This is a genomic window from Paenibacillus sp. ISL-20, from assembly GCF_018613005.1.
Taxonomy (GTDB): domain Bacteria; phylum Bacillota; class Bacilli; order Paenibacillales; family Paenibacillaceae; genus Paenibacillus_AQ.
In genome coordinates this window covers 119,880-171,850 of sequence record NZ_JAGGRD010000064.1, presented here as the reverse complement: position 1 = coordinate 171,850, position 51,971 = coordinate 119,880, and the positions used below count along the sequence as shown (strand labels likewise).

The window sequence follows — 51,971 nt, the reverse complement described above, 5'->3', positions numbered from 1 at the left end:
TACTCTACAGGGTACAGTTTAGAGCCGTAATGGCTCTTTTTTTGCGGGGATTTATAGAGGTAGGCAGCATGGATGGAATTGAAAAGTAATGAATCCCGCTGGCCAGTTTCACTTGCCAAATCTTCGATAGCGGGTATGATTTAGGTATCCATGCCGGCTTGCCGGTAAGCGGCTTCTCGGCAATGGGAAAGATGGGAGTGAAGGAAACATGACGGAGCGGAGGCAACTCCCTGTCCAGCAAATTCGTATCGGTATTATCGGAACCCAGACGATCGTTGATAAAATCATGAAGGTTATTGAAACCTTTCCTTCCTTTGACCCCGTGCCGCTTGTTTTTCAGGATGATGATGAAGCGCCGGCACTGGCTGAGCGGATCGGAGGCGAGGTTGAGGTGTTGTTCCTCTCAGATCCGCTGTCCCAGCGCAAGGTGAAGGAGCTTGGACAGGTCTCAATCCCTGTGCATTATGTCCCCGTCACGGACGCGGGTTTATATAAAGCGCTGTTCCATGCCGGGCAGCGGGGAAGACTGGCTGGTGGCATATCGGTGGATACCTTAACCGAGACGATGGTGGTCCGGACGATAAGGGATCTGGGTATCCCGGCTGTACAAGCTGTTATTTACGATGGACCTGCTTATGCCCCGAAGGGGAATCTGATTGATTTTCACCGTCTTCAATATGAATCCGGCGGATGCTCTGTTGCGTTCACGGGCGTGGAATCGGTGGCCCATGAGCTGACGAGGCTAGGGGTCCCGAATGAGTGGCTGCTGCCTTCCGATCAGGATATCGTGGTATCGCTGGAGCGGGCTTTGCTATCCACGGCATCCCGCCGTAGCAGGGAAGGCCAGATCGTGGTCGGAATGATTAATATAGACGATTTCGGAACCCAGGCGTTAAGAAGGAATAATGAGCACGAGGTGCAGAAGCTGAAGCTGGATATTCACCGGATGGTGCTCGATTATGTGGAATCGCTGGACGGCTATCTGACCCATCTGGGCGGGGACGAGTATCTGTTCTTCACGACGCGCGGCATCTTTGAACGGGAAACCGGCGGTTACAAAACGATTCCATTGGCCAAAGACGTGAACAAAACCTACGGCATTTCGCTCAGCATCGGCATGGGTTTCGGCCAGTCGGCCAGCATGGCGGGAACCAATGCGCGCATCGCGATGCGGAAATCCAAGGAGGTTGGCGGCAACGCCTGCTTTATTGTCCGGGAGGATGGAACGCTGATAGGACCGCTGGAGATGGCCGACCCTGTGCAGGAGGTGCTGTCCTTTACAGATGCAGAGCTGATCAAGCGGGCAGAGGACGCCGGAATGACGAGTGCCTATTTAAGCAAGCTGCTGAACCAGCGTGCCCGTTCGGGTAAATATGAATACAAGGTCCATGAGCTCGCTCACCTGCTGGACATTACCGTCCGCAGTGCGCATCGGCTCCTCCAGCTGTGGACCGACAACGACTTGGTCGAGATTGCCGGAATCGAGAAGGTGCCGAGGGGGAGACCAAGGCAGATTTTCAGGTTTACGTTTTTGGAGTAGTGCTGTGAAATTGCTTTGGAAAGGGGCGCTTTCCCTGCGTTGTTTTGAGCGAAAGCGGCGCGGCGGGCATATTTCCGTTCAGTCCAGTTATCCGAACGAGAAGTATTTTTTTAAGGTATTCCGCGAAATGACAGGCTATCTGCCGGGAGAGTTCCGGAAAAGCTGCAGGCCAGATTGAACCTGCCGGTGTGCACTGACAATGACGTTCGTACTTACCGTATACGGCGAAGCGATGCATGGAGAGGGCAAAGGTTTCTCGGAGCAAAGGCCCCGCCCTGATAAATTTCTTTAACGCGCCCGCAACCTTCCAGATGATGGAACCGTTAGTAGATAAAACGGAAAATATTTATCTTCAGGGGGGTTGAAGTATGAGAAAGCGGGGTTCATGGATTACTGCTTTGATGCTTATCGTATTGCTGGTCAGCGGCTGCTCTTCGGGTTCTCAAGACAAAAGCGCTGGAGGTGCCGCGGCCGTCGAATCGCAAGAAACATCGGTGGATCAAGCCTCAAACCAAACAGATGGAGGTGAAGCGGAAGCCAAAAACGGAACGGCGGTGACGAGCAAGAACAGCGTCGAGGAGCCGGCATCGGCGGATGCCGAGCTTCCGAATATGCCATCGCCTGCCCAGGCTTCTGGCGCAGGGTTTAATTCGCAGGATTTATCAGGCGGGCTCAACAAAAAGCTGATGTACAAAGCGAATATCGTGATGGAGATTCAGGACTATGGAAAAGCGCAGTCGGAAGTCCGGAACACAGTGACGCTTTCCGGCGGTTATATTGTTAATTTCAGCGAAACCCAGTCCAGTAGCGAAAAAGGCGGCACGTTTATTGTGAAAGTTCCTGCAAACGATTTCTCCTCCTTTTTAAACCGTTTGGAGAACATTGCGCATGAAAACCTGCAGCGAAGCATCGAAGGGCAGGACGTGACTGAGGAATACGTCGATTTGGAATCCAGGCTCAAGGCCAAGCAAATCATGGAGGAGCAGTACGTCGCCTTCATGAAAAAAGCGACCAAAACGACCGACCTTGTCGCTTTTGCCAACGAGCTGGAGCGCATCCAATCGGAAATCGAGCAGATGAAAGGCCGAATGCGTTACATTGACCAAAACGTGTCTTATTCCACGGTAGAAATCAGGCTGTACGAGACGCCCCAAAAAAAGGATGATCCCAAAACGTCCGCCATTCAGGCACCGCTCGGGCAGCGGATTTCCCAAGCTTTTCAGGGCAGCATCGACGTGATCACCATCATCGTCCAATGGATTATCGTCATCCTTTCCGGCTCGCTTCCCGTATTGGTCATCGCGGCCTTCGTTCTGCTCATTCTATGGCTGGCGCGAAGATCGGGGCAACGGAAACGGGAAGAGGTAGCCCGTAAACGAAAGCTGCTCAATAACGGGCCGACATCTGAGCAAGGGCATGTTGAAGGCCAAAAGAACGAGGAAAAACGAATGAAAGACGAATAACGGCAGGAGCAGACCTGAATACGTCAAAAAACGCACATAAAATCCAGAGGAAGGCCAAGTAAAATCTTCAGATTCACGTTTCTGGAATAGGATATCATATTTGTACTATAATGGAATACGAGGTGATCGTGATGAATAAAACGAAGGCCAAATTTACTCGCGTTGAGAAAATCGTCATCTTCACGATGCTGGGGCTGGCAGCCTCCTTTATCATTGCCTTCCTCGTGCTTCGACACATCGTGCTGAACGTTTCGTTTGCTCCCTGAGATCAGGGGGCTTTTTTTGAGAGATAAGAAAGTATAAACATCCGAAGCTTAGCATCCTTATCTCGCAAGAAAAACTTCCTCTAAACGCGGTCTGTCTACTGAGAAAGTACGTCGATAGACGTTTTTCTTATGCTGTAATAAAGATTGTTGCAGCTCGTCCGTCAGGGGCTGAAAGTCCCCGTTCTCCGGGAAGTAAGTCTGCCGAGTATGATGGCACATCACTGCCTATTTAAAGACGATTTAAAGATTTGTCTTTATATCAAGCGGGGCCGTATGATGAGGATGAATCATCAATCGGAGGAGGAGATTGTTCATGTTAACCGTTGCAGAATTAGAAGCGAAGCTGGCTGAGCCTTCAGCACAGCTTGTTGCCGATCTGGCGTCTTTGGAAGGGGATATCCTTGTACTTGGTGTCGGGGGGAAAATGGGTCCCAGCCTTGCAAGGCTGGCTGCCAACGCCGTACGCGAAGGCGGTGGCGGCAAACGGATCATCGGCATATCTCGGTTCTCGAACCAAGAGGCCAGACGCGAGCTGGAGGAGGCGGGCGTACAGACGATTTCGTGTGACCTGCTGAACGATGGAGAGCTGCAGCAGCTCCCCGAGGCTCCGAACGTGATCTACATGGCAGGCAATAAATTCGGCACGACCGGCCGTGAATATTTTACTTGGGCGATGAACTCGTATTTGCCGGGCCGGGTGGCCGAGAAATTCAAGCAATCTCGCATGGTGGTGTTCTCGTCAGGGAATGTGTATCCGTTCTCACCGGTGGGCAGCGGCGGAGTCAACGAATCGGTAGCGCCAGAGCCGGTCGGAGAGTATGCGCAGTCCTGTCTCGGCAGAGAGCGCGTCTTCGAATATTTTTCCCACCAGAATGGTACGCCGATGGCAATTTACCGTCTGAATTACGCCATCGATATGCGGTACGGCGTTCTGCATGAGCTGGCCAGATCGATCCACGAGGACCGGCCGATTCACCTGGCGATGGGGCATGCGAATATCATATGGCAAGGGGATGCCAACGAGATGGCGCTCCGTTCGCTCCTGCATTGCAGCTCGCCTCCGGAAATCATCAACATTACCGGACCGGAGACGATGTCGATCCGCTGGGCGGCACAGGAATTGGCGGCACGGATGGGCAAAGAAGTGACCTTTACGGGTACGGAATCCGAGACCGCACTCCTGAACAATGCTGCGAAATCCCACCAGCTGTTCGGTTATCCGAAGGTGTCTCTGCTGCAGATGCTGGACTGGACGGCAGCATGGGTGCAATCCGGCGGCGAGAGCTGGAAAAAGCCGACTCACTTCCAAGAGAGAAAGGGGAAATTCTAATGAGCGGACAGGTTCCTGCAACTCAATGTTTGGCCCCCGAGAAGCTTAAAGCTCTGCATGAAGGGCTCGTTATACCGGCTCACCCGCTGGCATTGGATGAGAATCGGAAGCTGGACGAACGACGCCAGCGGGCATTAACGCGTTATTATGCGGCGTCCGGTGCAGGCGGTGTTGCAGTCGGCGTTCATTCGACTCAATTCGAGATCCGCGACAAGGGTATTGACTTGTATGAACCCGTGCTACGACTTGCGGCAGAAGAGGTCCGCAGGACGGAGCTCGATCGGCCGTTCATGATGGTGGCCGGTGTCTGCGGCCCCACGGAGCAGGCTGTGGAGGAAACAGAGATTGCCCGCAAGCTTGGCTATGACGCCGTCCTCCTCAGCATGGGCGGTTTAAGCGGCTGGAGCGAAGAAGACATTCTAAAGCGCACGGAGGAGATTGCGCAGAGGATGCCGGTGATCGGTTTCTATCTACAGCCGTCGGTTGGCGGCAACATCTTCTCCTTCGATTTCTGGCGGGCCTTCGCCGAAATTCCGAATATCGTTGCGATCAAGATGGCTCCCTTCAACCGCTACCAGACGATGGACGTCGTTCGTGCCGTCTGTTATTCGAGCCGTAGAGATGATATTGCGCTGTACACGGGGAACGACGATAACATCGTCAATGATTTGCTGACGACGTATCAATTCCAGGTGGACGGGATGCTGGTCACCAAGCCTATCGTCGGCGGTCTGCTCGGTCATTGGGCAGTCTGGACGAAGAAAGCGGTGGAGCTGCTGGAAGAGATCAAGGAGGCACGCAAGCAGGATCGATTCGTGAAGGAATGGCTGACACGCAACGTGGAGATTACCGACTCCAATGCGGCCTTCTTCGATCCTGCACATCAGTTTGCAGGCTGTATTCCAGGTATCCATGAGGTGCTCCGCAGGCAGGGACTGCTGAAAGGCATATGGTGCCTGAATCCGCATGAGACGCTGTCTCCCGGCCAATCCGAAGAGATTGACAGAGTCTACCGGGATTATCCGCATTTGAACGATGACGAATTTATTCAAGAGCACTTGGAAAGATGGCTGGCGGACTGATACAATGAGGGCAGAATAGTTGAAAGTGGGGAATCGCGAATGCGGTTTAAAGATGTGTTTTCTATTATTGGGCCCAGTATGGTGGGGCCGTCCAGCTCTCATACCGCTGGGGCCGTGCGGATCGGAAGGGCTGCGCGGCGCATATTTGGAGCATTCCCCGATCAAGCGGAAATTGTGTTCTACGGTTCTTTTGCTGAAACCTACCGCGGCCACGGCACCGATCTGGCTGTCGTGGGCGGATTGCTCGATTTTGCAACGGATGATATGCGCATCCGGAATTCGATCGAACTTGCCGAAGCGGCAGGCATTGAACTTAAATTCAAGACGGCACAGAATGTGGCCTTTCACCCGAATACTGTGGAGCTGAGGCTGACAGACGGCGATCATACCGATATCATTGCAGGCGCTTCCATTGGCGGAGGCAGCGTGGAAATGCTGCGCGTAAACGGTTTCGACGTCAAGTTTACGATGAATTATCCGGTGCTGCTGGTCTTTCATGACGATACGCCGGGCATGGTCGCGCATATCACCCGGCTCCTGGAGGCCGGCGGCGTCAATATTGCCTATATGGACGTGGACCGCAAGGGAAGAGGCGGCGATGCCATGACGGTGGTGGAGTCGGACGAAGCGGTTCCGGCCGAGTTGATGCAGCATATCGAAGGGTTGCCGAGCGTGCACCGCGTCGTCGTTGCAGATTTGACAGTAGAGGGGGCGCAGTCATGAAGTTTTCTACGCTGGAGCAGATCATCGCATGCTGCCGGGAGGATCAGGTTACGATTGGCCAGCTGATGCTGAATGAACAAATTAAGGAAACGGGGAAAAGCCGGGACGAGACGTTCAAGCAAATGGCCGATTACTACGGCATCATGAAGGAAGCAGTGCACCGGGGGATCCATGAACCCGTTCCTTCCAAAAGCGGCCTGACCGGCGGCGATGCCGTGCGCGTCCATCAATATATGAGCAGCGGGGTAACCGCGCTCGGTACCGATGCTTGCACGGCACTGGCCTACGCCCTGTCCGTGTCCGAGGTGAATGCCTCCATGGGGCGCATCGTGGCAACGCCGACAGCGGGCTCATGCGGCATTATTCCCGGGGTGTTCGTCAGCACTCAGGAACGCTTGGGCTGGGAAGACGAGTTTTTGGTGATGGGGCTGTTCAGCGCAGGCGCGATCGGCTACGTCATTGCCAACAACTCGTTTATTTCCGGTGCGGAGGGCGGCTGTCAAGCCGAAGTTGGCTCAGCCATCGGTATGGCGGCAGGCGCTTTGACTGAACTTCGAGGCGGCACGCCGGAGCAGGCTGTTCATGCCGTTGGACTTGCACTGAAAAATTCTTTGGGGCTCATCTGCGACCCCGTTGGCGGACTGGTCGAGATCCCCTGCATCGTGCGCAACGGCTTCGGAGCTGTGACGGCACTGGCGGCATCGGATATGGCGCTTGCCGGCGTACGCAGTGTTATTCCATCCGATGAAGTAATTGACGTGATGCTGGAAGTCGGCACGGCTATGCCGTCCAAGCACAGGGAAACAGCAAAGGGCGGACTTGCGCAGACACCGACCGGCAAGAAGATCCTGAAGGATCTGTACGGCAAGGAAGGCAAGAAATTGCGGGAAAAGGGTGCCAAAGCAAAGAAAGACGAAACGGGTGAATGAATTCACACTCATTTTCATCTAACGCCAAGGCGTCCGGTTACTTAAATGTACGATGAGGAAGAGAAAAAATTTAACATGCGCCGTGAGGGATTTCGTTATGAAATCCCTCATTTTTTTTAGATATTTCTACCGCTTTAGCATTTTCCACATGCCTGAAAAGCCTGATACTACGCGGTTTTTTGGCATTTTAATGGCTTGGATGAGAAAAAACAGCATCTCGCCGAAATACGCTTCTTTACGAATTGTGAAAGCGTTTTTATGATGTGGATGGGTAGAAAAATCCGTGCCGGAGGATCGGTATCGGCTGCCGAGTGATTTTAGAATATTCCCTGCGCTCAGCTAGGGATCTTCGCCAACAAGGAGGAGTGATAGGGAGCATTTTGCTATTTGAAACGTAGTCCAGATGAATAAACCAACACGCACAGATGAGAAGAAATGACGGGGGTAGAGTAGCGATTACACAGATTCAGTCAGCAGCATGTAAATGATCTTTTTAAAGGAGGAACGAAAATGACAAAAAAGTGGTTTCGTATGGCACTCGTATTCACACTGATAGTTTCGATCCTGGCCGCATGCAGCGGAGGGGGTAAAGAGGCAGCTCCCAAAACGGACGGAGACAAAGCCCCTCCAACGGCACCGGCAGATCCGGATCAATATGGGGATACTGGGGGTCTCGCGCTTCCTTTGGTCGATAAACCGACAACGATCAATTGGATGGTCGTCAGCGAGAAAACCAACCTGAATGATTCCCTGCTTGCAAAGGAAATCGAGAAGCGAACCGGCATCAAGGTGAATTTCCAAGCCTATTCTTCGGCTACCTTTCAAGACAAACTGAAAGTAACCGTTGCCTCCGGCAAGCTCCCGGACATTATCCACGGGCTAACGCCTCCGGAGCTGAAGAAGATCGGCAAGCAGAAAGCGGTCGTTGCCATCAACGAATATCTCGACATGCTGCCGAATTTCAAAAAGATGTATGTCGATGAGAATCCGTGGGTTATTCCGTCCTACGGAGATGAATCCGGAAACATCTATACCTGGCCGGTTGCAAACATCAACCGTGACGTTAACCACGGCTTCCTGTACCGCAAAGACATCTTCGATGAGCTGGGCATCAAGGAATGGACGAATACCGATGAATTCTATCAGGCACTCAAAAAGTTGAAGGAAGCCTATCCGGATTCCTATCCTTACGCCTCCAAGACGAAAGAACACATTTTCCGCGATTGGGCCTTCGGCTGGGGAATCGGCGGAGCCAACTATCCGACGTATTACGACGAGAACGCCAAGGTGTGGAAGTACGCTACCATACAGCCCGAGCATAAAGAAATGCTCGATTTCATGAAGAAGCTGTATAACGAGGGACTCCTCGATCCGGAATTCATGACGGACACCGACGATTCCTGGACGGCGAAAATGACGTCAGGCAACAAATCCTTTGTGACCTATGACTGGATCGGACGTTTGGACCTGTTCTACAACCAGGTCAAGGACCAAAACCCGAACTATGATCTGAGATACGGCAATCCGGTCGGACCGACCGGCAACGGCAAGACGATCGAGAGCATCACGAACGGCTTTAGCATCGCAGTAGCAAATAATGACAACAAGGAAGCTTCCCTGAAGCTGCTTGATTACCTGACGAGCCCGTCCGGCGCAACGCTGGTAACGATGGGCGTGGAAGGTGAGACGTTCAAGCTGGAAGGCGATAAAGCCGTATATCCGGAGCTGACCGACGTGCCGCTGGTGGATATCAGCGTGCTGGAGGACCGTTACGGTCTATGGCTGCAAGGTCTGTATGTCAATTCCGATAAGCGCAGCGTGTACTTCAACTACACGGAGAAGGAACAGGAGGCTCAGGATAAGCTGCTGAACGGCAATAAATTCGAGCCGCTGGATCCGGTTGTGAACTTTACGGATGACGAAACCGCAACGATTGCGGAAATTCAAACCTCGCTGAAGAAATTGGCGGATGAATTTAACGCGAAATACATTCTGAACAAAAACTACGGCGATGCTGAGTGGCAGCAATGGCAGGTCCAAGCTGAGAAGCAGGGAGCCAAGCAACTCGTCGATATTTTCAACGCAGCCCAGAAGAGATTGGATGATGCCACGAATTAATCCGCAGAAGAAATAGGAGTGATGGCGGCATCCGGGTACAACACTCGGGTGCTGCACATCATCTTAAGGAGGGAACACCATGTCAAGTGCAGGGACAGAGACAAAACTGGCCACCCCCCGCGGCGGGCTTGGGAGAAGAATGGCTTCGGCCTTTCAGCATATGAAGCGGGACAGACAGCTGTTAATTCTGTTTATCCCGTGCCTGTTGTTTTACGTTATTTTCCGTTACGGGCCCCTGTACGGCTTAATCATTGCCTTCAAGGACTACAGCGTATTCACCGGCATCATGGAGAGCGACTGGGTGGGGCTCAAACATTTCGAGAAATTCTTCAGCAGTCCGGATTTCTGGCTGTTGTTCAAGAATACGCTGCTTCTCGGCGTATATAATCTCATTTTCGGGTTTCCATTTCCCATCATTCTGGCGATTCTCTTAAACGAGGTCCGAGTCAAATGGTTTAAAAAATCGGTTCAAACGCTCAGCTATCTCCCTTCGTTCCTGTCGGTTGTCATTATCAGCAGCATGATTATAGACTTCCTGTCGCCCAATCAAGGAATCATTAACCAACTCATCGCTGCGTTAGGCTTTGAGAAGACATACTTTCTCATTGAACCGAGCTGGTTCCGAACCATCTATGTTTCATCGGACATCTGGGCAACCGTCGGTTATGAGGCTATCATCTATATGGCTGCGATCGCAGGGATCAGCCCGTCGCTTTACGAAGCGGCCAAGGTGGATGGTGCCAAAAGGCGCCACATGATCTTCAGAATCACGATTCCCGCCATTCTGCCTACGATTATTATCATGTTTGTCTTGAAGACGGGATCGATGCTACGGATCGGATACGAAAAGGTACTGCTGCTTTACAATCCGATGACCTATGAGGTGGCAGATGTATTCTCGACTTATGTCTACCGGAAAGGGCTACTGGAGAGCAACTACAGCTATGGCGCGGCCGTGGGCTTGTTTGAAGCCGTTGTCGCCATGATATTGCTGCTGTCCTCTAACTACTTCAGCAAGAGACTGGGAGGTAGCGGACTATGGTAAACAACAAACGATTCGGCCTTCGGAACATCTCGTTATTCGGCATCATCAATACGCTGATTCTGACGTGCCTTGCCATTATTACCGTGTACCCCGTCATCTATATCACCGCCGTTTCCCTCAGTGCGACTTCCGAAGTGGTGCAAGGGAATATCACCTTGTTTCCCAAGGGATTTAATCTGGATGCCTATGCCCAGGTGCTGAACAATGACCGGGTGCCGCGCGCCTACCTGAACACGATTTTTTATACCGCGCTTGGTACGGTCATTAACCTGCTGCTTACGGCAGTAGCGGCATATCCGCTTGCACGCAAAAACTTCTTCGGGCGCAAGTTTTTCCTGTTGGCGATCATCATGACCATGTTCCTGAATCCGGGGATCATTCCGAACTACCTGATCGTATCGGAGCTTGGCCTGCTGGATAGCGTATGGGCACTCGTGCTTCCGAATGCGATCTGGACCTTTGAACTGTTAATCCTCAAAAGCTTCTACGAGAATATGTCGGAATCCTTGCGCGAGGCCGCCGTTGTCGACGGTGCTTCCGAGTATCGCATCCTGTTCCAGATCGTGCTTCCGCTGTCCAAACCGGCACTTGCCTCGATCGGATTGTTTTACTTCATGGGTCATTGGAACAGCTTCTTTATCCCGCTGATTTATCTGAACGATGCGAATATGTATCCGCTCCAGGTCGTGCTTAGGGATATGCTGATTTTCAGTGAGAACGGAAGCAACCCGAGTCTGGTGGACGCGTCGGCGCTGGCTCCGCAGGCCATGAAAAATGCAACGATCGTGTTGTCCATGATTCCGGTGCTGCTGATCTATCCGTTTGCTCAGAAGTATTTTGCCAAAGGGGTCATGCTCGGTTCCGAAAAGGGATAACGGGAAGGTGCCGGGCGCTTTCATGTTGAATATGAAGGGATGACATCCAAGAGAGGTGAATCCGTATGAATCGATTGATCGCCAACAGAGGATTGCTCCAGATTTTCTTCGCTCTGCAACTGGTCGTCGGCATCATGTTCATATTCAATTACATCGTGTACAAGAATTCCATTACGGGAATTTACGACAAGGTGAGCGAGAACAACCGGATGGTGATCAGAAACATTATACAGTCGTTTGATACCAGTTTCTCCTCCATAAACAATTTGATTTTTAACATTCATGCGCTTCCTTCAGACCGGATGCAATTGGATAACGGCATGCTGGACATGGAGAAGGTCATCTCCCTGCAGGACAGTGTCACCAGCATTGTGTCTAATGTGGACATCGTGGAAGATGTGGTCGTCTCTTTTGACAATCATGATTTGGCCATTACGACACGCGGGACCAGCAATCTGGACGCTCTGTTTGACAGACGGTACAAGTCCCAGAAGTTCAACTCGATGTTCTGGAAGACGTTTACCCGATCGGAGCACGAGCTCACGGTTTTTCCAGCGGAGGTTTATGCGGATCAGAGCAGCGGATATGGCCGGAATTTGATGATCACCGTGGACGGCAACAAGGTCAGAATGTCAAACAAAAACCTCATGATCTTGATCAATGTGAACCGGCTGCTTAAAGGGATCGATTTGAACTCGATGATTCCCGGCGCCTCGCTCATCGTACTGGATGCGAACCGGAACGTCATCTTGAGCACCGAGAAGGATCTGGATTTGGTAGGCATTCTTAACGACGTATACTTTAACCCGTCGCAGGAAGCCTCCCTCACGCACGATGATTTTGAGTACAATTTTTATAAATCGGATTATAACGGTTTTATTTATATCAACAAGCTGCCGTACAAGTTTCAAAATATCGATTCCGTCACCAATGCCAATACGTGGATCATGTACGGTGCGATTGCGTTAAACGTCATTCTGTCGGTGCTGCTCAGCATTTATCTGTACCGGCCGGTGAAGAACATCGTGCAGCTGCTCGGAGGCAGTTCGCTGAAAGGGAATGATTTTGTAAAAATCCAGAGCGGCATTATCAAGGTCCAGCGGGAGAATGAATCCCTGAAGAAGCAGATGGACCTGGTGGATGAAGATATTCGCCGCAGCGTGTTTCTGCAAACGCTGGACGGCCATCACCATTCACGCGAGCAGGAAATGCAGATGCAGAAGCATTACACGCATTTTTTCCAGTGTCGGCATTTCATGATGGCGGCCGTATATTTGCAACCTGCCGGCAAGGGGGCAGCCAAGGCGGATTTTGTCCTGGAAGAGTTGACGGCCCAGATCCGAGGCGGCCTGCAGGAACGCTATGAACATGTGGTGGTTTATCATATCGAAGAGCTGAGATTCCTCGCGCTCATCGGTTTGGATCAGCCGTCGGACCGCAAGCAACTGGTATGGAAATTCGAAGAGTATATCGGCCTGTGCAACCAGGAGTTTACGGATACGTTTATGGTGTGGGGCTGCGTTAGCCAGACGTATGAATCCAAGATCAGCAATTGCTGCGAGGCATACCGGAACATTAAGGATGGCCGATTATACCGGAGTGTGAATGCGGACACGGATATGGTTGATACGGAGCAAATCCGTTACGTCCCGGATATTTATTATCCGCTTCAGAAGATTGAAAAGCTGAGCAACTGCATGCTGAGCGGCAAGGTGGATGAAGGACTGCAGATCGTGAGTGACATTTTTCAGCAGAATGCGGACCTTCACATTCATCATCATCAGATGGTGCACATTGCGAAGAGCATGTTCTTTCTTGTCATGAAGCAGGCGGATTCGCCGTCCGTTGACCGCAATGAGCTGTTTCAGCTAGAGAGTGATTTCATCCGCAAGGTTGATCAAGCCTTTACCTATGAAGAGATTCAGAAGGCGCTGATGGAAGTGATGCGCGTGGTGGCCAACACGCGGAACCATGATCCGCGGAGCAAGCTGAATCCCGCCTTCATCTCGCAATACATCGAACTTCATTATATGGAGAATCTGTATTTGGACCATATGGCCGAGGTGCTGGATACAAGCTCCAAATATTTCTCGAATTATTTCAAGAAGACATTCGGCGTGAATTATGTGGAGTATTTGAACAAGGTCCGACTATCGCACGCACGTGAATATCTCCGAAACACGGACCTCAGTATTGCCGAAATCGGAGAGAAAACGGGGTATTCGAACTCTTCCACATTTACGACAACGTTCAAGAAATATAGCGGCGTATCGCCGAGCGAATATCGGAAAGCATCAGGAAAATAAGGTGGAGCAGGAGGGTTCATATTGAAGGCTGTTGCCACGATTCATGGAAAAGTGATCGTTGATCAAATCGAGAAGCCGGCCGAATTACCGGCAGGTCATGTGCAGATTCGTACCGAATACTCGGCGGTCAGCCCGGGTACGGAGATGATCTTTATTCGAAGAGCATCGGATCAAAAAGTCATTATGGGTTACAGCGCTGTTGGAATTGTCGAAGACATGGGGGAAGGCGTGCAGGGGCTAACCGTCGGTCAACGGGTGGCCTGTTATGGGGCTCCTTACGTGCGTCATGCTCAGTGGCTTACCGTGCCTTCCAACCTAACAGCGATTGTTCCGGATGGAGTGGACCCGCAGGAAGCGGCATTTGCGGGACTCGGAGCGATAGCGATCCATGCCCTGCGGGTAGCTGATCTTCGTTTTGGCGAATCGGCTGTGGTGGTCGGACTTGGCATACTGGGGCAGATGATTGCCCAGGTCGCGCACGCGGCAGCTTGCCCGGTTGCGGGATTTGACCTGAACCCGGAGCGGGTGGAGGGAATGAAGCGGCATATTGCTTATGCCTATGATAACCAGGAGCAGCTTGAGGATCAGATTCAGCGAATGACCGGCGGGCATGGAGCCGACAGTGTCATTCTGTGTGCAAGCGGTTCCGGGGAAGAACTCATTAACTCTTCGATGACATGGATTCGGGATAAGGGGAAAATCGTCATTGTCGGCGATTTGTCCATGACGTACGCCCGGGACCGGATGTTTGGCAAGGAGGCGCAGGTGCTCATATCGCGAGCAGGCGGTCCGGGACGGTACGACGCAAGTTATGAGCTCCGAAATACGGATTACCCCATCGGCTTTGTACGCTGGACGGAAGGCCGAAACATCGCCGAGTATATTCGTTTGTTGGCGGAAGGGAGAATATCGGTCAAACCGCTGATCTCGCATGTGGTCCCGGTGGATGAAGCGGACAAGGCTTACGAGCGGTATGGCCCCGGGTCAACGACGCTGGGGACGATATTTAACTACGCGGACAACGCGTGAATTCCGGGAATGGGATTCGCGGCGCAGGAATGAGAAGAGGAATCATGATAGCTGTCTTTCCGAGCAGTGATGCCACTGCAGAAAGACGGCTTTTTGCGTGCGCCGGGATCCGATCTGCCAACCTATTAATTTACAATAATATACAATTATACTATAATAGTAGTAGATATGGATAATTTATTATTGTATATGGAGGTATTTACATATCTAATCTTCTTGGTATTCATACATACAAACAGCAGTGTCCTCGTTTCCATCGATCATTGGAAGGGTGGTGGTTTAATCCGAAACCGGTTTACCAGGCTGTGGTGGTAATGGCTTTCCAATTCGAAAAACAAAGGAGCGAAGCGTGATGAAAGTATTCCGAAATTCGATCATCCGTAAGTCGGCTGTGTTGTTCTGTGCTGTTCTACTGATCTTGCCAGCCGGATTGTCTCTGGCGGCCAACAAGCCGTTTCCCCAGCATACGTCTTATACGAGCGGTTCGATTAAACCAAACAATGTGACGCAGTCAGCGATGGATAATGCGGTCAAGAGCAAATGGAACAGCTGGAAAGGGTCTTTCCTGAAGCCGGCTGCGACAGGGCAATATTATGTAAAATACAATTCGGAGGGCGAGACCGTGTCCGAGGCACATGGCTACGGGATGCTCTTCACCGTTCTGATGGCGGGATACGACAGTAATGCCCAGTCGTATTTCGACGGACTTTATCGCTATTACAAGGCGCATCCGAGTAATAACAATCCGTATCTGATGGCTTGGAAGCAGAACAGTAGCTTTCAGAATATAGGGGGAGCCAATTCGGCAACGGACGGCGATATGGACATTGCTTACGCACTCCTGCTTGCGGACAAGCAGTGGGGAAGCAGCGGATCGATTAATTACCTCCAGGCAGCTAAGGATATTATCAATGCTATCATGAGCAATGACGTTAATCAGTCCCAGTGGACGCTGCGCTTAGGCGATTGGGCAACAAGCGGCATCTTCGACACGGCCACGCGGCCATCGGATTTCATGCTGAACCATATGAAGGCATTCCGTGCGGCTACCGGTGATGCCCGTTGGGATAACGTCATTAACAAAACCTATACCATCATCAACTCCATCTATAACGGCTACAGCTCCAATACCGGCTTGCTTCCGGATTTCGTAGTTAAGTCGGGCAGCAATTATCAGCCTGCGGAAGGGGGATTCCTGGAAGGGGCGAATGATGGAAAATACTATTACAATTCTTCCCGGACTCCTTGGCGGATTACGACCGACTATCTGATGACCGGTGATACGCGTGCGCTGAATCAATTGAACAAGATGAACACGTTCATTAAATCAGCCACAAACAGCAATCCTGCTAACATCAAGGCAGGGTATAACCTGAACGGCACCGCGCTGGTAACTTATAATAGCGGGGCGTTCTATGCTCCTTTTGGCGTAAGTGCGATGACTTCGTCCAGCCACCAGAGCTGGCTGAATTCGGTATGGAATTACACGGCGAACGCATCCGCAGAGGGATATTATGAGGAAAGCATCAAGCTGTTCTCGATGATCGTGATGTCGGGGAACTGGTGGACATATTAAACATCACGCCCTTTAAGTTTAAGTAATCATAAAATAAAACCCTGATCCGTTACGGATCAGGGTTTTTTAGTTCTTTCCTACCAATAATTGATTTATAGTAAAAAAATAAGAATTTGCATTGATTGCGTTATGGGTTATTTTTTGTATTGGCGTTTAAAATAACGGTTGACAGAAGGATGTATATCATATATCTTAATATTAAGTTAAGTGACTATATAAAAGTTAGTTGGTTGAAAGGAGTAAGTTTAAAGTGTTCAAACGTTAGCAAGGGTGAAGCAGGTTAATCATTCTATATGTATATATCTTTAAATTAAGATATCGATGAACGGTATCGATGAATTTCTATAAATAATGAAAATGAATATGGAGGCGTATAAAATGGCTATAGATATTGGGTTGTTGTTACTTCGTTTGGTGGTTGGTTTGTCGTTCATGGCGCACGGTGCACAGAAGCTGTTTGGATGGTTTGGCGGTTACGGGCCGAAGGGGACAGGCGGCTGGATGGAATCGGTTGGCATTAAACCTGGTGTCGCAATTGCGGTGTTGTCAGGTCTGATGGAGCTGGTTGGCGGGCTGTTGTTTGCTGCCGGATTTCTCACGGTGCTCGGCGCAGCGCTGATCACGCTAACGATGCTGGGCGCAATTGTGAAGGTGCATGGCCGGAACGGGTATTGGTCTACAGCGAATGGATATGAGTATAATCTGCTGTTGATTGCAGTCGCAGTTGCACTGGCACTCACGGGTGCAGGTGCATATTCACTGGATGCGGCAATCTTTAACTAATCGATGATGGGGGCGTACAAATATGAGTGATCTGACAACATTAATTAAGAGCCGGAGATCGGCTAATCTGTTTATGGAAGGGATTGAAATCCCGGATAAGGACTTGAATGATATATTTAATGAAGTTAAATATGCTCCTTCGGCTTTTAATTTGCAGCATACACACTATGTTGTAGTTAAGGATCCCGATATCAAGCACAAAGTTTATGAAGCCGCCAACAAGCAGCATAAGATACTCACCGCGTCGGCCGTTGTCGTTGTGCTGGGGAATAAGCAGGCCTACCGGGAAATCGGGAAAATGAATGAGGGTTTTCTGAATTTGGGCATGATCGACAAGCTCGAATATGACATGACGGTTGAATCCGTCACGAACTTTTATGAAGCGGGCGGAGAATCTTTTATGAGGGATGAAGCCATTCGCAATGCCAGTCTATCCGCGATGTTGATGATGATGGTGGCCAAGGACAAGGGATGGGATACCTGTCCGATGATCGGTTTTGATCCCGTGGCTCTGCAGAAGGAACTGGATATCCCGGATGCTTATGTGCCTGCCATGCTAATCGCGATCGGTAAGGAAGATGCAAGAAAGCCACGTCCCCGGGGCTACCGCAAGCCCGTATTGGAATTTGTAAGCTATAATCAATTTTAAATGATGCATGATATGAGAGGGAGCTCCCGCTGAAGGTCTTTAGATCTGGCGGGAGCTTTTTTTCATCCGCTATGATAAACATTCCTCTCCGTTTTGACGATGATGAATATAAAGAGATCGGTGTAGTGCCAATCCTAAATACGATTGTATTCGTTATATATGGGGGTGAACGAAATGAAGACGAGGAAGCGGGCGTATCAGCGATCCGGACAGATCATAGTGCTGGCTGTCATGACAATTATGTTAATGGTGGCATGCACGAAGGAGGTACCGGGATCCATACCGCAAAATAGATCGACTGCCGCCGTGCCGAGCGCAGGAGAAGCTGGGAATCCATCGGAAATGCCGGCAGCGGCAACGGAAAGTTTGCGTACGGCATTCCAGCCGGAAGATCAAAGCTATCACCAGGTTAAGCAAGAAGTGGAGTCGCCAGAGGGGGAGTCCAACTATGACCCGATTGAAGCAGTTCTTAATATGTATGAGGCGCTTCAGGCTAACGATTCTACATCATATTTCCGTCATGCTGACATTCCAAGCGTTCGTATGTCCCCCGCCAAGCTGAAGGTGTTATTCGAAGAGGCTGGCAAGCGTGAAGTGAGATCGGAACGATTCAAGCTTTTTGATAGAGAAGGGCTGGATCGGGAGAGCCGTCAGATGTTAGCTCTTACGTACGGCAGCCAAGCCGAGATTGTGCTGGAGGAGCTTAGTCAGGGCGATCATAACCTGTGGTTTGTGACGGCGTTTACGGATGGACTTAAAGTGGTGGAGCAATCCACGGTTTATCCCGGAGCCTACGAGCTTGGAAGAGAGGCGACAATGGAAGAACTTATCGCGATAGAGATCCAGCATACGGCTGAAGATAGGGCATTTCTTGCGGCAAAAGCAAAGCAGCCTGTATGGAACCCGGTCCAGACCGTTTCCTTACTGTACCAGGCAGCGCAGGCGGAGGATGCAGAAACCTTTTATGCGATGTCGGGTGGGAGCGAGGGATACTTTTCGGGTCAGTACGCCCGGGACATGGTGGAATATACGGAATGGATGAAGTCTTTTGAAAGCGTGCAGCATATTTCAATCGAATCGGTTCCGCGGGGGAATATGGCCGGGAGTTATAAAGAAGAATATAATGAACGCTTTGGCGACACATGGCAATTCATTGTGGCTTGGGACCCGAAGGATGAAGCAGGCTACCAAGGGACATACTGGATTATGGCGCCTAGCGAAGACGGAATTCAATATGTGGTAAAGCAGACGCTTACCGCCAATGTGGAATCTTTTTTCAAGTGAGGAATGGAATACATACATACATAGCGAAGACAAATATAGCAGCGCCGCTCATGAAGTGAACGATGACCTTTCACAAATCGGGTCACAGTTCAAAAGAGCAGGGCTGCTATATTATCGTCAATGGGCTTGGTTTAATTACGGCTGAAGATTTTGGAGCATATCCATCGTTTCGTTTATTTTAGTGATGGTTTGAACCATGTTGGAATTCTGGAAGTCGGTCACTCCGTTCTGGATTTGATCCATATATCCGTTGATGTCAGTCAGCAGCGTGTCGTTTAAACCGACCAACTGCTCATGGATGGTCTGCGCAAAAGCAGGGGCTTCAATGCCGTTAAACTCCGAAATCCGGGTTTTCATCGCTTCGAGTTCCTTGGTCAGCGTTTCCTTGGCATCTGTATTCGTGGCGGCTTGCTGGGCAAGCTCCGGAATAGACTCGGCAAATTGGGATGTTTCATTAATAAAAGTGGTAGCTTCTTTTGTATAATCCAAAGAATTGTTCACGCTGTCCACCAAGGAGCAGCCGGAGAGAACTCCCAGTACAAGTGAAATCAACAATAATCTTTTGATCATTCTCATCCTCCTGTCGTCTAAACGCAGTTCTTATACGTTGTATACGTATGACAAGGAGAATGGTTGTATTTTTTTCGCGGATTAATATTTCCCCAGCAGCCAGCGAATAAGCTCAATCAAACCCGCCAGGACTTTTTTCACGATCATGATTAGTGGTGGGAATAGCAGTTAGATCTGCTTTGCTTCCAGCCGTTTGGCGATGACGGACAGAAGATAATTCAGCGTGAAGTACAGCAAGGATGCAAAAACAAGGGCGGGAATAACATAGTCATAGCTGGAACCGCTAAGAATTTGTACATTGCGCATCAGCTCAGGCAGCGAAATGATCACGGCGAGCGATGTGTCTTTAATGAGCGAGATGAACTGGCTCACCATGGGCGGGGACATCCGGCGCAGCGCTAGCGGGAGAATCACGTGCCGCAGTGTCTGCATATAAGAGAGGCCCGAGGCCCGGGCCGCTTCGATCTGGCCTTTATCCACCGATACGAGGCCGCTGCGGACAATTTCGGCGATCATGGCTCCTTCAAAAATGCTCAGGCCGACGACGGCCGCCCAGAAAGTGGGGATTCGAATCCCGGTCTGCGGCAGAACCATGCCGATGAAGAAAATGATCAGCAGCAGCGGCAGATTGCGGATTATATCCACCAAAAAGGCCGTTGTCCTCGACAGGAAGGGCGTTTTCGTATATCTCACAGTCCCGAGCACGGTTCCAATGATGAAGCTGAACACAATGGATAAGCCGGCAACCTGCACCGTGATCCAAAAGCCTTGAAGGAGATATCGCAGATTCGGCCAGGAGTACGCACCGATAAAATCCATCTCATGCCACCTCCTGTTTATTGGGCAAACTTGCGTTTAACGTCAATTGCTTCTCGCAAAGCGGCGCTCCATATAATGGACGGCCAGGCTAAGCGGTATGGTCAGGAGCAGGTAGAACAGGGCTACAAACGTATAGACGGGAATGCCTTTGAAGGTGCTCAGGTTAATCAGATCGGCATAATACATCAGGTCGAGTCCGGCGATAACGCCGAGGACCGAGGAATTCTTGACCAAATTGATCAATTGGTTGCCGATGGCCGGCAGTACGATTTTGATCGCCTGCGGAAGAATGATGTAGCGCATATTCTGGATATAACTCAGCCCGGAAGTGCGGGCCGCCTCCGACTGTCCGGAGGGCACCGCCTGGATCCCCGCCCGAATGGCTTCGGCAATGAAAGCAGCCGTATACACCATCAGCCCAAGCGTACCCGAAGTAAACGGGTCAACCGGTATGCCGAGAGAGGGCAGGCCCAGGAAAAAGAAAAAGACAACCACCAGGAGCGGAATGTTGCGGATAAACTCTACATAGATGGCGCCGATGGCTTTCAATATGCGGAATGGGGCAATCCGCAGGATGGCGATCAAGGTGCCCAGCACTAAGCTGCCGATCAGCCCAAGCAGGCTGGCGAGAATGGTCTGGCCCAGACCAGCCATAAATTGATCCCAATGCTGGGCCAGAATGTTAAAATCCCACAAGGTCAAAATGCCTCACCTCCAATAGGGGATGATGTTCGGGTGGCCGGTCGAAAGAAGCCAGGCAGCTCCACCCACAAAAGGGAGGAACCTGATTGGAGCCATGACGCCTTAGGACCGGCCCGACCATTACATGCTTGCGGTTATTCCGGTTTCACGCCCATCCATTGCTCATACAATTTGTCGTATTCGCCGCTATCCTTCAGCTCCTTCAACAGCTCGTTGACGGTTTTCACAAACTCCGGATTCCCTTTTTTGATGGCCATGCCGTATGGTTCATCCGTAAAGTTGCCGCCGACCAGCTCAAAGCTCGGGTCCTGCTGCTGCATGCCGAGGAGGATGGAATTGTCGGTGGTCAGGGCATCCCCCTGTCCCGCCTTGAGTGCGGTGAAGGCGTCCTGATAATTCTCGAATTCGAGAATGACGGCGTCGGGCGCTTTCTCACGGATATTTTGCGCAGAGGTAGAGCCCTTTACCGTGAGCACCTTCGTATCCTTGTTCAAGCTTTCCAGACCCGTGATCGGGCTGCCCTTCTTCACCAGCAGCGATTGGCCGGCTTCAAAATACACATCGCTGAAGTCCACCTGCTCCTTGCGTTCCTCCGTTATGGTCATCGTGGCGATAATGATGTCGATGTCCCCGTTCTTCAGCATGTCGATCCGGGTTTTGGAGGTAACCTCCTTCAGCTCGACCTTGGTCTCGTCACCGAGAATCTTTTTGGCCAGCGCTTTGGCGATGTCGATATCGAAGCCCTCCACATTGCCGGTGGCAGGGTCCTGCAGTCCGAACAGCTTCGTATCATATTTCACGCCAGCTACAAGCTTGCCGCGTTTTTTGATCGCCTCGAGGGTATCTGTATTGCCGGAACCCCCGCACCCTGATGCAACCAGCATCATCACTAAGACCAGAAGGGCCGCACTCCACCTGAAAGGTCTCGTAAATCTTTTCTTCATACACCAGATCCCCCTTAAAGATATGAATTCTCTGAACAAGCAAGCTCCTAACGGCTCGTTGTCCGAGCGTGGACTCCTTGTCTCTTGCAGCAGCCATCATGACAATCCTAAAAAGCAAAGCGAAATTCCTTTTCCGCCCCTACGCACCAAGTCCGGGTTAGTGATGCAGCAGGCGGCTCAGGAACGCCCGTGCTCTCTCTTCCCGCGGCTGGTCGAAAAAATCGGAGGCGGGCGTATCCTCGATAATCCGGCCTTCGTCCATAAAGACGATTCGATCCGCGGCTTCGCGGGCGAAACCCATCTCATGGGTAACCACGGCCATAGTCATGCCTTGATGAGCGAGTGAACGCATGACATCCAGCACTTCGCCGATCATCTCCGGGTCGAGTGCTGACGTTGGTTCATCAAACAGCATGATCTTCGGGTTCATGGTCAATCCGCGGGCAATCGCCACCCGCTGCTGCTGACCACCCGAGAGCTGGGAAGGATAGCTGTCGGCTTTGTCCGCTATTCCGACTCGCTGCAGGTACGTCATCGCTTTTTCCGTCGCTTCCGCTTTGGACATCCCCAGCACCTTCATGGGTGCGAGAATGATGTTGTCGATCACCTTTTTGTGCGGGTACAGGTTGAAATGCTGGAAGACCATCCCGATATCCCGCCTGAATGTATTGATGTCGATCTTTCGGTTATGCAGCTTGACGCCATTCACGACAAGTTCGCCATCCGTAATGCTTTCGAGCCGATTGATACACCGCAGCAGCGTGCTTTTACCGGAGCCGGAAGGTCCAACGATGACAACGACTTCCCCCTGGGAAATGGTTAGGTCGATTTCTTTCAGAACATGGAAGGTTCCGAAAAATTTGTTGACGCGGCTAAATTCAATCAGTAGAAATCCCCTCCTATTCATTTCGAATTGGACGCTTGCATGCATGTAAGCTTGTGACCTGTCTTGGTGCCAGGCCCTTTTTACACTGGTATGGCAAAGGGAGCTTGTTCCATACCACTTTTAGGAAAATTTAGTATCCAAGCGGTGGGGAGTGAGATATAATAAGGGGCGTATTCATATGAAGGAGGCCACATGAATAAACGTGTAAAAATAACCGAAATCGACCTGGTACGGGGCTTTGCGATGATGGGTGTGCTGATGGTGCATGCGACGTCGTTCGCCACAGTTCAGATGCGCGGGGACGATTTTTTTGGCTTGTATAACTTCTTGAACATATTCTCGAAGGTTGGAACGACGACTTTCATATTTCTGAGCAGCTTTGTGCTGTTCTATAACTATTATCACCGCCCGTTCAAAGGCCGTGACTTGGCACGGTTCTTCAAGAACCGGCTGATGTATATTCTGGTGCCGTATCTGCTGTTCTCGGTGTTATTCTTTACGGTGGCCTGGTATCATCGCGGGGGTGAATCCGATCTGGCGGCAATGCTGGAGAGCTTCTGGCCCAAGTTGGCGACGGGGAAATCCTACACACACTTATATTTCATCTTCATTAACATCCAGTTCTATCTGCTGTTCCCGCTCGTGCTGATGCTGCTGAAGCGATTCCGCGGCTTCGCGGCGGTCTGCGTGTTGGTCGGCATTGTACTGCAGTGGGTGTTCTATATCGGCAATGATGCCTGGTGGGACGTAACGAACCGGAACAGCTGGTCGCTGTCGTTTCTGTCGTATTATTTTCTCGGGGCATGGATCGGCATTTATTATGACCGGGTTAAGGATTGGCTGACTTCAGTCCAGCATGCCGCAAGACCGGCGCTGCGCAAGCTGGGCTGGGTCGCGCTCTGGGCGGTATGGCTGGGCGCCGCGCTGGTACATATCGGCCTTCGATACAATCAGCGGCTGCTAGGGACGGAATATCACCCGCTGCTCTACGATGCCTTCTGGAATGTGCATACGTTAACCACCGCCCTGGTCATGCTCCAGGTCGCGCTGGTATTCGGGAATAGGAGGGTATGGTGGTTGAACGGATTCAGACGGCTCGGGGTGTATTCCTTCGGCGTTTATCTGGTGCATCCGCTGGTCCTGCTCTTCTATCGGGACTTTCCTCCGCAGACGGAGAATTCCTGGCTGATGCTGGCTTGGTATGCCGGCGGGCTCGTCTGCGCACTGGCGGTTTCGTATGTGGTGGTCTACAGCATTAGCCGTCTCGGGGGCTGGACCTGGATCTTTTTCGGCAAATTGCCGGGCAGCTTGCGGACGGAAAGATCACCAAGTCCCCCTGTTCCGGCCCAGCCGGTTACGGAGGCATCATCGTAAGTTCGATAAGTGGAAAAGGCGCAATCCTCAAAAGAGGAGAGCGTCTTTTCTTTTGAATTTGCCCGGGTGGCGATATTTCAGAATGATTCCCTGATTTTCGGAATGAGGCTTATCACCTGGGATGTCATGCTATATTTGGTTGGATACTCGGTCTGTGGGTGTTACGAAGACGTTGCTAAGTACAGGTCAATTACATTCGTTACAGACATGAAAAGCGAGGGAGTGCCAATATGAAGGATAGCAGAGATTCCTTGGTAAACGGTTTCATAAAGGCTGACGGCAAACGCATAGTTAATGGAGATGGTCAGGAAATTCTGCTGCAGGGAGTCGGGCTTGGCAGCTGGCTGCTGCCGGAAGGGTACATGTGGAAGATGCCGGAGCAAGGAGACCGACCTCGGCGCATCGAAGGCATGGTTAGGGATCTGATCGGTGAGGAAAAGGCGGCGGCTTTTTGGGAAACCTATTACGAGCGCTATATCGCGGAAGCCGATATCCGGCAGATCGCTGCCGAGGGCTTTAACTCCATCCGGGTGCCGATCAATGCCAGGTTTATGATGACGGAAGGACAGCAGCCGCCTTTTGTATATCACGAAGGCCATCTGAAACTCATCGATCAGGTGATCGATTGGTGCAGGGCGTATTCGCTGTATGTTATTCTGGATTTGCATGGCGCGCCAGGCGGACAGACCGGCGCGAATATCGATGATTCCGAGCGGGATTTGCCGGAGCTGTTCACAGATCGGCTGAATATGGAGCGAACCGTGGCGCTGTGGCGTATGCTGGCGGAACGCTATAAAGACGAGTGGATCGTGGCCGCTTACGACCTGCTTAACGAGCCGCTGCCTGACTGGTTCAGCGAGTATCATGACCAGGTGATGCCGCTGTATAAGGAAATCACCGCGGCTATACGCGAAGTGGACAAGCGCCATATGATCATTTTGGAAGGTGTCCACTGGTCAACCGACTGGAGCATTTTCGACGAGAAATTTGACGATAACCTGATGCTGCAGTTCCATAAGTACTGGAATAATCCCGACACGGAGAGCATTCAGAAGTATCTGGATCTTCGCGAAGAATGGAATGTGCCGATCTTCATGGGTGAAGGCGGCGAGAACAACCCGCAGTGGTATACGGGCGCATTCCGGTTGTTCGAGGATCATAACATATCCTGGAACTTCTGGACCTGGAAGAAGATGAACACTCAAAACTCGCCGTTCTCGATCCGCATGCCGGAAGGCTGGGAGAAGCTGACGGGTTACCTGGAAGGCGGAGAGAAGCCCTCTCCAGTCGAAGCGGAAGCGATTCTGGGCGAGTATCTGGATCATCTTCCACTGGCAGCCTGCGATGCTTATCCGAACGTATCCCGGTCATTGCTGCGCCGGCTGCCCATTCAGATTCCGGCAGAGTTTTACGGATATCGGGGTGAGGGTGTCTCTTATCATATTGAGACGAAGGCCAGTCAGGATATCGGGTTCCGGGTTCATGACGGTGTTCCGATGCGGATGATGACGGGCAAGGTGGAGAAACCAAGCTACGCTCCGGAAGGCGGCAAGCCATGGATAGAGGATAACCTGGTATGCGTGCAGCTCCGGGAGGGAGATTGGCTCGCTTATAATGCGAATTGCGCTTCCGCAGACATTTTTCATCTGGACATTCGGGGACGCATTCCCGAGGGGACGGTGGATTTGATGCTCCAGATCGGGGATCGGGAGCCTGAACTTATCTCCTTGTCGGACTCTGGCGAAGGACAGTGGCGCATCCATAGGGTGGCTGATGCTATGCCGATTGTGGAAGGCCCTGTGGATCTGGTGTTCATGGTGAATAAGGGCCGAATCGAGCTGGATTGGCTGGAATTTACCGAAGCGCGTTTAAATTTATAAGTTGAAGGGGAGATGGCATTATGACGGAACAGGCCGCAATATCGGAAGGGCTGTACCAATGGCTGGATGGAAGTAATCTGGAATCGAAACAGCACGAAGCGATGATGCTATTGAGCGCAACGGAAGATGGATGGCCGCATACGGCCATGCTCAGTGTGGGGGAGGTTTTGGCCTTAGACCGGAACCGGCTACGACTTGCGTTATGGCAGGGGACGACTACGACTGGCAATCTTCTTCGGTCCGGACAGGGTACGTTGGTGGCGATTCATGATGGAGCGGCCCATTATGTTCGGCTGCGTCTTCTAGGGCTTCCCGATCTGTCGGATGCCCGGCATCCGCTGCAGCGTTTTGAGGCCGAGGTAGTGGCTGTTCGCGAGGATATCGCGAAGTATGCGGATATTAAATCGGCCGTGAAGTTTCAGCTGCACGACCCGGATGAAGTCTTGCAGCGCTGGAAGGAAACGCTGGAGGAATTGCGAAAGTAAACGTTTACGGCGTAAAAAACCTGCTCAAGATCTAGCTCCCGGCATATGCCGGGAGTTGTATATGCCTGCTCGTGACTAATCGGAATGATGCCGAAGATAAAACCTTTAATTTTTCCGCAGAATCTTTTGTATTGGTATTTGCTATCGGCAGTAAAATGTGTTAAGATATGAATATCGAAATCGACCTGAATTCACATATTGTAGAGGGTTGTCATTTCTGATAACCTTGTGCAATATGTGAATTTTTTTATTCCGTCTGCGAAGAAAAAAGGTCATGTAAATATATATCAAGGAGGATTCCCCCATGCAAACAGGAACTGTTAAATGGTTTAATGCTGAAAAGGGCTTTGGTTTCATCGAAGTTGAAGGCGGTAACGATGTATTCGTTCACTTCAGCGCGATCCAAGGCGACGGCTTCAAAACGCTTGACGAAGGCCAACGCGTTGAATTCAACATCGTTGAAGGAAACCGTGGACCACAAGCTGAGAACGTTGTTAAATTGTAATTACAATTGAAGACTGCCCTTAATGTGTGACATTAAGGGCAGTTTTCTTTTATACGGCGTTTCTATTTTCTAAGACGAGAATAAGGAGGAGCGTTCATGTATTCGCGTAAAAACTCGATGGAGAGTATTCCTGAAGAAATAACGGAAGTGTGGGCATGCACGAAGGAAGACTGCAAAGGGTGGATGCGGGACGATTTTGCGTTCGACACGGAACCAGTATGCCATTTGTGTCAATCCCCTATGGTCAAGGAAACGAGAAGCCTGCCGCAGCTAGTTAATACCAATAAACAACAGAAATCTCTGGGTAAGGGGATTCAGATCGAGCGCAAATAGCAGCTAATACCTAGAGAAAGCGCTGGGCAAACACAAATTCTTCTTGAAGCTACCTTCGGATTTTATGGTAAATCCGTCTATTTCTGTTTCATTGGAAGGAGAATGGTTAGTAATACGTGTACCCTTTCATTCTCATTCAGAATGATTTACAGCAATAAGGGACGCAAAATTCGAAGGAGTGAAATGTATTGAACACGCAAACCGAGGTACTGAAGCGAAACATTGACAACATGATCAGCCAGGATAACCAAGGCGGCTTGAACGATCAGGAGAAATTCATCATGCAAAAGCTGATGCGTGAGAAATACCAACAGGAACACGAAAGCAAACAGGAACAACGTGAGGAAGACAAAGGGGAATAACTGGGGAACCGTTTGATATACTTGAGGATATAAACGATAAACGCCGCCGCGACGATCCAAGGGATCGCTTGTGGCGAAAGATCGTTAGCAAGAGGGAAGGCATGAATGGCAGCTATGGAGGCTGCTGTTCATGCTTTTTTTGTTTCATCTATAGACTAAGGAGAGCTTTATCGCTGCTTACGAAGACAAAGAAAAAAATGAGACTGCCGTTCTCCTGTTAAGTAGAGAAACAGCCGTCTCACTTTTGGGGATTTATCTTAATGCTTTGTTAACTATTGCAGATCAAATTGAATATAATCCAGATTGTAAGAGCCAGGGGAAGTTACATGGATAACGAAAGTATGTTTGCCCTTCTCCAAGTATCGTAACTCCCATTCCTGAAGCTCGAAGGCACGCTTATGGGTCGTATTTTTCAGCGAAATTGGCTTGCCGGACTGTCCGTTCCAATCGAACATAATCGTTCCGGCTGGTGTTGCGTCAGCAGAGACCCGTCCCGCAATTTGATAAACACCGGATTCACTAATATTCACTTCATATTTGGCCCATTCATCCGTCATGTTATACCTTACAGCTGTCGCGCCCTCAATATTGCAGACATCGATCAAATCTATGGCAGTGGTGTCGCAGCGGTCCGAATCGGTGTCATAGTATCCGACCCCCTGCCCCCCTGGCAAGTAATCCTCAGCCTGGACCCGGACTGTACGGTTGCCCATTTGACTCTCCCAATCCTTCAAGTTACCCCCGGCACGCCAGTAATACATAGCCTCGACATTGTCAGTTTGCAGGATATTTGCTCCAAGCTCGGTTACTGCCTTCCATCCGAGATTCTCATCAATCAAACTCGCTTCGTCCGTGTAGACAGCCGCAAGACCACTCCACATTACATTGACAAAGATCCTGCTGTGCTGCTGGATTTGGCGCACTTTCTCGGGTGAAATTTGGGGATCAGTCAATTTACCAAAGACGACCTCATAGGCTACCGGCTGGCGTCCCGGGAAGGTACCTACTGTGCCGGCATTCTTTTCTTTAATATTGTGCATGTAAAGAATCTCCGGGTCCTTCTCCATAAATTCAGCAGCCTCTTCGACAGTCGGGCTGTTTTTGAAGAGACCATGGTCAACCGTGCCGGTTTGGACGAGAATCTTATATATGTCCTCTCGAATATTCCATCCTTTATCCAGGTTTACGATAGCACGGTTCTTTGCGATATACATGGCTTCCTCAAGCGTTGGAATTCTATGCTCAGTCAGGGCTGCGGTTTTTCCACCAAGTCCCTCCTTCAGCTGAAGATTCTGGATTTGGGCGAACGTAAAGTCGCTGACTTTGCCTGTGCCATTCGTGGTACGGTCGACCGTTTCGTCGTGCATGAGGACGGGCACACTGTCGGAAGTAAGCTGAACATCGATTTCAATAATGTCCGCTCCGTCCTTGATCGCTTCATTGATTGCACTGAGTGAGTTCTCCGGGTAATCAAGCCACTGTCCGCGGTGTGCTGTGATCATCAGAGGTGCATTTTTGCTGTGGTCCAGCAAATTTGCATGAATCTGTTGAAAGGACTTGCTGTAACTTGTGGAGTGAGTGTAAACAGACTCGGCACTGACGGGTTGTATCACATTCACTTGCGAGAGGGCAAAAGCGATTAAACCTGCCAACATACATTTTGTTAGCTTCATTATTATCCAGCCTCCTAATTTTGTATTTCCTTAGCTTTGCGACTTTCTTCCATAAACAAAATAGAGTGTTATTGATGATATGATCATCAGGATAACTGAATAAATGAGGGTAAGCGCTCTTGCATCACCGCTTGCCTGTGGGTCTGTACTATTTTTAATGATGATACCTAAAGGCTGGAATAACGGATGGTAAAGAAATACCGTTAAGTCATAGTCAGACAGATGTCCATTAAAGTTCAGTGCTAGTACGGCTAATGTCGAAGGCAATATGATCGGAAGGAGGACCCGTATAAAGGTATAAAACGCTCCAGCCCCTAAACTTTTTGCTGCTTCTTCCAATGAACTGTCAATTGTGAAAAATGCAGCTTTGAGCATTCTAAGCGTAAACGGGATTTGAACGATCACATACGCGAACAGCAGCATCCATATGGATCCTGTCAGCACCTGATTGCCCATCAATAGTCGGGGTGTATCATACGTGCTGATGAGTCCAAGTGCAATAAGCGTGGATGGCAGCAGCCATGGAATCAACATGGAATACTCCAGTGCTGTTGAGAATTTATTGTTATATTTATGAATAATCCGGGAAACAACCAGTATGAGAACAACCACCAGTAGGGCGGATACCGCTGAATAGAAAACACTGACCAGATACGGTTTAAGTGACTCGGCGTTAGTAAACAATGCGATATAGTTGTCAAATGTAAAATGGCTCAATGACAAAGTGGCTGTAGAGATGCTGTAAGTATCGGTAAAGGAAAAAATGACGATAAACACGATCGGGAGGATATAAATAATGAACAGTACGTATGCAATGGCATGCGCTGCAATATTTAGAAACTTGTTATTGATTCTCTGTTTTTGAATTTCGGACTTCACTTTGGAAACGGAAATAAAGTTCCCTTTTTTTTCCATCCTGGTCATAAATGTTAACAATATTAAGGTGGAGGCTCCTAAAATGATTGCGAGTAATGCTGCGATATCTCGGGATGTCACACTTTGAGCAAAAGACAGAATCATAGGTGTGATCGTTTGGAACTCTTTACCTCCTAGGATCAAAGGAGCAGAGGTAGCGCCCAGACCAGTAAGGAAGAGCAAAATAGTTATAGCAAATATACTTGGCTTTAGTACAGGAAGCACGACTCTTCTTAAAATATAAAACGTGGAAGCCCCCATATTTCTGGCCGCTTCTATAGTTTGATAGTCTATTTTTCGGATCGCATTGGACAAGAAGATAACATGATTTGACGTACATGCAAATGTCATAACAAACAGGACAGCACCGTATCCGTGAAACCACGCCGTGTTAAAATCAGGGAAGATACCGACGAGAAACTTAGTTATGATTCCTTGCTCTCCGTAGATAAACTTGTACCCGGATACCAGTACAACCCCGCTGTATATGAGGGTTGTGAAGTAGCCCAATCGCAATATTTTGGCACCGGCGATATCAAAGTAATTAATGACGAGCACTAAAAAGATTCCGATAATATTTACAGTAACAACAAGCGAAATCGCCAAAACAAAACTATGAAGTAAACTTCTCAGAGCTCTTTCGGAATTAAGCAATTTTTCAAAGGGTTCCAACGTAAAATTTCCATCCGCAAAAAAAGTCAACTTGAGCAGATTCAAGTTAGGGTAGAGGAGGAATGCGAGAATAAACCAAATTAATACAACAGCTACGATGAAACCGGCCATTCTGCCTGGAAAATAACTTTTTGTGCTTTTCGCTCTAATCATAATAAAGAATCACCCCCTACCTAGTATTGCAAGATGTCATTAGGATTTATAAAAATATCGATTTCATCACCGGTTTCATATTTCGTAATTCCATCATCTTTTTCTATATTTTTAATAAAGGCTCCGTCTACGTTTAACGTATATTTCGTATAGAGTCCATAATATTCAACATCTGTAACTTGAGCTTTTAATCTGGCAAAGCTCGTGTCCGTGTTTTTTATGTACGAGTGAACTCTTTCTGTTCTTAAATATCCGACTTTTGATAAATCAAGCGTATTCCCGAATTGGGCCTTGATTTTACCTAATATCGATGCATCCAGTCTGTTGATATCTCCAATAAAATTGCATACAAATTCCGTTGCGGATTTATTATAAATATCAAAAGGTGTTCCAACCTGCTCGACAATACCCTTATTAAATACAGCGATCCGGTCGGATAAGGTAAGGGCTTCTTCTTGATCATGCGTAACATAGATTGAAGTAATCCCAAATTGCTGTTGAATCTTCTTCAACTCTCTTCTTAGTTGAACCCGTAACCCCGCATCCAGATTTGAAAGAGGTTCATCCAGAACTAAGATGCTTGGCTTTAATACTAATGCCCTTGCAATCGCGACCCGCTGCTGCTGTCCCCCTGATAATTCAGATACCTTTTTAACTAACTGTTCGTCACTCAAATCCACTTTTCGGGCAATATCCCTTACTTCGGCGTCGATTTGTGCTTTTGACAGCTTGTTCACTTTCAATCCGAATGCGATATTCTCATAAACGTTCATGGTAGGAAATAATGCATAACTTTGAAACACCATGCTTATTCCTCTTTTTTCAACCGGAAGGTTGGTAATGTTTTTACCGTCCACATAAATAACGCCACTGGAAGGGTTAATAAATCCGACGAGACTTCTTAAGGTTGTTGTCTTACCACATCCGGATGGTCCGAGAAGCGTGAAAAATTCACCTTCTTTAACCTGCAGGTTTAAATTTTTCATAGCGACAAAGTCACCATATTTAATTTCAACGTCTTTAAATTCGATCATGAATTCGCTCTCCCTTATGCCTTTTTGCAAAAAACCGAAAAAAATAATGCATCTGTATAGATTGAACTAAAGTTTGGAACAATCCGTCTTTTCTTCAGTCCAATCTATCTGAAAGATGCATACGTTATGAATTATGGTAAAAGCTCTAATTCAATTTTTTCTGCCCATTGATTAATATTCTTAGCTACAAAAGACCAGTCAATCTCTTGTTGGCTTAACGACTTTTCCAAGTCTTTGATGTCTTGCGAAGTATTCTTGAGGGCTTCTTCATTTGCAGGCATACTTGAGAATTCCATCGACCATTCCGTTTGGACCTCTGCGCTGCCGAACCAGTCGACAAATTCCTTCGCTGCTTCAAACTTCTTAGATCCCTTGATAATCGCAACTTGTTCTACAACATAAGGGACACCGATCTGTGGCTTAACGATTCCCGCTTTAACACCAAAATCTTTCTCGCGCGTTGCAATACCGCTGGACCACATAGGACCTATCGGAGATTTTCCATTGGCTAAATTTGCGTAAAAATCCTCGCCTTCAGGCAAATAGTATCCATATTTAAAAAATTCTCCGATTTCCTTCCAACCTTCTTCGGATATACCATACTCACCATTCGGATCCTGATACCGCACCAGAATACCGGCTATGACAGCTCTATTTGTTCCTCCTCCAAGACTCTTAGGTGCGCTGTACTTGGAATGAAATTCTTTGTTTTTCCACAAATCGGTCCAATCCTTGGGAGCCGTGTTCTCATCATATAATTCGGAGTTGTAAATGAGCAGAATGGCCTGCTTAACAATAGAATGATAATAGCCGTCCGTGTCATTTAAGCCTTCCGTAACTTGTGAAGCCCAAGCTGGTTTGTGCTGCTCAAGCAGCTCTTGATTTTTAAGGTTCACAAACTCCATGGTGTTCAATCCGAAAATAACGTCTGCAATTGGATTGTTCTTCTCAGCAACTAAGCGATTGGCGATTTCGCCGCCGCCACCGTCAACGATTTGGATATCAAATCCGTTTTCCGCAGCTTTTTTCTTTAACCATTCGCCTCTTCCGTCCGAAACAGAGTTTGAATAAACAACAAGTGATTTCTTTTTGGAGCTTGATTCACCATTTGAAGTACTGCCGCATCCAACTAGGTTGAAAGCAAGAATCGCTGTTAAAACAAATAAAAAGCCTCTCTTTTTAATCATGTTTACCCACCTTTTATGGTTTTCTTAGTACAGGTATTGAGATGAACGGGAGCATGTAAATTGAGGTTACTTTTCCTTTCTGTTTATTTTTTTGGAACGTGTCATTTTCACCAATTATATTAAGCGTTTTCAAACATGTCAATAAAAGCTTTATTTTTATGTAAAAATCCGCAGCCTTGAAGGCTGCGGATTTTTTTAAACTCTTATTATTTTTTCCTTGGATTCTGCTAGATCGTTGTTAATATTCTGGACGCCCGTCTCGATATCCACTTCATTATTCAATATTTCTTTTATTGATTTACCTATGATTTGTTCAATGGTTCTTGTATTTAATCTTCTGCCGTCTCTCGTTACCGTATCTCTTATCCCGTTTGAGTTTGCTTTAATCGCGCCCTCTAGCCAAGGATAAAGCATGCAGATCGTTCTGTTTTCATATAATTTCTGGTTGGCGGAAGTTCCGCCCAATAGTGTTATTTGTTCAGCGGTTTCTGTTTCGTTCACCCAATTTAAGAAACTGACAGCTTCACTTATTTTATGGCTATCCTTCGTTATTCCAACAACTCCGCCGCCAAGGAGCGGCTTGTTTCCAGGCACTGGACTAAAGCCAATTAATGTACCAATATCGCTATGGGCTATGCGAGAGAGATGGTTCATAAATCCGAGAATCATAGCCGTTTCTCCTCTGGCAAAACGGTTCACGGCTTCGCCCCACCAAGTATCATCAATCCTTTGCGACAGATTGACCATATTCAGGTAGTTATTCACTGCCTTTACAGCCTTCTCGAAGTCAAGTGTAACTTCCCCTTGGCTATTCAATAGCTTTCCCTTCAGCGCATAATATCGGGTTAGAAACTCAGAAGCTATAATTTCTGATCTCCCCAGTATCGTGCTGGAACCATACTTTATGGATGGGTTTTTAAAAGAGGGTCCTGTAAAAAAATTCATTAATTCATTATAAGAATCATAGTCTTCAGGCAGTTCTAAATGTTTTTTGTATTTTTCAAAATACATCCGTTTAATTTTTTGATCTTCAAATATGTCTTTACGGTAAAACAGCATTTGAACGCTTGGGTCAAAGGGAAGAGCGTAGGATACTCCATGGATTTCTGAATAGTTGCTTTTTATGTGGCCGGGGTATTCACTAATGATTCTATCAAGGCTGCGGTCGAGTTGGTCTAAGGGCAGAAATACGTCTTTTCCAAACCATGATAACCAGGCCATATCCATTCGGATAATGTCATAATCCTGATGATTCACTGAATTTGCCAAGTTTTGATAGATCTCTTCATACGGTTTAACCGTCAGTTCTACCGCAATACCGGTCATTTTCTCGAAGTTCGGCAACAATCTTTTTAACGCATCCGTTGTCGGACTTGGAATGGTCAGCATGGTCAGCTTATTTTTAGTATCCGGTTTACTATAGGACTCTAATTTAGCTATCCCATTGTTTTTAAAGGTAATTACATTAGCCATTTTTTGATTACTATTTACTTGATTCACTAATAAATCCGCGATTCTGCTTCCCAGCAGGTGATAGTTTTGCTCATACTTTATAATTTTATCGTCAAAGATGGACTGGGTAGGAGCTAAACATAGGATAAGCGGCGTGTGGTGGGCAGAGCCCCAAAAGCTGGCTTTTTTAATCATATTTGCTTTACTTAAACTCGTTGTAATAATGATATCCATCGGCTCACCTTCGAAAAATTCAAAGGCTTTGCTATAGCATTGGTTATAAGGAGAGTGGACGTATTTCACCTGATCTGGATTTAAATCGCCGATGATGAGCTCGACAAACGGTTGTTCGTATTGAAGCTGGTCAGCAAAGACACCGATTGATTCACAGTTTTTTGATAATAGATATTCATTTATTTCCTTGCCCGCTTCGGCAAAATCGAATGAAATAAATTTTTTTGCATTTTTAATCTTCCGATTAACAAAAATAATATTTTCTTTCGGAAGGCTTAATTCCTTATAGTAATAGTCCGCATTATTTAAGCATGAGATGGTGACTATGCCTGTTACCCGTTCAGCCGCAATCTCTTTTAGTATATCTTTTTCACTGTGCTGCAGATCATAGGTTGTATACAGATGGGTGCGGTAACCCAGTTTGGTTAATGTTTTATCAAGTCCTTCATACATTTGGACATATTCTTCGGAATCAATTCCCGGCAGAACAAGTGCTATCGCGTTGGTATAGCCCGAACGCAAAGTTTTAGCTGTATAGTTAATTTTGTAGCCTAATTTTTGGGCTACTTCTTCGACAAGCTGCATCTTCTTGATACTCACATTTCCCTTGCCGTTAAGCACGTTGGAAACCGTGCCATGAGATACTCCCGCTGCTTTCGCAATATCTTTTAGTGTAGGCTTACTCATAATACCCCCCAAAAATATCATTTTTGTATCTGATAAATTCACTGCAAACCGCTATGTGCATCATGTTTAAATTGACCGTTATTCCATCATTATAAATCGCCAACATCAAACTGTACATTTATTGATCAGAGACGATTCAGCTTATTGTATTGTCGAATTTACCGGAATGCAATATAATTGACACGTTCCAATAATTGGTGCTAGTATTAATCTCAGCCATGTACCAAACGACAAGAGGCGGGAGGAAGTATCATGATTGGACAGATGAAATATCGTACGATTAACTCTTTATTAAATCAAAAGCTTGAAGAAAAAGGGGTTTTAATTGCCGTTCACCGGGGCAGTCCGGGGGCGCATATTATCGAGAACACGATCCCTGCCATAAAGCTGCCATCCAGCTAAACGGAGATATGTTGGAAGTGGATGTCATCAAATCAACGGATGGAGTTTTATATACATTTCATGACGGGCAGGAAAAGAGGCTATTGAATGAATCCAACAATATTAAAACGATGGATTCCGCCAAAATCGACAGTTTGCAATTCCGGAATGCCATCGGGCATGTAAGCAATTATAAGGTGGAGCGTCTTGCTGATGTGTTAACTGCGTTTAAAGGAGACGTGCTTATTAACATTGACCGGGCATGGGACATATGGTCCGAATTGCTCCCTGCACTGGATCAGCATCAAATGATGGAACAAATTCTATTAAAAGGACCCGTGATTCTGGAGCAATTGGAGTATCTGAATGATTATCCGAGTAAGTATATGTTTATGCCTATTATTCATTCGGAAAATGATATCAAAACGGTGCTGGAATACACCAATATTAACTTAGTAGGAATGGAACTGATAGCTGACAGTGAGACTCATCCCTTATTCCAGGATGAGACGATTTCAAATCTCAAAAGCAAAGATTTATTTATTTGGGCAAATGCTATCGTCTTGGATGATGAGAAAATATTATTTGCTAAATATGATGACAATACGTCGATCATACAAGATCCAGCTTTGGGATGGGGACGTTTGTTTGATAAGAACATTGATATCATTCAGACCGACTGGCCTGCATTATTGTCTGCCTATCGAAGCGACAGACAACAATAGTGTACCGGCTCCAGATAGAGAGCTGGGAATAATATGCACAATATAATTGGTGCCTGCCGGATAGGGTACCTCTCTTGCAATAAATCCAGCTGTCGAGACGTTCTCGACAGCCTGATTTTGTTTGTGTCTTCATTAACATTACTACTAAGAAGTTAGAAGGGGGTCAAAATGCAAATTGCAAATTATCGAATATATCTATTCTAACTATATTGATGGATTTGGAAGTATGTTTGTCCGAGTAATTGTAAGCGCTGCCTTAGGTTTCATCATTGGTTTGGACCGTTCCTTCAAAAATAAACCCGCAGGTGTAAAAACATATACGTATGTTTGTGCGGCCTGTACGCTGATCACCATCATATCTATTCAAAGCGCAGAAACATTAAGCGTCTATAACAGCGGTAAAGTGATGGACCCGATGAGACTTGCTGCTCAAATTGTATCAGGTTTAGGTTTTTTAGGAGCAGGAATGATACTGAAGGATGGTTTAAAGGTTAAGGGTCTTACTTCAGCTGCGATGATACTTTTTGCTGGCGGCGTTGGAATTGGAATAGGAGCGGGGTTTTATTCTATTGTTATCTTTGCAATCATCGTCTCGTTATTCTTTTCCAGCTTGGGACGCTTATTGGAGCGAAATAAAGTAATAGATCATCACCATGATCATGACATCCATTTTGATTGAATATTCTATTTAAATCCGATGACGAATGATTGTTTCATATAAAAGGCGTGAACACGCGGATACTCATCCGCAGTTCGCGCCTCTTTTTGCTATCACTTTCAGCACATCTCTGTACTACGGTATCGCTCAGAGCCTCCTCCGAGGGATCAGAGCAATGCCTACAGCAGGGGTTTATTTATGGCGAAATGTCAATTCTATTTATCCGTACCCGAAAAATGGTGACCAAGATACGAAATCTGAACCCTTACACAACATGGTAGAACAAACTACAATAAAATATATAGAGATTGAAAGGGTTTACACAGTAACGCAACTACCTGGAGGTCATAACCATGCAAAATCAACTTCATGCCGATGTTTCCGAAACCGGTGTCGGTCCCGCAATGGAGCCTTCTGTACAGAAGAAGCTTGACAGAAAAAGATGGCTCAGAAAGCTCTACGGCCAACGGCATCTCCAAATAATGGCGCTGCTCGGCGTTGCGTGGATGATCATCTTTAACTACATTCCGATGTACGGTGTCATCATTGCATTTAAAGAATTCAATATCGTGAAGTCCATCAGCGAAGCTCCATGGGTTGGACTAGAGCATTTCAAGGAGTTTTTCTCAGACGAGGACTTTACGAACGTGATGCGGAACACGCTCGGGATCAGCTTGCTGAAGCTGTTTATCGGATTTCCGCTTCCGATCATTTTTGCACTCTTTCTGAACGAGATCCGGTCCGTTCGCTACAAGAGGACCATTCAGACGATTTCTTATTTGCCGCACTTCTTGTCATGGGTCATTCTGGGCGGCATTCTGATGACCTGGCTTGCGGATATCGGGATTATCAACAATCTCTTGCTGGCTCTGCATATCATCGATGAGCCGATCACCTATCTGGCCGAACCGAAATACTTCTGGGGAATTATTATCACTTCGGATATATGGAAGGAGCTTGGGTGGTCCGCGATTATCTATCTGGCGGCCATTGCCAGCATTTCGCCTGAAATGTACGAGGCGTCGACGATTGATGGAGCAGGTCGGTTTCAGAAGATGTGGTACATCACCCTTCCCAGTATTAAATCGACCATATCCATTCTCTTCATTCTTGCGGTTGGTGGTGTGCTGAACTCCAACTTCGATCAGATTTTGGTGCTCCGAAACACGCTGAACGAAAGCGCGAGCAACGTCATCGATATTTTCGTATACCACACTGGGATGCAGAACGGACGATACTCCTACGCGCAAGCCGTTTCATTGTTCAAGTCCGTCATTGCGATTATCCTGCTGTTGATCGCGAACAAGGTGACCAAAAAACTGAACGACACATCACTATTCTAGCGAGACCAGCAAGAAGGGAGACGAATAATCCATGTTTAAACGCAGAACCAAAGGCGAAGCCTTCTTCGATATATTCAATAATTTCGGCATGCTGATCGTATGCTTTCTGACGATCTACCCGATCTGGTACGTGCTAGTAAATGCCTTCAATGACGGGCAGGACGCCATGCGCGGAGGAATCTACTGGTGGCCGCGGATGTTCAGCCTCGAGAACTTCAGTGCAGTGTTCCAGAGTTCCGGCATTATGACGGCGATGGGCATTACCGTAACCAAAACCGTGATCGGCGTGTTCATTCACGTCCTCTTCACCGCCATGGTCGCTTATGCATTTTCGCGGAGGGGTCTCATCGGCGGCAAACTCTATATTCTGCTCGGAACAGTAACGATCTTTTTCACCGGCGGACTGATTCCAACCTATCTGTTAATCAAGGATTTGAATATGCTCGACAGCTTCCTGGTGTACATTATTCCGTTTATGTTCAGTTTCTTTGATCTCATCATCTTTATGACCTTCTTCCGGGAAATCCCGGACGGTCTGGAGGAGGCGGCGAAGATTGACGGGGCCAACGACTGGTCGATCTTCCTCCGGGTTGTGCTGCCGGTATCGATGCCGGTTATCGCGACAATCGCGTTGTTTCATGGGGTGTTCCAGTGGAATGACTATTTCACCGGCGTCATCTACATCAACAATACGGATTTGCAGCCGATCCAGACGTACCTGTATAAAGTCGTCGCACAATCCAGCTCCAATCAGATGATGGCTCAGGTTCCGGGCGGCGTTGCCAAGACGGTCACCTCCCAATCGATCAAAATGGCGACCATGGTCGTAACGACGGCGCCGATCGTATTTGTCTATCCGTTTCTGCAGCGGTACTTCGTCAAAGGAATGATGATCGGCTCCATTAAAGGTTAATTCTCGGTCTCTGATCATGCAGCTTTCCTCTCCCGGGGGGAGGGGAAGTTCTTACAGGTAGCTTCTCTTGCCTAATTTGGCGGGAGTTCTATATAATCATATTTTTAAATAAGAAAAGGGGTAAACACATGAGCAAGATGCTTAAGCCAAAGAGCCTTCTGTTGTTGATGTTCGCACTGGTCATGGCCTTTACAACAGCATGCTCGTCCGGCGGTGATAATAGCGGCGCGTCGGAAAAAGAAAAAGGGGAAGAAAAGCCGGCAGAAGAAGTAAAATTGACACAGGATCAGCCGGGATGGGAAGTCGACACCTCCCCGATTACATTTGACTGGTACATCAACTTTGCCTGGTTCCCGAACAAATGGGGTGAGGACATTACTTCTCAATACGTAACCAAAAAGACGGGGGTTAATCTTAACCTGATAATACCAGCGGGGAACGAAGCTGAGAAGATGAATACGATGATCGCTTCCGGTACATTGCCAGATTTTATTACGCTAGGGTGGTATGAAGACGCTGTCAAAAAGATGATTGAAGGCGATCTGGTCCTGCCGCTGAACGAATTGGCTGATCAATATGATCCGTATTTCTATAAGGTAACGGACCCTGCGAAAGTGTCATGGTACACCAAGGATGATGGTAACATTTACGGTTATCCGAATGCCTCCTCATCACCGAAGGACTATGAGAAGTTTGGCGACAACATCACATCGAATCAAACGTTCTTGGTACGCAAAGACATGTATGAGGCACTGGGAAGCCCGAATATGCGCACACCGGAAGGGTTCCTGAAAGCGCTTGAGGACGCCAAGAAAATGTTCCCGGATGTGAACGGGCAGCCGCTCATTCCGTTTGGGTTGCATGATTTCCATGAAAAAGGAAACAGCTCTTTGGAGGGTTACCTGCAGAACTTCCTTGCCATTCCACAGGATAAAGACGGGAAATTTAATGACCGTACAACAGATCCGGAATATGTAAAATGGTTGAAAACCTTGCGTCTTGCTAATGAAAAGGGATTGATGTCTAAGGATATTTTCGTGGATAAACGTCCGCAGATGGAAGAAAAAATGGCCCAGGGCCGTTATTTCGCGATGCTGTATCAACGCAGCGATATGGCGAACCAACAGAACGCCCTGTTTGCAAACGATCCGAATTCCGTCTACATCGCGGTGGATGGGCCGGCTAACACCAATCTGGATCAGCCGACGCTGTCGGGTCCTTCGATCTCCGGCTGGACGGTAACCCTGATCTCCAAAAACGTAAAAGACAAAGCGCGTGCCATTCGCTTCCTGGATTACCTGATATCCGAAGAAGGTCAGCGTGATACTTACCTTGGCGAGAAAGGCGTGACATGGGATACGATCGATGGCAAAGACCAGTTCCTGCCAGAGGTTGCAGAGCTGTTGAACAGCGACCGCGGCGCATTCGACAAGAAGTATGGAGCATCCCATACCTTCTGGATGATGATGGATAACAACGTGACGCAGGCTTGGGCGCCTCCGGCCGTAGAACCGTTTAAGCAATTGGAAGATTGGACCCGCGGCAAGACTCAGAGCTTCTCGCAATTCGATCAACTGGATCCGGATGCAAGCTCCGAGGAAGGCATCATTAACGATAAGGTAATGAACGAGTGGGGCAAAATCCTGCCGAAGCTGATCTTTGCCAAAACGGATGCCGAGTTCGATCAGATTTGGAACGATTACCAAGCGAAGCGTGAATCGCTGGGATTTGCGAAAGTGCAGGAATACAGACAGAAGGAATACGAAGAGAACGTGAAGAAGCTTGAGGAATTCTTGAAGTAAGGATGATCCGCTCAGGCGGATGAACAAAATGAAGACTCAAGGTACCCTATTATCGATTTTGTCGAAATAGGGTGCCTTTTGTCGCATCACGAGCTAATATAGGAGGGTATCTGATGCCGCCTTACCATTCATGGCTCGGCTGCGGTCATACATAGAAAACGGGAAGTGACAGTCATGATGACACGAATAAGATCGCTTATTCAATCGTTTACTTATTGGTTTGGCCGCAGGTCGATGCAGAGTCGTTTGGTTGCTGCGTATATCTTGATTTTGCTCATTCCGAGCATTATCGTATCGAACTATTTTTTCAAGCAGATCCGCGATACCTATATCAGCGATGCGCTCAACCAGAACTCGTTCCTGTTAGAAATTGAGAAGATGAACATGCTGAACCAGATTGAGGCGATTGAGATGGCCGCACAGCTGGCAATTTCGGATGACGGGATCAAGGATTATCTCCGGATCAATGAAGATCCCGAGCCGGCGTGGTTAATCGATTTGGCTTGGGGGCCCTTCAAGGATATCCAACGGATCCAAACCAACAATCCGAATATCACGCACCTTCGGTTATATACGAATAATTCGAACGTAACAGAAATGTGGCCGATCATTTTCCAGGAGAAACGAATCGCAAGCGAGCCGTGGTTCCCTAAAGTCAAGGATTTGGATGGTGGAGAGTTATGGGTGTTCAACTACAGCGATCCCGATATTCTGCAGCGTTACGCAGCGGACGTGTCGGAGGAGCTGCCGAAGGTGTCCTTGATTCGCCAAGTTCATAGCGGGAGTTACCGTGGCGTGATCCAGGTGGATATGCTGCTCAAGCACTTTGCTCCGAAGACCTTTGCCGGCATCGTGGATGAAAGCTCACAGATGGTTATTGTCGATCAGGAAGGACAGCTGTTCATGGACAGAAGCCAATGGTTTATGACCAGTCACGAGGGACTCCGAGATGAGGTGGCGATCCAATTCGCCAATCTGAAGCAGAAGGCGGGTGACTCCGAGGAAACTGTACATGCCCGGTTCAGTTTAAACGGCTCCTCGTTCTTGCTGATTGCGACACCGATGGAACGGCTTCATGCCCATGTGCTGAATGTCGTTTCACTGGAAGGGGCGCTAAGTAACGTATCCAAAGCCCAGGGGCAGATTATCGCGGCGAACATCGTATTGATTTTTCTGCTGTCGATCATTACGTATTACCTGAATTCTATTATCCTGAAGAGTTTACGCCGTTTAACGGAGACGATGAAGAGAGTCCGCAAGGGTGAAGTGACCGCGACGATTGCCATCCAGGGCGGCGGCGAGGTGGGAGAGTTGGCTCATCATTTTAACAAATTGATCCGCACCATCAATGAACTGATTGCCCAGGGTGTACGCAAGCAAGCGGTGACCAAGGAAGCGGAGCTGCGAACGCTGCACAGCCAGATTGACTCTCATTTCCTATACAATACGCTGGAAAATATTAAGATGCTGGCCGAAATCGAGGGGCAGCGGACGATTTCAGACGCACTGACCTCCCTTGGCGGGATGATGCGCTATAATTTCAAATGGTCGGGGGAGTACGTCAAACTGAAGGATGAAATTCGCCATATCCGCAATTATATTGATGTCATGAATATCCGGTTTGATGAGCCGATCCGGCTTGAACTTAACATTCCGTCCGAATTCATGGAGCTCGAGGTATTGAAAATGTCGCTGCAGCCCATCGTGGAAAATGCCGTTAAGCATGCCTGGCCCGAGTTCCCGGATCAGGAGAAGCGGATCAAGATCGATGCTATTGCCTGGGAAGAGAACCGGATCACGATTAACGTCACGGATAACGGCATCGGGATGGAGCCTTATCGGTTGGGCAGGCTGAGCGAGATTCTGCGAACGGCGAACAACGAGGAACTCCCCTCCGTAGATTACGGGCGAGGTGGAGTGCAGGCTGGAGGAATCGGACTTCGGAATGTGCACCAGCGAATTCGGTTGTTCTACGGGAATGAATATGGAATCGAAGTGAAGAGCGAAGAGGGGAAGTTCACGCAGGTGACCATGACATTCCCTAAGGTTCTGTTAACAGGAGGAGGCAGTGGACATGAGAAGTCTGATGATCGTGGATGATGAGAAGAATATCCGGTATGGACTGAAAACGATGGTTGAACGGGAATTCCCGGATCAGTACGAGATCCGCTTGGCTGCCCAGGGGCAGGAAGCGCTGGATTCTTTCCGTGAAGAACCGGCCAATATCGTCATTACAGACATCCGGATGCCGGTCATGGACGGGATACACCTCATTGAGGCGCTTGCTGAACTGGAAGAAACAACGGGTGTTAAACCTGTCGTTCTGATCCTGAGCGGATATGACGATTTTGAATATGCGAAGGCGGCAATCCGCTACCAGGTGAAGGAGTACCTGCTTAAGCCAATTCGACGGGATGAGCTGTTCGCTGCTCTCCGAAAGACAGAAGAAGCCTTGATCCGGCAAGCGGAAGTGCACAACCAGGTGGCCGCCAGTGAAGTATATCTTCAGCAGCTGCAGACCCATCGGCTGAAGGAGCTGCTGGAGCTGCCCCAAGGGATGGACATGGAGGCTGCCGCGAACGAAATCGGGTTTGAATCATTCGTGAAGCCATTCCGGGTAGCGGTGATGAAATACAAGTACGAAGACGGCAATTCCATGAATAAGGATGAGCTGAAGCAATTGATTGATAACATGAGGGCTTCAGTGGAAGGACGGATCAACGCTTGCTTTCTGGACAGCAAGGGGAGGGTCGTGCTCATCGGCAGTCCGGACGGGCAATTCGAGAAGTTGGCACGGCAGTTTACCGAGCGGGAGATGGACGGGCTCTTCGTTGGCATTAGCCGGGAAGGCTTCCGGATCGAAGATATCCGCATCGGTTACATTCAGGCGCTGACCGCTCTGAGCTATACGTTCATCCATCCCAACGTCAAGCTGATGAGCCATGATGATATTCAGGGAGAACTGCGCACGTATCCGGTGCCGGAAGAGAGCATCCGCAAGCTGGGCAACATGCTCGGCACGGAGCGGGAGCGGGAGATCCAGGCGCTGCTGCTGGATATTTTCCATATCGGAGATATGCCGCATGTGGCCATCGATTATTTGGAGTTTGTCAGCAAGCGGATCAATGAGCAGGTGCTGGATGAGGTGTTCCGTGTGTACGGGGAATCTATGGTGGAAGTGTTGAAACTGTACCGAAAGGTAGGGACGATGGACAATTACCGTCATTTTCACACCTATTTCAGAAATCTGGAGCATTTGCTGCTGCACGTGAATGAATATGTTAAAGGGATTCGTTCCGCCCATAGTGAGCATTCCGAGATCAAGGCAGCGGTGAGTTACATGGAGGAGAATTATCACAGGCCGCTGAACATGGCGATGGTCAGCAATTATGTGTCTTTGAATTATTCTTATTTCAGTGAAGCGTTCAAGGCCCATACGGGTGAGAACTTTGTGGTATATCTTAAGAAGCTGCGGATTACAAAGGCCAAGGACCTGCTCCAGGATTGTGCCATGAAGCTTGCCGACATTGGCAAAGCGGTCGGCTTCGAGAACACCAAGCAATTCTCGCGCGTATTCAAAGAGCTGGAAGGGATCTCGCCGCATGAATACCGGATCAAGGTACAAACGGGTGCGGGATTGCAGCAGGAATAGTCCGGCTAACGTTTGGCATGGTCCCGCCGCATATCTTGAATTGGCGGGATCGATTTTATTTTTTGCGCTGGCGACGATAGATCGCATCTCGATTTATCCTTAATATGGTAAAATAGAAAAGTCGGAGGTGCGTTATGTCGAATGCAGCGAAATGGATCTGGGTATGGATGGTAGTATTGGTGCTGGTGTGCACCGTGTTTCTGATTGAACATCAGAAGAAGATCGAACAGGGGACAAAAATGACCTTGCAAAGCATATTGGGCACATCTCTATTTCAAATATGGAGTCATTACACCGACATTCTGGAGTTGAAGTCCATGCCCCTTCATGAAGCGCGCCTTGCCGAAGTACGGCTGAAGCTAGCAGCTATCGAGGCGTATTCCAAGACAGCGGATGAAGCCGTCCGTTCTCAGCTGCTTAACCCTATTGCTGCCAAGTTCCTGGCTCTGTCTGACAGCATAAGGGAGAACTATATGGAGAACGGGCGCTTCTCAGACGAAGATGTCGAGAAATACGCGATTATTATGCGGGATTCGGAGGCGCTGATTCCTCTGATGTACAAGGTCTATTACGTTTCGGAATCGGTTGAGGGGGGCGAAGTCAACCTGGACATCTCCGATTACGGCGAATTGGTAGCGCTTAACAACCGGTTAAAGCAGGATCTGGATGGTTTTACTACGAAGAAGTAATTTAGAGAATTCAAGGATCCAGAGAAGAACGATATGGATGACAGAAAAAAAGACACCGGATCGGCTTTCCTGGGACATGCCTGGAATTCGCGATCGGGTGTCTTTTCTATATGCAGGATTATGTAATCCCCATGTTATTTATTGAGCTGCGGTCTCTAATGTGGGCAGCGTCATTTCCATTTTGCGGGTGATTTCTTTCTGCCATTTCACATCTCCAAGCTGGATCGCGAGGTTCAGCAGGTCCAGATAATCATCGATTTGCAGTGAACAGCGGCGGGAAGTCGTCTTCATAAGTCAATTGGCTCTCCTTTATATATAAACTCTCCAAGCGAAGCGTGTAGGAACTCAAACGTCCATTCTCAACACGTTCTCACTTGTCCGGTAATGATAATCATTATCATATGGCTAATTCTCATTATAAAGAGTTCCCGCACAGGTTGCAAGTCACTTTCTTAGATTTTTGCGTAAAAATGAATTAATTCATGAAGAATCGCTGCCTGTATTTGCGCGGCGAGATCCCTTCCTGCTTCGAGAAACAGGAGGTAAAGTACGCTGCATGATTGAAACCGACCTCTTCAGCGACTCGGCTGATGCTGAAATCCGTCTGCATGAGGAGCATTTTGGCCTGCTCGATCCGGTAGCGCTGCAAATATTCAACAGGTGAACAGCCGAATTCCTTCTGCATGCAGCGTGCGATATAAACAGGGTGGAAGTTAATGCGTTCGCCCAACTCCTGCACCTTGAACTCCTCACGGTAATGCTTCCGCAGATACGCCGCGGCCCGCTCGGCACAAGCAGAGGAAGGGGAGGACACCGGTGTATCCAGTGCGGCGGCCAGCTGTTCGATGAGCTCCTGGAACACCACCTGCTGCCGCCACAGAAATTTAGCCTGGTGACCGTACTGAACTAAAGAAGACATGGTAGCCAGGATCTCCAGGGCCTTTTCCGGTTGGGGAAGGGTGCCAAATTGGGGGACGTTGACGGAAAAATAGTTCGGCGTCATCGCCTTCAGCTCCGGTGCCTCTTCTCTTCTAGGCGCTTGGCAGGCTTCGTCCGCATGCCACTCCCCGGAGCTCTGGAAATGGAGCCAGTAATAATCGGTCTCCACCGTACATCCCTTCGTGCCGAAATGATGCGTATCGGGACGCAGGATGAGGAACATGCCGGGTTTGATCTCATAAGGAATGCCATTCTCCGTGACATGGAGCTGCCCCTTCATGACCACGAGCAGGTCAAAGATACCGATGTTTTTACGGTTGGGATGTCCGCTGTGAATAGGAGCGCGGGTAAGCCCGCTATTGATGTATTCCGGCAGCGGCGGAACGGTAAAGTTCAGGATTGTCATAAGAAAGCCCTTTCGTGATTCCCGAGGTTTGAATTTTGATAGTTTTCGTTCGGAAAATGATATTATAACTTCAGTATACCATCTATAATTTGAGAAGGTTAAAGACCGTTTCATCATGAATTGTGTTTAACCCTTACATCATGGGTGGAGGTTGGAATGTTGGATAAAAACACAAACAAATTTACATTATGGGTTCTCGCATGGCCCATATTCATCGAGCTGTTCCTGCAATTTTTGCTGGGAGCGGTGGATACATTGATGGTCAGCCGGATTTCCGATGATGCGGTTGCGGTGGTTGGCTTCTCCAATCAGCTGTTTCAGGCTATGACAACGCTGTTCATGACGGTTGCCAGCGGTGCCGGCATTCTCATCGCTCAGAAGATCGGTTCGCATCGGACGGGTGATGCCCGAACAATCGGCATCATGGCGGTGAGTGTCACCACGATCATCGGATTCGTGTGCAGCGGGATATTGTTTGCGATGCCGGAGGCGATCGCTTCGGTCCTCCAGCTGCCAGATCATCTGCTTCCGCTTGCCGGAACGTATATCTCCATTGTCGGCGGCGGGATGGTGCTGATTGCCATGATGGCTACGATGAGCACCGTCATCCGGAATACCGGCAATACGCGTGCACCGATGTATGTCGCGATCGGAATGAATATCATTCACGTTGTTATGAACTATGGGTTTATTTTCGGCGCTTTCGGGTTCCCACAGTGGGGACTTACCGGTGTCGCGATCTCGACGGTGGTCAGCCGGCTGCTCGCTGTGCTCTTACTGCTGTATATATTTCTTCGTTCATTTGAATATCGGATCAAATGGAAGGAATTCCGCGTGTTCAACCGTCCGCTGTTCGGCGAAATTCTGAAGATTGGCTGGCCGCTCGGCATCAATATGTCTTGCTGGGTGTTCACGCAGCTGATCATCTATTCTTTCATTGCAACGCTGGGCGCTGCCGAGCTGGCTGCGCGCACGTATATGAATACACTGGAATCCTTCTGCTTCCTGCTGGGCTCTTCGATTGCGATGGCTGCCCAGATTCAGATCGCGCATCTGTTTGGCGCGGGCCGGATCAAGGAGGCTTATCGGAGCGCGTATCGCGCGCTGGGCGTCGGGGCTGTTTATGTTGTAGTCAATGCCTTCCTTCTGTATATGTTCGGGAAGCAGCTGCTGGGGCTGTTTACGGACGATAAGACAATCATTGCGATCGGTGCATCGCTCCTGGGCATGAATCTGATTCTCCAGCCTGGCAAAATGCTCAACATGGCACTCGGCAACTCGCTCAACGCCGTCGGAGACACCAGATTTACGATGTACATTTCCCTCGGCTCGATGTGGCTGGTCGCCACCGTGCTCTCTTATGTACTTGGCATTCATATGGGGTGGGGGCTCATTGGCATATACTCCTGCATGATTGCCGACGAGTATTTGCGGGGCGTGCTGTCCTTCTTCCGCTGGCGCGGGCAGAAACACCTGCGGAAGGCAGAGCTAGTCGAGCCGGTGAGCCATCAGGGGTCGTCAATGGAACCGGTGCCGGCGCAAGCATAATGGCGGGTTATGATATGAAAAAGGATACTTCGGCCGTGCGGCATCGGGGTATCCTTTTTTTTGCCATACTATAAAAATAACGCATTCGAAAACTTTTTACCCGCATGGCGGGGTATTGTAAGTGATTGGCTAAGTGAAAGGAGGAAAGCACGGTTTGGTACACGACCTTATACAACGACTAAAGACGGAATACAGTGACGAATGGTTCGAAGAGCTTTACCGGTTATACGCGGATCGAGCGATTCGAACGGCTACCGCAGTAACCGGAAGTCAGGCAAGCGCTGCTGACGTGGTCCAGGAAACATTTATCCGGGTTTACCAAAACCTCGGTGCCTATGATGGGAGCAAACCCTTTGACCCGTGGTTCAACCGGATTCTCTATAACGAATGCAATCGGTACTTGAAGAAACATGCGAGAGTGGTGCCTTCCGAGATATCGGAGGAGAGGAATCTTCCCTCGGAAACTGACACCTACGATTTTGACCGGCATGGCGAGGTATATGAGATGGTACAGCGGCTGGATGACCAGCACCGGATTCCCGTGATCTTGAAATATTTGAATGATTTTGCCGAGAAGGATATTGCGGACATGATGGAACTGAACGTCAACACAGTGAAGTCCAGATTGTTCAAAGCACGAAAGAAGTTGAAGGAATGGATACTGCAGAATAGGGGAGGGAATCAGCATGGGACGTGATCCATTGGATCAAGAGATTACAGACGGCCTGAAAAAGGGTACGGATGACGCGATGCGGCATAAAGACGAGATTTGGATGGCGATTAAAGAGCGGATTCATAGCGAGCAAGCCCAGCGGCCTGTGAAATCGGAGACTCTCTTCGCGCCGCGGGAATCGAAAGGGTTCCGCCGTTTGGGACGAAGAGCGGCAGGATGGATTGTGGGAACCGCCGCTGCGGCAGCCATTGTGCTGACCGTCAGCTTCCAGACGGCACCGGTTCAGGCGTTTATTGATCAGGTGAAGGAATGGTTTGCTCCCCAGAAAACGGTCGAGCAGGAGCTTGAAGGTACACCGGAAACGAGCGTAGATTCCTTGCATGAGGGTGCGGATTACGTCATTTACATTGACGAGAGCCGCTTTAAGATGGTTCATGAATCGGGCGTGGACCGCATTGAATTGAAGGAGAAACCGACGGATGACCGCTATCCGGAAGTGTTCATGGAAATTTCGCAGGAGGGCATCGATCCGAAGAACGCTGCAGAGCAGATCCAGGCTGAGCTGCAAGCGTATCCGAAGGTCGAGGCGAATCTGGTGGATGAACCGATTCAAGGCTGGGAGGTGCGTGCGGTAGGCGGTACCGGCGGCAAAGAGTGGGATGATCCGGTGGTACGATATTATGTGTTCGATAACGGGCAGGGCGGCAGCTTTGTCGTGAAGCAGCAGTATTTCCTGGAGGCCTCCGAGGGCTTCGGCGCACGCTTCCATAACATGATGAAAGAATTTCATATTACGACCAATACCAATGCAGAGTCTGACAGTGAGTAGATAGCTTCAGTTCATGATATATACAAGGGTAGCCCATCGTATGATGAGGGGCTATCCTTTTTTAGTGATTAAAGATCGGTTAGAAGTGTTAGTAGATAACTTCATGTAATTTTACCTAACGTAATTAATGTCAAATGAATATATTTAGCGCTCCCTAATTCTGGAATATATTATTTTTAATTTATTGAAAATGGCTATAAATTCAATGATAATGATGGATATCTTTAATTGGAAACGCTTTTCCTATTACATGTTCGATTTGTTATATTAAATAACATTAAATAGAATGACTCTAACGAATACATATTTTAATGTTATATATTATAACATTTGAGGAGAGTGCCATGATGAAACCAAAGTCAAAACGTCCTTTAGCGGTCTGGAGTACCGCTGCATTCACCGCTTTTGTTATTTCTTTATCTCCTCTTGGAACCTATGCGGCACATGCTGCCACAGTGACGGAAGTGAAAGGAACGGTTAGTACGGCTGCACCCGTACAGACTCCTGCAACGCCGGGAAGGAATACGACGGTACCTCCTCTATCGGAAGCTTCTAAGCAATCGACCAAGCCGAACGTGCTGGTCATTGCGACAGGCGGGACTTTGGCAGGCCAATCGACGGATGCCACCAGTTTTCAATCTTATCGGGCGGGTACGCTGAAGATTGAAGATATGGTGGGCGAGCTTCCGAATACGGACAAGATTGCGGATATCAGCACGCTCCAGTTCGGTAATTCCGGATCAAGCGCGTACACCATGGCGGATCTGTATGATTTGTCCCAGGCGGTAGACCATGCGCTTGAAGTCTATGATAGCGTCGTTGTAACGACGGGGACGGATACGATGGAAGAGATTGCGTACTTCCTTGATCTGACGGTGCAAAGCGACAAGCCTGTAGTCATTACCGGCTCCATGCGGCCTTGGACGGTGATCGGCTCCGATGCGCAGGCGAACCTGTACAATGCCATCAAGCTGGCTGGAAGCGGCCGAACGGAATCCTTCGGCACGGTGCTGATGCTGAATGATACAATTCATCTGGCGCGCGGCGTAACCAAGACCAATGACTACCGTACCGACACGTTCGAAACGCCTATGTTGGGCGCAGTCGGATATATCGATGATGAGAATATTCGGATCTACCGTGCTCCCCTTCGAGCGATGAAGGCGGAAGGCGAAGGCAAACCAGTATTTGATCTTAGCAAAATCTCGAAAGAGGACCTGGCGAAGGTTGAAATTGCCATCTCCTATCAGGAGGCCGGCGGCGGTGCGATCCAAGGCTTGGTGGCAGACGGAGCCAAAGGCATCGTCACTTCCGGCACCGGTGCAGGCGGCATCTCGAGAGAGATGAGCGCGGCCCGCAAGGAAGCTATCGAGAAGGGGGGGGGGGTTCGTAACGACGACCCGTACAGGCTCCGGCAGCGTATACGGCGGCGGTGAAGGCATCATTTCAGGTGATAATCTGAGCCCTCAGCAAGCCCGCGTTCTGCTGCTGCTCTCCCTGTCCTTTACGGATGACTTCAATACCATTAAGGGTTGGTTCGCAACCTAC

General features: G+C 48.7%; 47 protein-coding genes and 1 pseudogene (1 of these 48 only partly in view). 36 read left to right on the top strand and 12 right to left on the bottom strand.

The window, feature by feature from the left end; all coding sequences use genetic code 11:
• Positions 1-208: 208 nt before the first annotated feature.
• The 17 genes from J7E85_RS29945 (at position 209) to J7E85_RS29870 (ending at position 18,998) form a co-directional block, all read left to right on the top strand.
• Complete coding sequence (locus tag J7E85_RS29945; RefSeq protein WP_215163619.1) at positions 209-1,540, top strand: hypothetical protein; 1,332 nt, start codon at positions 209-211, stop codon at positions 1,538-1,540.
• Positions 1,541-1,544: 4 nt separating this feature from the next.
• Positions 1,545-1,718 (top strand): hypothetical protein, encoded by a 174-nt coding sequence (locus J7E85_RS29940; protein ID WP_215163618.1) that lies wholly within the window; start codon positions 1,545-1,547, stop codon positions 1,716-1,718.
• A 190-nt stretch (positions 1,719-1,908) separates the two neighbouring features.
• Positions 1,909-3,003, top strand: a complete 1,095-nt coding sequence (locus J7E85_RS29935; protein ID WP_215163616.1) for a DUF4349 domain-containing protein — start codon at positions 1,909-1,911, stop codon at positions 3,001-3,003.
• Positions 3,004-3,134: 131 nt separating this feature from the next.
• A complete protein-coding gene (locus tag J7E85_RS34695) occupies positions 3,135-3,269 on the top strand; it encodes a hypothetical protein (RefSeq protein WP_285228859.1) in 135 nt (44 codons plus the stop codon).
• A 313-nt stretch (positions 3,270-3,582) separates the two neighbouring features.
• Positions 3,583-4,599, top strand: coding sequence for an NAD-dependent epimerase/dehydratase family protein (locus J7E85_RS29930; protein WP_215163614.1), 1,017 nt, complete (start codon positions 3,583-3,585; stop codon positions 4,597-4,599).
• Complete coding sequence (locus J7E85_RS29925; protein ID WP_215163613.1) at positions 4,599-5,681, top strand: dihydrodipicolinate synthase family protein; 1,083 nt, start codon at positions 4,599-4,601, stop codon at positions 5,679-5,681. Before J7E85_RS29930 ends, J7E85_RS29925 begins: the two co-directional genes overlap by 1 nt.
• Before the next feature lie 39 nt (positions 5,682-5,720).
• Entirely contained in the window at positions 5,721-6,404 is a 684-nt protein-coding gene (sdaAB, locus tag J7E85_RS29920) for an L-serine ammonia-lyase, iron-sulfur-dependent subunit beta (RefSeq protein ID WP_215163611.1), read from the top strand.
• Entirely contained in the window at positions 6,401-7,333 is a 933-nt protein-coding gene (gene sdaAA / locus J7E85_RS29915; protein ID WP_215163609.1) for an L-serine ammonia-lyase, iron-sulfur-dependent, subunit alpha, read from the top strand. Before sdaAB ends, sdaAA begins: the two co-directional genes overlap by 4 nt.
• Before the next feature lie 510 nt (positions 7,334-7,843).
• Positions 7,844-9,451 (top strand): ABC transporter substrate-binding protein, encoded by a 1,608-nt coding sequence (locus J7E85_RS29910; RefSeq protein ID WP_215163608.1) that lies wholly within the window; start codon positions 7,844-7,846, stop codon positions 9,449-9,451.
• Between the two features lie 79 nt (positions 9,452-9,530).
• Positions 9,531-10,496, top strand: coding sequence for an ABC transporter permease (locus tag J7E85_RS29905; protein ID WP_215163607.1), 966 nt, complete (start codon positions 9,531-9,533; stop codon positions 10,494-10,496).
• Positions 10,490-11,371 (top strand): carbohydrate ABC transporter permease, encoded by an 882-nt coding sequence (locus J7E85_RS29900; protein WP_215163605.1) that lies wholly within the window; start codon positions 10,490-10,492, stop codon positions 11,369-11,371. The genes J7E85_RS29905 and J7E85_RS29900 overlap by 7 nt, the downstream gene beginning before the upstream one ends.
• 65 nt (positions 11,372-11,436) lie before the next feature.
• Positions 11,437-13,677 (top strand): helix-turn-helix domain-containing protein, encoded by a 2,241-nt coding sequence (locus tag J7E85_RS29895; RefSeq protein ID WP_215163603.1) that lies wholly within the window; start codon positions 11,437-11,439, stop codon positions 13,675-13,677.
• A gap of 21 nt (positions 13,678-13,698) precedes the next feature.
• Entirely contained in the window at positions 13,699-14,706 is a 1,008-nt protein-coding gene (locus J7E85_RS29890) for a zinc-dependent alcohol dehydrogenase (RefSeq protein ID WP_215163602.1), read from the top strand.
• A gap of 352 nt (positions 14,707-15,058) precedes the next feature.
• Positions 15,059-16,282, top strand: a complete 1,224-nt coding sequence (locus J7E85_RS29885; RefSeq protein WP_215163600.1) for a family 8 glycosyl hydrolase — start codon at positions 15,059-15,061, stop codon at positions 16,280-16,282.
• A gap of 378 nt (positions 16,283-16,660) precedes the next feature.
• Complete coding sequence (locus J7E85_RS29880; RefSeq protein WP_215163598.1) at positions 16,661-17,065, top strand: DoxX family protein; 405 nt, start codon at positions 16,661-16,663, stop codon at positions 17,063-17,065.
• 22 nt (positions 17,066-17,087) lie between these two features.
• The gene (locus J7E85_RS29875) at positions 17,088-17,714 is read left to right on the top strand and encodes a nitroreductase family protein (protein ID WP_215163597.1); all 627 of its coding nucleotides are present in this window, start codon (positions 17,088-17,090) and stop codon (positions 17,712-17,714) included.
• Positions 17,715-17,888: 174 nt separating this feature from the next.
• Entirely contained in the window at positions 17,889-18,998 is a 1,110-nt protein-coding gene (locus J7E85_RS29870; protein ID WP_251036141.1) for a hypothetical protein, read from the top strand.
• A gap of 135 nt (positions 18,999-19,133) precedes the next feature.
• On the opposite strand, the gene J7E85_RS29865 is transcribed toward J7E85_RS29870, so the two are convergent.
• From J7E85_RS29865 to J7E85_RS29845, 5 genes are all read right to left on the bottom strand, one after another.
• On the bottom strand, positions 19,134-19,568 hold the full coding sequence (locus J7E85_RS29865; RefSeq protein WP_215163595.1) for a DUF6376 family protein: 435 nt from the start codon (positions 19,566-19,568) through the stop codon (positions 19,134-19,136).
• A 168-nt stretch (positions 19,569-19,736) separates the two neighbouring features.
• The gene (locus tag J7E85_RS29860; protein ID WP_215163594.1) at positions 19,737-20,387 is read right to left on the bottom strand and encodes an amino acid ABC transporter permease; all 651 of its coding nucleotides are present in this window, start codon (positions 20,385-20,387) and stop codon (positions 19,737-19,739) included.
• A 42-nt stretch (positions 20,388-20,429) separates the two neighbouring features.
• Positions 20,430-21,089 carry an amino acid ABC transporter permease gene (locus tag J7E85_RS29855; RefSeq protein ID WP_251036140.1) on the bottom strand — a complete coding sequence of 220 codons (660 nt, stop codon included), beginning with the start codon at positions 21,087-21,089 and terminating at the stop codon, positions 20,430-20,432.
• A 134-nt stretch (positions 21,090-21,223) separates the two neighbouring features.
• Positions 21,224-22,033 (bottom strand): glutamate ABC transporter substrate-binding protein, encoded by an 810-nt coding sequence (locus tag J7E85_RS29850; protein WP_076322350.1) that lies wholly within the window; start codon positions 22,031-22,033, stop codon positions 21,224-21,226.
• Positions 22,034-22,190: 157 nt separating this feature from the next.
• A complete protein-coding gene (locus J7E85_RS29845) occupies positions 22,191-22,964 on the bottom strand; it encodes an amino acid ABC transporter ATP-binding protein (protein ID WP_285228858.1) in 774 nt (257 codons plus the stop codon).
• A 147-nt stretch (positions 22,965-23,111) separates the two neighbouring features.
• Here J7E85_RS29845 and J7E85_RS29840 point away from each other — a divergent pair, with 147 nt between their 5' ends.
• The 6 genes from J7E85_RS29840 (at position 23,112) to J7E85_RS29815 (ending at position 27,858) form a co-directional block, all read left to right on the top strand.
• The gene (locus J7E85_RS29840; protein WP_215163592.1) at positions 23,112-24,293 is read left to right on the top strand and encodes an acyltransferase; all 1,182 of its coding nucleotides are present in this window, start codon (positions 23,112-23,114) and stop codon (positions 24,291-24,293) included.
• A gap of 230 nt (positions 24,294-24,523) precedes the next feature.
• Entirely contained in the window at positions 24,524-26,173 is a 1,650-nt protein-coding gene (locus tag J7E85_RS29835; protein WP_215163591.1) for a cellulase family glycosylhydrolase, read from the top strand.
• Between the two features lie 20 nt (positions 26,174-26,193).
• The gene (locus tag J7E85_RS29830) at positions 26,194-26,658 is read left to right on the top strand and encodes a pyridoxamine 5'-phosphate oxidase family protein (protein ID WP_215163590.1); all 465 of its coding nucleotides are present in this window, start codon (positions 26,194-26,196) and stop codon (positions 26,656-26,658) included.
• 304 nt (positions 26,659-26,962) lie between these two features.
• Positions 26,963-27,163: a cold-shock protein CspD gene (gene cspD / locus J7E85_RS29825; RefSeq protein ID WP_006207896.1), complete on the top strand. Its 201-nt coding sequence runs from the start codon at positions 26,963-26,965 to the stop codon at positions 27,161-27,163.
• A 96-nt stretch (positions 27,164-27,259) separates the two neighbouring features.
• Positions 27,260-27,496: a cold-shock protein gene (locus tag J7E85_RS29820; protein WP_215163589.1), complete on the top strand. Its 237-nt coding sequence runs from the start codon at positions 27,260-27,262 to the stop codon at positions 27,494-27,496.
• 188 nt (positions 27,497-27,684) lie between these two features.
• Positions 27,685-27,858, top strand: coding sequence for a hypothetical protein (locus J7E85_RS29815; RefSeq protein ID WP_179090623.1), 174 nt, complete (start codon positions 27,685-27,687; stop codon positions 27,856-27,858).
• A 272-nt stretch (positions 27,859-28,130) separates the two neighbouring features.
• Here J7E85_RS29815 and J7E85_RS29810 read toward each other — a convergent pair whose 3' ends face one another.
• From J7E85_RS29810 to J7E85_RS29790, 5 genes are all read right to left on the bottom strand, one after another.
• Positions 28,131-29,531: a glycerophosphodiester phosphodiesterase family protein gene (locus J7E85_RS29810; protein ID WP_215163587.1), complete on the bottom strand. Its 1,401-nt coding sequence runs from the start codon at positions 29,529-29,531 to the stop codon at positions 28,131-28,133.
• A 30-nt stretch (positions 29,532-29,561) separates the two neighbouring features.
• Positions 29,562-31,271, bottom strand: coding sequence for an ABC transporter permease (locus J7E85_RS29805; RefSeq protein ID WP_215163585.1), 1,710 nt, complete (start codon positions 31,269-31,271; stop codon positions 29,562-29,564).
• Positions 31,272-31,291: 20 nt separating this feature from the next.
• Positions 31,292-32,305 (bottom strand): ABC transporter ATP-binding protein, encoded by a 1,014-nt coding sequence (locus J7E85_RS29800; RefSeq protein ID WP_215163583.1) that lies wholly within the window; start codon positions 32,303-32,305, stop codon positions 31,292-31,294.
• A 131-nt stretch (positions 32,306-32,436) separates the two neighbouring features.
• Positions 32,437-33,492 carry an extracellular solute-binding protein gene (locus J7E85_RS29795; protein WP_215163582.1) on the bottom strand — a complete coding sequence of 352 codons (1,056 nt, stop codon included), beginning with the start codon at positions 33,490-33,492 and terminating at the stop codon, positions 32,437-32,439.
• Positions 33,493-33,687: 195 nt separating this feature from the next.
• On the bottom strand, positions 33,688-35,865 hold the full coding sequence (locus tag J7E85_RS29790) for an extracellular solute-binding protein (protein WP_215163581.1): 2,178 nt from the start codon (positions 35,863-35,865) through the stop codon (positions 33,688-33,690).
• A 252-nt stretch (positions 35,866-36,117) separates the two neighbouring features.
• Here J7E85_RS29790 and J7E85_RS29785 point away from each other — a divergent pair, with 252 nt between their 5' ends.
• From J7E85_RS29785 to J7E85_RS29745, 9 genes are all read left to right on the top strand, one after another.
• Positions 36,118-36,267 (top strand): hypothetical protein, encoded by a 150-nt coding sequence (locus tag J7E85_RS29785; protein WP_215163579.1) that lies wholly within the window; start codon positions 36,118-36,120, stop codon positions 36,265-36,267.
• A gap of 8 nt (positions 36,268-36,275) precedes the next feature.
• Entirely contained in the window at positions 36,276-36,971 is a 696-nt protein-coding gene (locus J7E85_RS29780) for a glycerophosphodiester phosphodiesterase family protein (RefSeq protein WP_215163578.1), read from the top strand.
• A gap of 175 nt (positions 36,972-37,146) precedes the next feature.
• The gene (locus J7E85_RS29775) at positions 37,147-37,650 is read left to right on the top strand and encodes an MgtC/SapB family protein (protein WP_483311350.1); all 504 of its coding nucleotides are present in this window, start codon (positions 37,147-37,149) and stop codon (positions 37,648-37,650) included.
• 332 nt (positions 37,651-37,982) lie between these two features.
• Entirely contained in the window at positions 37,983-38,972 is a 990-nt protein-coding gene (locus J7E85_RS29770) for an ABC transporter permease (RefSeq protein ID WP_215163576.1), read from the top strand.
• A gap of 31 nt (positions 38,973-39,003) precedes the next feature.
• Positions 39,004-39,885, top strand: coding sequence for a carbohydrate ABC transporter permease (locus tag J7E85_RS29765; protein WP_215163575.1), 882 nt, complete (start codon positions 39,004-39,006; stop codon positions 39,883-39,885).
• 128 nt (positions 39,886-40,013) lie between these two features.
• Positions 40,014-41,687 (top strand): type 2 periplasmic-binding domain-containing protein, encoded by a 1,674-nt coding sequence (locus tag J7E85_RS29760; RefSeq protein WP_215163574.1) that lies wholly within the window; start codon positions 40,014-40,016, stop codon positions 41,685-41,687.
• Positions 41,688-41,861: 174 nt separating this feature from the next.
• A complete protein-coding gene (locus J7E85_RS29755; RefSeq protein WP_215163572.1) occupies positions 41,862-43,787 on the top strand; it encodes a cache domain-containing sensor histidine kinase in 1,926 nt (641 codons plus the stop codon).
• A complete protein-coding gene (locus J7E85_RS29750) occupies positions 43,762-45,339 on the top strand; it encodes a response regulator (RefSeq protein ID WP_215163570.1) in 1,578 nt (525 codons plus the stop codon). Before J7E85_RS29755 ends, J7E85_RS29750 begins: the two co-directional genes overlap by 26 nt.
• Before the next feature lie 134 nt (positions 45,340-45,473).
• The gene (locus J7E85_RS29745) at positions 45,474-46,028 is read left to right on the top strand and encodes a hypothetical protein (RefSeq protein WP_215163569.1); all 555 of its coding nucleotides are present in this window, start codon (positions 45,474-45,476) and stop codon (positions 46,026-46,028) included.
• Positions 46,029-46,166: 138 nt separating this feature from the next.
• Here the strand turns inward: J7E85_RS29745 and J7E85_RS29740 are convergent, their stop codons facing one another.
• Together J7E85_RS29740 and J7E85_RS29735 are read right to left on the bottom strand one after the other, a co-directional pair.
• Positions 46,167-46,319, bottom strand: a complete 153-nt coding sequence (locus J7E85_RS29740) for a hypothetical protein (RefSeq protein WP_215163567.1) — start codon at positions 46,317-46,319, stop codon at positions 46,167-46,169.
• Between the two features lie 184 nt (positions 46,320-46,503).
• Positions 46,504-47,373 (bottom strand): helix-turn-helix domain-containing protein, encoded by an 870-nt coding sequence (locus J7E85_RS29735; RefSeq protein ID WP_215163566.1) that lies wholly within the window; start codon positions 47,371-47,373, stop codon positions 46,504-46,506.
• 156 nt (positions 47,374-47,529) lie between these two features.
• Here J7E85_RS29735 and J7E85_RS29730 point away from each other — a divergent pair, with 156 nt between their 5' ends.
• The 4 genes and pseudogenes from J7E85_RS29730 to J7E85_RS29715 form a co-directional block, all read left to right on the top strand.
• Positions 47,530-48,921: an MATE family efflux transporter gene (locus J7E85_RS29730; protein ID WP_215163565.1), complete on the top strand. Its 1,392-nt coding sequence runs from the start codon at positions 47,530-47,532 to the stop codon at positions 48,919-48,921.
• 154 nt (positions 48,922-49,075) lie between these two features.
• Positions 49,076-49,618 carry an RNA polymerase sigma factor gene (locus tag J7E85_RS29725; RefSeq protein WP_215163564.1) on the top strand — a complete coding sequence of 181 codons (543 nt, stop codon included), beginning with the start codon at positions 49,076-49,078 and terminating at the stop codon, positions 49,616-49,618.
• On the top strand, positions 49,608-50,423 hold the full coding sequence (locus tag J7E85_RS29720) for an anti-sigma factor (protein ID WP_215163562.1): 816 nt from the start codon (positions 49,608-49,610) through the stop codon (positions 50,421-50,423). Before J7E85_RS29725 ends, J7E85_RS29720 begins: the two co-directional genes overlap by 11 nt.
• Before the next feature lie 344 nt (positions 50,424-50,767).
• Positions 50,768-51,971, top strand: a pseudogene (locus tag J7E85_RS29715) (asparaginase); it runs 18 nt beyond the window's last position.

What these genes read in the sequence shown, in the direction of transcription:
- J7E85_RS29945 (WP_215163619.1), top strand. Translation starts at nt 209, where the DNA reads ATGACGGAGCGGAGGCAACTCCCTGTCCAGCAAATTCGTATCGGTATT.
- J7E85_RS29935 (WP_215163616.1), top strand. Translation starts at nt 1,909, where the DNA reads ATGAGAAAGCGGGGTTCATGGATTACTGCTTTGATGCTTATCGTATTG.
- J7E85_RS34695 (WP_285228859.1), top strand. Translation starts at nt 3,135, where the DNA reads ATGAATAAAACGAAGGCCAAATTTACTCGCGTTGAGAAAATCGTCATC.
- J7E85_RS29930 (WP_215163614.1), top strand. Translation starts at nt 3,583, where the DNA reads ATGTTAACCGTTGCAGAATTAGAAGCGAAGCTGGCTGAGCCTTCAGCA.
- J7E85_RS29925 (WP_215163613.1), top strand. Translation starts at nt 4,599, where the DNA reads ATGAGCGGACAGGTTCCTGCAACTCAATGTTTGGCCCCCGAGAAGCTT.
- sdaAB (WP_215163611.1), top strand. Translation starts at nt 5,721, where the DNA reads ATGCGGTTTAAAGATGTGTTTTCTATTATTGGGCCCAGTATGGTGGGG.
- sdaAA (WP_215163609.1), top strand. Translation starts at nt 6,401, where the DNA reads ATGAAGTTTTCTACGCTGGAGCAGATCATCGCATGCTGCCGGGAGGAT.
- J7E85_RS29910 (WP_215163608.1), top strand. Translation starts at nt 7,844, where the DNA reads ATGACAAAAAAGTGGTTTCGTATGGCACTCGTATTCACACTGATAGTT.
- J7E85_RS29905 (WP_215163607.1), top strand. Translation starts at nt 9,531, where the DNA reads ATGTCAAGTGCAGGGACAGAGACAAAACTGGCCACCCCCCGCGGCGGG.
- J7E85_RS29900 (WP_215163605.1), top strand. Translation starts at nt 10,490, where the DNA reads ATGGTAAACAACAAACGATTCGGCCTTCGGAACATCTCGTTATTCGGC.
- J7E85_RS29895 (WP_215163603.1), top strand. Translation starts at nt 11,437, where the DNA reads ATGAATCGATTGATCGCCAACAGAGGATTGCTCCAGATTTTCTTCGCT.
- J7E85_RS29885 (WP_215163600.1), top strand. Translation starts at nt 15,059, where the DNA reads ATGAAAGTATTCCGAAATTCGATCATCCGTAAGTCGGCTGTGTTGTTC.
- J7E85_RS29880 (WP_215163598.1), top strand. Translation starts at nt 16,661, where the DNA reads ATGGCTATAGATATTGGGTTGTTGTTACTTCGTTTGGTGGTTGGTTTG.
- J7E85_RS29875 (WP_215163597.1), top strand. Translation starts at nt 17,088, where the DNA reads ATGAGTGATCTGACAACATTAATTAAGAGCCGGAGATCGGCTAATCTG.
- J7E85_RS29870 (WP_251036141.1), top strand. Translation starts at nt 17,889, where the DNA reads ATGAAGACGAGGAAGCGGGCGTATCAGCGATCCGGACAGATCATAGTG.
- J7E85_RS29865 (WP_215163595.1), bottom strand. Translation starts at nt 19,568, where the DNA reads ATGATCAAAAGATTATTGTTGATTTCACTTGTACTGGGAGTTCTCTCC.
- J7E85_RS29860 (WP_215163594.1), bottom strand. Translation starts at nt 20,387, where the DNA reads ATGGATTTTATCGGTGCGTACTCCTGGCCGAATCTGCGATATCTCCTT.
- J7E85_RS29850 (WP_076322350.1), bottom strand. Translation starts at nt 22,033, where the DNA reads ATGAAGAAAAGATTTACGAGACCTTTCAGGTGGAGTGCGGCCCTTCTG.
- J7E85_RS29845 (WP_285228858.1), bottom strand. Translation starts at nt 22,964, where the DNA reads ATGCATGCAAGCGTCCAATTCGAAATGAATAGGAGGGGATTTCTACTG.
- J7E85_RS29840 (WP_215163592.1), top strand. Translation starts at nt 23,112, where the DNA reads ATGAATAAACGTGTAAAAATAACCGAAATCGACCTGGTACGGGGCTTT.
- J7E85_RS29835 (WP_215163591.1), top strand. Translation starts at nt 24,524, where the DNA reads ATGAAGGATAGCAGAGATTCCTTGGTAAACGGTTTCATAAAGGCTGAC.
- J7E85_RS29830 (WP_215163590.1), top strand. Translation starts at nt 26,194, where the DNA reads ATGACGGAACAGGCCGCAATATCGGAAGGGCTGTACCAATGGCTGGAT.
- cspD (WP_006207896.1), top strand. Translation starts at nt 26,963, where the DNA reads ATGCAAACAGGAACTGTTAAATGGTTTAATGCTGAAAAGGGCTTTGGT.
- J7E85_RS29820 (WP_215163589.1), top strand. Translation starts at nt 27,260, where the DNA reads ATGTATTCGCGTAAAAACTCGATGGAGAGTATTCCTGAAGAAATAACG.
- J7E85_RS29810 (WP_215163587.1), bottom strand. Translation starts at nt 29,531, where the DNA reads ATGAAGCTAACAAAATGTATGTTGGCAGGTTTAATCGCTTTTGCCCTC.
- J7E85_RS29805 (WP_215163585.1), bottom strand. Translation starts at nt 31,271, where the DNA reads ATGATTAGAGCGAAAAGCACAAAAAGTTATTTTCCAGGCAGAATGGCC.
- J7E85_RS29800 (WP_215163583.1), bottom strand. Translation starts at nt 32,305, where the DNA reads ATGATCGAATTTAAAGACGTTGAAATTAAATATGGTGACTTTGTCGCT.
- J7E85_RS29795 (WP_215163582.1), bottom strand. Translation starts at nt 33,492, where the DNA reads ATGATTAAAAAGAGAGGCTTTTTATTTGTTTTAACAGCGATTCTTGCT.
- J7E85_RS29790 (WP_215163581.1), bottom strand. Translation starts at nt 35,865, where the DNA reads ATGAGTAAGCCTACACTAAAAGATATTGCGAAAGCAGCGGGAGTATCT.
- J7E85_RS29785 (WP_215163579.1), top strand. Translation starts at nt 36,118, where the DNA reads ATGATTGGACAGATGAAATATCGTACGATTAACTCTTTATTAAATCAA.
- J7E85_RS29780 (WP_215163578.1), top strand. Translation starts at nt 36,276, where the DNA reads ATGTTGGAAGTGGATGTCATCAAATCAACGGATGGAGTTTTATATACA.
- J7E85_RS29770 (WP_215163576.1), top strand. Translation starts at nt 37,983, where the DNA reads ATGCAAAATCAACTTCATGCCGATGTTTCCGAAACCGGTGTCGGTCCC.
- J7E85_RS29765 (WP_215163575.1), top strand. Translation starts at nt 39,004, where the DNA reads ATGTTTAAACGCAGAACCAAAGGCGAAGCCTTCTTCGATATATTCAAT.
- J7E85_RS29760 (WP_215163574.1), top strand. Translation starts at nt 40,014, where the DNA reads ATGAGCAAGATGCTTAAGCCAAAGAGCCTTCTGTTGTTGATGTTCGCA.
- J7E85_RS29755 (WP_215163572.1), top strand. Translation starts at nt 41,862, where the DNA reads ATGATGACACGAATAAGATCGCTTATTCAATCGTTTACTTATTGGTTT.
- J7E85_RS29750 (WP_215163570.1), top strand. Translation starts at nt 43,762, where the DNA reads ATGAGAAGTCTGATGATCGTGGATGATGAGAAGAATATCCGGTATGGA.
- J7E85_RS29745 (WP_215163569.1), top strand. Translation starts at nt 45,474, where the DNA reads ATGTCGAATGCAGCGAAATGGATCTGGGTATGGATGGTAGTATTGGTG.
- J7E85_RS29740 (WP_215163567.1), bottom strand. Translation starts at nt 46,319, where the DNA reads ATGAAGACGACTTCCCGCCGCTGTTCACTGCAAATCGATGATTATCTG.
- J7E85_RS29735 (WP_215163566.1), bottom strand. Translation starts at nt 47,373, where the DNA reads ATGACAATCCTGAACTTTACCGTTCCGCCGCTGCCGGAATACATCAAT.
- J7E85_RS29730 (WP_215163565.1), top strand. Translation starts at nt 47,530, where the DNA reads ATGTTGGATAAAAACACAAACAAATTTACATTATGGGTTCTCGCATGG.
- J7E85_RS29720 (WP_215163562.1), top strand. Translation starts at nt 49,608, where the DNA reads ATGGGACGTGATCCATTGGATCAAGAGATTACAGACGGCCTGAAAAAG.